Source organism: Xenorhabdus sp. SGI240, from assembly GCF_040081915.1.
Taxonomy (GTDB): Bacteria; Pseudomonadota; Gammaproteobacteria; order Enterobacterales; family Enterobacteriaceae; genus Xenorhabdus; species Xenorhabdus bakwenae.
On the sequence record NZ_JBEBMB010000030.1, the window covers coordinates 1 to 57,671 of the forward strand.

Below are 57,671 nucleotides of genomic sequence, written 5' to 3' on the forward strand. Positions count from 1 at the left end.
GCGAGGCTGCGTATCTTACGCCTTCCTCTTTTCGTGTCAAGCCTTATTTTTCAGGGCCTTTCACGTTGTCATCCCGACCGGTTTGTGTGTTTGTCGTGACAACGGAAGCGCATTATAGGGAGCCTTTTAATTTAGGCAAGCCTTTTTTATTATTTTTTATTTAATCGCTCATAATTTAACCCAAATGGTTATTTTTGCCTATTTTTTATAACATTTGGCAAGTCTGACAAGCTATTAACTACCAAATCCGCAACCTGTTCAGCTTCTTCTGTTACCGGTTTTCCTGTACGAACAAGAATCTTAGTACCAACTTTCGCCGCTTTAGCTGCCAACATATCTTCTATTTTGTCTCCTACCATATAAGAAGAGGACATATCGATATGCAATGCTTGCTGTGCATCTAATAACATAGCGGGCTGTGGCTTGCGACAATTACAGTTCTTCTTATATTCTTCATCCTCTGCTTCTGGATGATGCGGACAATAATAGATACCATCAAGATCAACACCTCTATCCGCCAATGACCAATCCATCCATTCTGTTAGTTGCATAAACTGATCTTCAGTAAAAATCTTACGGGCAATGCCTGACTGATTGGTAATCAAAACCAGGGCATAGCCCATTTTTTTCAATTCAAGCATGGCTTCAATAGCACCATCAATAAATTGAAAATTATCTATTTCATATACATAACCATGATCGATGTTAATCGTGCCGTCACGATCTAAGAATACGGCGGGAATACCTTGAGTCACCTGATTACTCCAAAAATGTACCAAGTGGACAGTATCGCATGATTTATTACTGATTGAGAATGCAGCATTTAATTTATTCCTAGTTGACTTAGACGTCTAGACGCCTTAACATCCACTTTAATTCATGACTTGTTGAAATGTTCTCAAGTCATTCATCATTTACATCTAATAAGAAAAATATGATAAGACTGACTCAGATAAATAAGATATTTCAACAAGGAACGCGCACAATAAAAGCGCTTTCAGATATCAACCTACATGTCCCGCAGGGGCAAATATATGGTGTCATTGGTTCTTCTGGTGCGGGCAAAAGTACCTTAATTCGCTGTGTGAATATGCTTGAACGGCCGACTTCTGGTCAGGTATTAGTGGCAGGGCAGGATCTCACTTCGCTTTCAGAACGTGATCTTACTCATGCGCGTCGTCATATTGGCATGATTTTCCAGCACTTTAATTTGTTGTCATCCAGAACTGTGTTTGGCAATGTTGCGTTATCTTTGGAACTTAATAACACGCCTAAAGCTGAAATAAAGACTAAAGTTAACGAATTGCTAGAGTTAGTCGGCCTTACTGAAAAACATGATGCTTATCCTGCCAATTTATCTGGTGGTCAAAAGCAGCGCGTTGCTATTGCGCGGGCTCTGGCAAACTCCCCCAAAGTGCTTTTGTGTGACGAAGCCACCAGCGCTCTGGACCCAGCAACAACACGTTCTATTCTGGAGTTATTAAAAGACATTAACCGTCGACTGGGTCTGACCATTCTTCTCATTACCCATGAAATGGACGTCGTTAAACGTATCTGTGATCAAGTTGCTGTCATTAGTGGTGGTCAACTGATTGAACAAGATGTTGTGAGCGAAATATTTTCGCATCCCAAGACACCGGTTGCTCAGGAATTTATCAAATCTACGCTGCACCTGGATATTCCTGAAGATTATTTACAGAAGTTGCAACCGGAATCCGCTCCTGATCGCAGTCCATTACTGAAGCTGGAGTTTACAGGCAAATCAGTTGATGCACCTGTAATCTCTATAGCCGTTCGCCGCTTTAATATCGACATCAGCATATTAAGTTCTCAAATGGACTACGCTGGCGGTGTAAAATTTGGGGTTATGCTGGCTGAATTAGATGGGGAAAGCGATAGTATCAAATCAACAATTGCCTTTTTAGAAGAGCATCATGTAAAAGTAGAGGTTCTCGGTTATGTCTGAAGGAATGATTTTATTAATGGCTAAAGGAGTCTGGGAAACCCTCGTCATGACTTTTGTCTCTGGTTTCTTTGGCTTTGTTATTGGATTGCCGGCGGGTGTGCTTCTATATGTTACTCGCCCTGGGCAGATCATTGAAAATGGTACGCTTTATCGCATACTTTCTGCATTGGTAAATATAACGCGTTCAATACCTTTTATTATTCTGTTGGTATGGATGATCCCATTTACCCGTCTGATTGTAGGAACATCAATCGGCTTGCAGGCAGCCATTGTTCCGCTGACTGTGGGTGCAGCACCGTTTATTGCCCGTATGGTGGAAAATGCATTGTTGGAAATTCCGACTGGCTTAATTGAAGCAGCGCGTGCAATGGGAGCAACCCCATTTCAGATAGTCAAAAAGATTTTATTGCCGGAAGCCTTGCCAAGCTTGATTAATGCCGCCACCATCACGTTAATTACATTAGTGGGTTATTCCGCAATGGGTGGCGCTGTTGGTGCTGGTGGTTTGGGCCAGATTGGCTATCAATATGGTTATATCGGCTACGATGCGACAATAATGAATACCGTATTAGCATTATTAGTTGTTTTAGTGTTCTTGATTCAGCTCGGCGGTGATCATTTAGTGAAAGCCGTTAATCGCAAATAGATTATTTTCAACAAAGTGGCAAGGCTTATACCTACCCGACAAATTTCAAGTTGCTGCTTTATTGGCTGCAATTTGAAAAATGATGGGGAATAAGAGCCTCAATTATAGTAGTACGCAGTAACTTGATAAGACAGGTTATAAATCAGTATTCAATAGGGGTGAAAATATGTCAGTAAAATTGAAATCCATCGCAGCAGTCAGTGCATTGTTAGGTACATTAATTCTTGCTGGTTGCGGTCAGGAACAACGTGATCCAAACCATATTAAGGTTGGCGTTATTGCAGGACCTGAACTTAAGGTTGCCGAAGTGGCTAAACAAGTGGCTAAAGATAAATATGGCCTTGATGTTGAGCTGACGACATTCAATGATTATGTTCTGCCAAATGAATCATTGAGTAAGGGAGATATTGATGTGAATGTCTTCCAACATAAACCTTTTTTAGATCAGCAAATGAAAGAACGTAACTACAAACTGGCAAGTGTGGGTAACTCTTTCATTTTCCCAATGGCGGCCTATTCTAAAAAAATTAAGTCAGTGGATGAATTGCAAGATGGTTCTCAAATTGCCATCCCCAACGATCCGACTAACCAAGGCCGCGCCCTGCTGTTATTACAAAAACAAGGTCTTATCACTCTGAAAGAGGGTGTTGGTCTGCTGCCAACTATTTTAGACATTACCAGCAATCCTAAGCACCTGGATATCGTACAGTTGGAAGGTCCCCAATTACCACGTTCACTGGACGACCAAAAGATTGTTTTCGCTATTATCAATAATACCTATGCGGGGCAAATTGGTTTAACACCAGAGCAAGATGGGATCTTTGTTGAAGATAAAGATTCACCTTACGTAAATCTCATTGTCAGCCGCGAAGACAATAAAGATGCGGAAAATGTGCAAAAATTTGTGAAAGCGTACCAATCTCCAGAAGTAGCAAAAGAAGCCAATGAAGCCTTTAAGGGCGGAGCAATAAAAGGCTGGTAATCTTTCCTATTCAGTTAATCAAGATTAAAATCATTGGGTGGATATTTTTATATCCACCCATTTTTAATTTTAATGAGGATTCAACTCGATGCGTGTGTTACCTGTCTGCTTCATGGCGCTCTTTATCGCTGGGTGTACTTCACCATCAACCCAGTTCAGTAAATCTGGTATGTCAGATCCGAAGTTGAAACATCAGCCAGCCAAAAAAAGCAAAGTGCTCTCTTATGTCCGTCTATATACTAAGCCGGATGAGCTTTTAGGTTTACCCTTTAAAGAGTTAGGTATTGTCGCCGGAGAGTCCTGCCGTAATACGTTGCAAGATTCTCCCGCCAGTATTGCAGCCGCACGACAAAATATGCTGACAAAAGCATCTTATCTAAACGCAAACGCAGTTTTACTTCATCAATGTGCAATTTTACCGGGTCAGGGTTGTTACCAAATTGCCATTTGTGAAGGCACTGCATTACTAACCACCAAATAACTCATTGTGTCCGAATTATTATAAAAAGCGCTTATGGCAGATTTTCAGTTTACGCAAATAGGAACCATTCATTCTCCTTACAAAGAGAAATTTGCCATCCCACGTCAACCGGGTTTGGTCGAAGATGGTACAGGGCAGCTAGAGTTACTGGCGCCTTATAATCAGGTTGATGCAGTACGCGGGTTGGAGCAGTTCAGTCATTTATGGATTATTTTTGTCTTCCATCAAACTATGGCGGGTGGCTGGAATCCATTAGTGCGTCCCCCTCGTTTGGGAGGAAATGCCAAAATGGGCGTTTTTGCCACCCGCTCAACCTTCCGCCCCAACCCCATTGGCATGTCACTGGTGGAATTGAAAGCTATCCAATGCGAGAAAAACCGCGTCATTCTGGAACTGGGTAGTTTGGATTTGGTGGATGGTACACCAGTTATCGACATCAAACCTTATCTGCCTTTCGCCGAATCACGACCAGAAGCCAAGGCGGGTTTTGCCCAGGCCGCACCAGCGTCAGATATGGTAGTGAATTTCTCACCAGAAGCGGAATGCCAACTTTTATCTTATAAAACCTATTATCCTCATTTGAGGCGCTTTATCAGCCAAGTCTTAGCGCAAGATCCTCGTCCTGCCTACCGTAAAAAAGCGCAGGAAAACCGCCTATATGCTGCTCATATCTTGGATTTTAACGTCCGCTGGCGAGTTTTTAATACCACAACAGAAGTGGTTTCTATCGAACACCGCTAAAACTCCTTTTGACATCGCAAGCTCGCTGGTAGACTAGCGATTTGTCTTTATTTTTCGCTATCCAATGGAAACTTACTATGCGTACTAGCCAATATCTGCTCTCTACTTTAAAAGAGACACCTGCTGATGCAGAAGTCGTCAGTCATCAACTGATGCTTCGGGCCGGAATGATCCGCAAACTCGCTTCTGGTCTGTACAACTGGATGCCGACCGGTGTCCGCGCGTTGAGAAAAGTTGAAAACATTGTTCGTGAAGAGATGAATAATGCGGGAGCAGTTGAGATTTCCATGCCAGTAGTTCAGCCCGCAGATTTGTGGCAGGAAAGTGGCCGTTGGGAACAATATGGCCCAGAATTACTGCGTTTTGTTGATCGCGGTGAACGCCCTTTCGTTTTGGGACCCACTCATGAAGAAGTTATCACCGATTTGGTGCGTAACGAAGTCACTTCCTATAAGCAGCTTCCACTGAACCTGTTCCAGATCCAGACCAAATTCCGTGATGAAGTTCGTCCACGCTTTGGTGTTATGCGTTCACGTGAATTTATCATGAAAGATGCATACTCTTTCCACACTACCCAAGCCTCTCTGCAAGAGACTTATGAGAAGATGTACGATGCCTACAGTAAGATCTTTACCCGCATCGGCTTAGATTTCCGTGCAGTTCTGGCTGATACGGGTTCAATCGGTGGCAATGCTTCCCACGAATTCCAGGTTCTGGCAGACAGTGGTGAAGATGATATCGTTTTCTCTACTGAGTCTAACTATGCGGCCAATATTGAGTTGGCTGAAGCAGTCATGCCATCTCAAGAGCGTGCGGCTCCGTCTGAAGAGCTGCGTCTGGTCGATACACCAAACGCTAAAACCATTGCTGAACTGGTAGAACAATTCAATCTGCCAATTGAAAAAACCGTTAAAACTCTGATCGTTCATGCCGCAGAAGAAAGTGGGCATAAATTAGTTTCCTTGCTGGTACGTGGTGATCATGAACTGAATGAGATCAAAGCAGAAAAATTGCCTTTAGTCGCCAGCCCGTTGACTTTTGCGACCGAAGAAGAAATCCGTGCCATCGTGAAAGCAGGCCCTGGTTCTTTAGGACCGGTCAACCTGCTGATGCCTGTCATTATTGACCGCAGCGTATCCATCATGAGTGATTTTGGTGCCGGCGCCAATATTGATGACAAACACTACTTTGGCATTAACTGGGAGCGTGATTTACCACTGCCAGAAGTGGCGGATATCCGTAATGTGGTTGAAGGTGACGCCAGCCCAGACGGTAAAGGAACGCTGTTAATCAAGCGTGGTATTGAAGTGGGTCATATCTTCCAATTAGGCACCAAATATTCTGATGCCTTGAAAGCAACCGTGCAAAACGAAGATGGACACAATCAAGTGATCACTATGGGATGCTATGGGATTGGTATCACCCGTATCGTTGCCGCTGCCATTGAACAGAACCACGATGATCGTGGCATTATCTGGCCAGATGCCATTGCCCCATTCCAGGTGGCGATCCTGCCAATGAACATGCACAAATCTTACCGCGTGAAAGAAGTCGCCGAAAAATTATATGCAGATTTACGTGCCAGCGGCATTGATGTCATTTTCGACGATCGCAAAGAGCGCCCTGGTGTTATGTTTGCTGATATGGAGCTGATCGGTGTACCACATAATCTGGTTATCGGTGATCGTAACTTAGATAACGGTGAGATCGAATATAAATACCGCCGTACTGGTAATAAGCAGATGCTGAAACTGGAAAATATCGTTGATTATCTGAAAGGTCATATTCAACAAGCTTAATTTCTTTGGTCAGCTTTTAAGAAAACCTGCGTATTTATTACGCAGGTTTTTCAATAGATATGCGCCACTGTTATACGTTATTTCTTAGTATGGCAGGAAGAAGCTTTATCAAACCGAATTTTACCTGTTTGGACCACGGCATTATCAAACAAGCCATCTTCCATTGACGGACGAACCGTGTAATAGCCCTCTATTTCCACATAAACAGGGGTTCCACCTTCTACTCCCATCGCACTATAACCACGTTCTAAATCGATATTTTCCGCCGCATCATAACGCTTTCCTGTGCCACATTCGGTAAAGAGAGCAGAATCAGCAAAATAGCTGTATTCTCCTGCCAGTTTTTTCGGTTTGGCTTTCGCTAATTCATAATTGAGGCTTGATTGAATTGGCTCGCCGTTGATATCCAGCATAACCAGGTTCTCGCCTTTCATCAGATAATAAGATTTTTGGTCATCTTTCTGACTTAAGATAATCTTTTTACCCTTTATCACCCAATGACCGGTTGCAAAGAACGTATTTTCCTGATGTTTGGCTCCCAAATAAGTTTGCCCCAATATATATGTCCCATCTTTAGCAAGCTGTAAGGTCGTCTCGATACCTGCACAATCCGCACAAGGAACAACACCACTAAACACGTTGTCACTTGACTGAAATTTCTCCTGAGAGACAGGGGTATCCGGGGTTACGAATGTATTCTGGCATCCCGTAGCGGTAAATACACCCGCAACCAACAATGCTAGCAATATTTTTTTATTCATCATTTGATCCAATAAATTCAAAAAGATAATCATTCACTTTCAAGCAAAGCATAAACTTTACCTAACAACATTGACATTACGCTGCCGGGTTCCAAAATGCACGGAGAGAACCATCGAATAGCATGACTTTATTTTATTGCGTAATGGTAAGATACAGGTTTAATCCACTTCCTGTTTTAACGAAAGTCTCACCGACTTATTCAGTAATAACGGGAAGCTTACTGTGCTATAGTCGTAAGTAGCATTTTGTATTTGATTTTGGTCAATCACGGGCGGCTCGATAACCGCCACTAACACAGTGGTGAGCAAATATGTCTATAGATAACGAAGAATATCAACCAATTAACTGTGATGATTACGATAACCTTGAGCTAGCATGTCAACGCCAGCTACATTTACTTCTCCAATTGCGAGATGGTGAATCCGTTGAAGGAAAAGCGAATAAGCTGATTTTAAGAAAAAAAATTGAATATCTTCTCGTCGATTCAAATAAAGGAACCCGTGAATTAAGGTTAGATTACATTATTAGTTTCAGCAATCCAGAAATTGGAACGATTGTTATTGAGCATTCTTAAATCTGATCGCTAATAGCGATCAACCCCCAAAGTCCTTATATAGAATAAGGACTTTTTTATGTCAGAAAAACACGCATTAAATAGACAGCATGATTTTCTTCCACTGAACCGAAATGCCTTCATCATCAGGCAAATTCTGCCCTTCTTTCGTGATGAAAACCCCCAGCGCGGCAATCAGTTTTTCATTGTAATAAAGCAACGGCGTTCTCTCCCTGAGCCAAGGGGCAATCCCTAATTCTTGCCACAGTTTTTTACTGTGACGGGAATGTTGTCGCCCGACAATACTAATATTACCCTGAACCCCAAAACGAATTGCCGCTTGCTCATGACTGGTTGGTTTTCTCACTGTCATGCCATGTTCTTTAGAACAGAGCAGCGTTCCCAACCCATCCGGTAACGTCAAAGATTGCTGTAAATCCCAGGCAAGAAGAGTTCCCGCCAGATCCTGATATTGCGGAAGTAGCCAAAGTTGCTGCCGATAACGACGAATATCATATTGCCCCAATCTAAAACGCGGTTCTGCATCTTGTCTGGCGAGTGCTACTTCTGACCAAATGCGTTGAAGCTGCTCTCGGGCTGGCATTTTTACCCCACACTGGCTGAGCCATCGCCGCAACAACGCATTTCGTTTTGCTTCCGAACTGTTTTCTAAAGGTGGAATGGATATCGAACCTTCTTCGGTAATCAGTGAATCCAAAGATTCTTGTAACAATTCATCCAGCAATTGTTCTTGCTCACCACACAAACTGGCGCTGCGGGAAACCGCTTGGGGGAAATGCGGCCAACGCTGATTGAATAACGGCATAATATTCAGGCGCAGGAAATTACGGTCGTAACGATCATCTTGGTTACTGTCATCCTCAACCCATTGTAATTTTTGGGTCTGTGCGTACCCTTCCAATTCTGCACGACTTACATTTAGCAATGGGCGAATCAATGTCGTTCCCGCAAAGGGCATTCTGGCAGGCATGGAAGATAATCCCGCCGGACCACTCCCCCGTTTCAGGGCTAATAAAAACGTTTCTGCCTGATCATCAAGATGTTGCGCCGTGATTAAAACCTCATCCTGTTGTAGCTCACGCTGGAAAGCGTGATAACGCGCATTTCGGGCCGCCGCTTCAATCCCATTCTGGCGAGTATCAAGCCGGACTTTTTCGGTTCGGAAATCCACCTGCCAATCAGCGCAAACCTGACGACAATGTTCGACCCATAAATACGCCTTTGGGTTTAAGCCATGATGAATATGAATTGCCCTTAACCCCATTCTTTCACGACTCAATTGATGGGATTGGGTTCGCAAACAAACCAGCAAATGCAGCAATACGGTGGAGTCCAGTCCACCGCTAAATCCAAGCAAAATCTTTTTATGCTGACCAATTTGTTCTGCCAACGCCGTAAGCAGAAGATCATGAGAACTTGCCATTATAGAGCCAAACCTTTTTTCATCTTGCCTAATCAATCCTCAATCAGATCATCCGTCAATTCATTCTGTTCGGACGTTTTTCTCTTCGCACTGATACAGAGTAATCCAGAAATAATAACCAGTGCTAATCCAAACACATAGGCAGGGACAAATGCATCACCAAAAAACAAGATAATCCACATCATCGACAAAACGGGGGATAAAAATAAGATTGAAGCAACCTTATGGGAGTCAGGGCCATTCATGGCTTTGAACCAAATAATATAAGAAATCCCATTCAGTATGATGCCGTTAAGTAACGTTGGCATCAGCGAGTCACCGACAGGCAAATTAATGCGGCTGAAAGCAAACATAAATACCGCAGAAACTAAGGTAGAACAGAGGAATACCCAGAATGTACTAATATAGGGATCAATAGCAAACTGTCTCGATAATACCGACATTAATGCAAAACAAAATGCTCCGCTAAATACCAGCAACAATGCCTGCGGATGTTCCACTGCAATCTCGGTAATATTGCCTTTCGTAAAAGTGATCACTACCGCCATAAAGCCCATGACAATGCCAATCATCTGTTTGATCGTTAATTTTTCTTTAAACAGGAAAAATGACAATCCAATAATCATTAACGGCCAGCTATATTGGATCACCAAAACAGCCACACCATTTTCAATGGAATAACCATAGTAAAGCAGCAAATAGAAGAAACAATCCAACGCACCTAAGATCAATACCTTAAACATGACGGGGAAGGGGATGAGTAAAAGCGTCTTCCAACTTCTTCCCATCATGAGGGCAACGACAAATACCGCCAAAACAGACAAAATATTTGACCAGAATAAATATTGGAAGTGATCCATCTCTTTCTGACCAAAACGCGATATAGAAGGAATAAAACTCCAGATAAACACGCAAGAAAACGCATAAATAATATATTTATATTTGGCCATAGAAAAACTCAACTTATTATTTTAAAGCCCAGCCTATGAGGCACCCATTCCATCCCAATGTCATTAGACATGATAATATTAGATTATATATACCAATCCAACTTCAAGATGCGTGTTATATTTCCCCACCCAGCGGGGAAATATAAGGCGTCGCGTCGTCTTACAGATTGCAACTTGAAGTTTATCGAGTATATGCCGTGATGATTTTGCCCTCACAAACAGCAAAACAGGTGGAAATACCAGAGAGTTATTACGCCTCAGTATTTCCACCTGCTATTAGCGATTAAAAACGGTCAGACCTTAACAATAACCGTATTGCATCAGGCGCTCATAACGACGGTTAACTAATTCTTCGCTGTCCAGTTCACTCAATTCAGCAAGATCAGCCAACAATTGCGTTTTCAATGTTTCAGTAATTTCTTCATAGTGACGGTGCGCTCCGCCCAATGGCTCAGGAATAACCGTATCGATCAGGTTCAATTCTTTCAGACGTGGGGCAGTATTCCCCATGGCTTCCGCCGCCAATGGCGCTTTTTCAGCGCTTTTCCACAAAATGGAAGCACAGCCTTCAGGAGAGATGGTGGAGAAGGTGCTGTATTGCAACATGTTAACTTTATCACCCACACTAAGCGCCAATGCGCCACCAGAACCCCCTTCGCCAATCACGGTACAAATGATAGGAACAGAAAGATGAGACATTTCACGTAAGTTACGGGCAATGGCTTCTGACTGACCACGCTCTTCTGCACCTACTCCGGGATAAGCCCCCGGAGTATCAATGAAAGTCATGATTGGCAATTTGAAACGCTCTGCCATCTCCATCAATCTCAATGCCTTACGATAACCTTCCGGCGATGGCATACCAAAATTACGACGGATCTTTTCTTTGGTTTCACGCCCTTTCTGATGGCCTATCACCATGACAGGACGGCCATCAATACGCGCTAACCCTCCTACAATGGCTTTGTCATCTGCATAGGCTCGATCACCCGCTAACTCTTCAAAGTCAGTAAATATATGCTGAATATAATCCAGTGTATAAGGGCGCAAGGGATGACGTGATAGCTGGGAAATTTGCCATGCCCCTAAATCAGCGAAAATTTTGCGAGTCAGCTCCAGGCTTTTTTCCCGCAGACGCTGGACTTCTTCATCCAGATTGATATCTAGCTTTTCATCTTGACGGCTAACTGCGGTAAGCGAATCAATTTTCGCTTCCAGCTCGGCAATCGGCTGTTCAAAATCCAGAAAATTCAGACTCATAATGTTCCTATTCTAGTCAAATTCTAATTCTACCTGCTCATTACCCAGCAGAGTTCGCAGATCGGTCAACAGGGTGTCTGTTGGCGTTACCCGCCAGGTCGCCCCGAATCGTAAACGGGCGCGGGCATCTACCCGCTGATAATAAAGATGAACCGGTATCGTACCTGAACGGTGTGGCTCCAATGCCCCACGAAGACGGCTCAATAATTGTTCATCAATTTGCCTGTCTGATAACGAGATAGCAAGCCCACGTGCAAATTTTTCACGTGCTTCACTGATATCCATTAATTCACGAACTGTCATTTTAAGCCCACCGCTGAAGTCATCAAAGCTGACTTGCCCGGTAGCAATCAAAATCTTGTCCTGTTCCAATAAATGCTGATACCTTTCCAACGCATCAGAAAACAGCATGATCTCCAGACGTCCTGAACGATCATCCAATGTACTGATACCAATCCGGTTTCCCCGTTTGGTCGTCAATATTTTGGAAGCTAATACCAAACCTACCACTGTTGTTATCTGACCACGAGGTGTCGGGTTCACATCTTTTAGACGCAATCCATTGGTATATCGTTCAATCTCTTTCAAATAACCTGTGATGGGGTGTCCAGTTAAATACAAGCCTAATGTTTCCCGCTCACCATCTAATACCACCTGATCCGGCCATTTCGGGGTGCTGGCATAGGAACGCTCAACTTGTTCTGGCTCTTCAGCCAACACACCAAACATGTCTGTTTGACCCGTGGCTTCGGCTTTGGCATGTTGATCCGCTGCTTTCAGTGCTCCTTCCAGGGAAGACATCAGTGCTGCACGATGTGGTCCCAACCGATCAAAAGCACCGGACATGATCAGTTTTTCCATCACACGACGGTTTATTTTTTTGATATCAACACGTGCACACAGGTCGAATAGCTCTTTGAAATGCCCCCCTTTCTGTCGGGCTTCGAGCATCGCTTCAATCGGCCCTTCCCCCACGCCTTTAATCGCGCCAATGCCGTAAACAATTTCTCCGTCATTATTGACATGGAAATGATACAAGCCGCTATTTATATCAGGAGGAAGAACTTTCAGCCTCATGCGCCAGCACTCATCCACCAGCCCAACGACTTTTTCGGTGTTATCCATATCCGCTGTCATCACGGCAGCCATAAATTCTGCCGGATAGTGCGCTTTCAACCATAACGTTTGGTAGGAAACCAGTGCATAAGCTGCGGAGTGAGATTTGTTAAAGCCATAACCCGCGAATTTCTCCACCAAATCGAATATTTTCATGGCGAGCGTACCATCCACGCCCTGTTTTAACGCTCCCTCTTCAAATACCGACCGCTGTTTAGCCATCTCTTCTGGTTTTTTCTTACCCATCGCACGGCGCAACATATCTGCCCCGCCCAGGGTATAACCGGCTAAAACCTGCGCAATTTGCATCACCTGTTCCTGATACAGAATGATACCGTAAGTTGGCTCCAATACAGGTTTTAAGGATTCGTGCTGCCATTCCACATCAGGATAGGAGAGCGCTTCCCGTCCATGTTTACGGTCGATAAAGTTATCTACCATGCCTGATTGCAACGGCCCGGGACGGAACAGCGCCACTAATGCGATCATGTCTTCAAAACAGTCAGGGCGCAGACGTTTGATTAAGTCCTTCATTCCGCGAGATTCAAGCTGGAACACGGCTGTGGTTTCAGAGCGTTGCAGCATATCGAAACTTTTCTTATCATCCAGCGGAATAGCGGCGATATCAATCGGCTCCAGCCCTTGCCTGGCACGATGTGCATTCACCATCTCAAGCGCCCAGTTGATGATGGTCAGGGTTCTCAGGCCAAGGAAGTCAAACTTAACCAGACCTGCATATTCCACATCATTTTTGTCAAACTGGGTAACCGGGTTTTGCCCTTCTGGATCACAGTAAATTGGCGCAAAATCAGTAATTTTGGTTGGTGCAATAACAACACCACCGGCATGCTTACCTGCATTACGAGTGACACCTTCCAGTTTACGCGCCATGTCTATCAGCGCTTTAACCTCTTCATCCGCTTCGTAAATTTCAGGTAACTGGGGTTCGGCAGCAAACGCTTTTTCCAGTGTCATACCCGGGTCAGGAGGCACCAGTTTCGATATTCGATCCACAAATCCATAGGGGTGTCCAAGTACACGCCCAACATCACGGATAACCGCTTTCGCCGCCATCGTACCAAAAGTGATGATCTGCGATACGGCATCTCGTCCGTACATATCTGCAACGTGATCGATAACCTGATCACGTTTTTCCATACAGAAATCGATGTCAAAATCTGGCATGGAAATACGTTCAGGGTTAAGGAAACGTTCAAACAGCAGATCGAATCCTAGCGGATCGAGGTCGGTAATTTTTAACGCATAAGCCACAAGGGAGCCGGCACCAGAACCTCGTCCTGGACCAACGGGAACACCGTTGTCTTTCGACCACTGGATAAATTCCATTACGATCAGGAAGTAGCCAGGAAATCCCATCTGATTGATAACGTTCAGCTCAATATCCAGACGCTCATCATATTCTGGCCGTTTTTGCCCCCTGACTTCTGGGTCGGGATAGAGAAATTCCAGACGCTCTTCCAATCCTTGCCTGGATTTTTCAATGAGAAAGTCTTCTGTGCTCATTTCTCCCGTCGGAAATTGGGGCAGGAAATACTCACCAAGACGGATCGTGACATTACAGCGTTTAGCAATTTCTACGCTATTTTGTAGCGCTTCAGGAATGTCTGAGAAAAGCTCGCACATCTCCTGTTCACTGCGTAGATATTGCTGAGGGCTGTAATTTTTAGGCCGTTTCGGATCAGACAGTGTATAACCATCGTGGATAGCAACCCGAATATCGTGGGCTTCGAAGTCTTCGCTTTCAAGAAAACAAACGTCGTTGGTTGCCACAACAGGAAGATTTTTTTCTGACGCCAGCGCCACAGCCGCATGAAGATAGTTTTCTTCATCCTGACGTCCGGTACGGATCAGCTCAAGGTAATAACTGTCAGGGAAATGCTCCTGATAAAAATCGAGGCATTGCTCCACCATCGCACGATTGCCACGCAGCAGGAATTTACCCACATCCCCCATGCGCCCTCCCGACAACAGGATCAACCCTGTTTTGTATTTCACCAGCCATTCCCGCTGGAGAGTCGGCCCAATCGCACCATAACCTTTTTGGTAAGCCTCAGAAATCAGCAAAGTCAGATTTTGGTAACCTTCATTATTACGAGCAAGGATCGTCAGATGGGCATATTCATCCCCCAGCAAATCACTTTCCACATAAAAATCTGCACCAATAATTGGCTTGATACCGGCACCGTGGGCACTGCCATAGAATTTCACCAATCCACACAAGTTGGTAAAATCCGTGATCGCAAAAGCTGGCATCCCCAATTTGGCGATTTTTTTCACCAATGGGCCGGTCTTAGCCAAGCCATCAATCATTGAATAATCACTGTGAACACGTAAGTGTACAAAACGTGGTTCTGTCATAATCTGCCCAGATACTTATCCCAGATTTTATATAAGACCTAGCACCCGTTTAACGGGCGCAAAACTTTTACGATGGTGCTCCGTAGCGCCCAAAGAAGCCAGTTTTTCCAGATGCAGGGCGGTTGGATAACCTTTATGTTTCGCAAAGCCATAGTCAGGGAACTGTTTATCCAGCTCTGCCATTTCTCTGTCACGTGTGACTTTGGCAAGAATAGAGGCAGCACTGATTTCTGCAACCAGATTATCGCCCTTAATGACAGCCTGAGCTGGCATGGATAACACCGGACAGCGGTTGCCATCAATCAGAACATAATCCGGTATGAGTGCCAACCCGGCAACGGCTCTTTGCATAGCCAGCATTGTGGCGTGGAGGATGTTAAGCTGGTCGATCTCTTCCGGCTCTGCGCGACCGAGGCTCCAACATAAAGCTTTTTCTTTTATTTCCCAATACAGTGCCTCACGGCGTTTTTCCGTGAGTTTCTTGGAATCCATTAAGCCTGCAATCGGTTTGAGCGGATCAAGAATAACCGCCGCAGTCACGACAGCCCCTACCAGTGGGCCACGCCCAACTTCATCAACACCGGCAATCAAATTCGCCTGTGGATAAACAAAATCCATTATCTTCTCGCTAATTCCAGAACGGCTTGCGCAGCCTGTTCATCGGCATCACAGCGAATGCTTTTATGCAAATGCAAGAACGTTTGTTGCAACGCTTCCACATCCGCACCACCTTGCACAAGAGGTAACAATGCCTCTGACAACGCTTGTGGTTCGCATTCATCCTGTAGCAGTTCTTTGACTAATTCTTTTCCTGCCAGTAAGTTAGGCAAAGAAACATACGGTGTTTTCACCAAGCGTTTTGCCAGCCAAAATGTAAAAGGTTTCATTCTATAGCCCACTACCATTGGGCATTTGGCCAGCATACATTCCAGTGCAGCCGTCCCGGATGCCAGTAAAGTGGCATCACTGGCAATCATGGCTTCACGCGCTTTGCCATCCAATAAATGGATCAGCAAATCCGGTGCTATCTCGTTTTTAATGCGCTGAAACTGTTCACGCCGTTTGGCATTAACCAACGGAACCAATACATGCAAGTCGGGATATTCTTCCCGTAATAATTGGGCGGTTTTTAAGAAGTCAGCACTGAGCATCTCGACTTCAGCATGACGACTCCCCGGCAATATTGCCAGACAGTGAGCAGCCAATGGGATACCCAGAATTTTTCTGGCGGCGGCTTTATCGGGTTGCAAGGGCATCGCATCTGCCATTGTGTGCCCGATAAATCGGCACGGAACGTTAAACCGATCGTAAAAGGCTTTTTCAAAAGGTAAAAACGCCAATACCAAATCCGTTGCCCGCCCCATTTTAAACACGCGTTTCTGACGCCACGCCCATACCGATGGGCTAACGTAATGGATCGTTTTAATTCCCTGCTGTTTAAGCCTGCCTTCCAAAGTAATGTTGAAGTCAGGCGCATCAATGCCAATAAACACATCAGGTTTCAACGCGGTAAAACGGGCGGTTAAGTCTTTGCGTATTTTCAGCAAACGGGGCAAACGTCCCAGCACTTCGACGATCCCCATGACGGCCAGCTCTTCCATCTCATACCAGGCTTCACAACCTTCTGCCTGCATAAGAGGACCAGCAACACCCACAAAACGGGCGTGCGGAATTTTTGCTTTCAATGCACGTATCAGCCCTGCCCCAAGGATATCACCGGAAGTTTCTCCGGCGACCAAACCAATTATCAGTGGGCGCTGATTATCAACAGAAGAAAAGGTAGTCAAAGGAGTATCCTTCATCTACTTATTAACGAATGATGCCACGGCTGGATTTTGCGGAATGTTCCAGAAAATCACTGAATACTTTCACATGCAGGCTGTTTTCCGCTTGGAGATCAATCTCTTTTCTGGCTTCTTCCAATGTTTTTCCGCTGCGATAAAGCGTCTTATAGGCATTACGAATGGCATGCAGAGATTCTTTGTCAAACCCACGGCGTTTCAGGCCTTCGATATTCAATCCGAAAGGGGTTGCATGGTTTCCCTGTGCGATGATGTAAGGAGGAATATCCTGAGCAACGCCGGAACAGCCACCAATCATCACGTGGGAACCAATTTGACAGAATTGATGCACCGCCGTCATACCACCAATAATGACATGATCACCCAGAATAACATGCCCGCCCAATGTACCGTTGTTCGCAATAATACAACGATCACCAATGATACAGTCATGGGCGATATGGGCGTTGATCATCAGCAGATTGTCACTGCCAACTTTAGTCACGCCCCCACCCTGCACAGTGCCTCTGTGGATAGAAACACTTTCACGAATGCGATTACGGTCACCAATTTCAACACGGGTTGGTTCACCCTGATATTTGAGATCCTGATTGACCTCCCCAATAGAGGCAAATTGATAAATCTGGTTATCACGACCAATTTTAGTTATCCCATTAACCACAATATGGGATTTTAATTCAGTCCCTTCACCAATCTCAACGTGGGCACCGATATAACAAAATGGGCCAATGCGGACATTGGCGCCAATAACAGCACCCTCTTCAATAATAGAAGAGGGATGGATAATCGCGGTCTTATCAATCATGGATTAAGCCTCACGACGGCGAGCACACATCATTTCAGCTTCGCAAGCCACTTCTCCATCGACTTTCGCTACGCCCCTGAAACGCGCAACACCGCGACGTTCTTTAATAAATTCTACTTCCATGATCATTTGATCGCCTGGCAGAACCGGACGCTTGAAGCGAGCGCCATCAATCGCTGCAAAGTAATACAATTCACCTGGCGCCAGTGATCCAACACTTTTGAACGCCAAAATACCGGTAGCTTGAGCCATTGCTTCGAGGATCAAAACACCAGGAAAAATGGGTTTACCCGGGAAGTGTCCCTGAAAGAATGGTTCATTAAATGATACATTCTTGACTGCGCGCAAAAATTTACCTTTCTCAAAATCCAAGACGCGGTCTACCAACAAAAATGGGTAGCGGTGAGGCAGTAAATCTAAAATCTCTTCAATTTGCAGAGTATGATTATCACTCATCTAAATACTCTTCCTGTCATATAAAAATCATAATATTAACGACACGGCCTGCGTTAACTCCAAATTCAGAGCTATCAGGCAGGCCGCAAAAATCAAAAGCACAACCAAAAATGCTAATTAAAAACGTTTAATCAAAAATGTCTATCCAAGATGCGGGTATGATTATTCGTTTTCACCTTCCAGTTGGCGTTCAACTGACTTCAAGCGCTTATTCATCTCATTGATGCTCATGATTAAAGCGGCCGTCTTGCGCCAAACTTTGTTCGGTTGTAACGGAAGCCCCGACGAGTATACACCCGGCTCTGTGATTGGACGTATCACCATGCTCATACCCGTCACGGTCACTTTATCACAGATTTCCATGTGCCCATTGATGGCACTGGCTCCACCAATCATACAGTAACGGCCCATTTTCAAACTGCCCGCCATAACGACGCCACCCGCTACTGCGGTGTTGTCTCCAATTGTCACGTTGTGGGCAATCTGACATTGGTTGTCTATGATAACACCATTACCGATGACTGTGTTATCCAATGCGCCGCGATCAATTGTCGTACAAGCGCCGATTTCAACGCGATTTCCGATGATCACTGTGCCTAACTGTGGAATTTTAACCCAATTTCCGCGCTCATTGGCATAACCAAAACCATCAGAACCGATAACAGTCCCTGACTGGATCAAACACGACTCACCAATTTCAACATTGTGGTATACCGATACATTGGCCCAAAGACAGGTTCCTGCACCAATCCGCGCATTTTTTCCAATAAAACAACCGGCACCAACAATAACGTTATCACCAAGCATAACGCCGGATTCGATAACCGCATTGGCACCAATCGCCACATTTTTGCCCAGTACCCCCTCAGGGGAAATAACTGCTGATGGGTGGATATCCTGTGCCGGTTTCGGTGTCGTATCCATAAGTTGCGCCATACGGGCATAGGCAAGGTAAGGATCATTAACAACCAACGCGGCAACTTTGCAGTGAGGGAGATCTGCTTCACGCAGCACAACGGCCGCAGCCTGACAGGTAGCAAGTTTGTCAGTATAACGACTGTCGGATAAAAATGTAATTTGCTCGTTATTTGCTGAATACATCGGCGCAATACCGGTGATGACGATATCGCCATCACCATGCAATTGCGCATTCAACTGCTGAGCGAGATCAGCCAATCGAATTGAAACCATCTACTTACTTAACCTGTTTCAGTACTTCTACAGTGATATCTTTACCTGACGTAGAATACACCACGGTATTCGCATCCAGAACCAGATCGTAACCTTCTTTGCCTGCAACCACTTTGACTGCATCCTGAATACGGTTCAGAATTTTACCGCGTTCTTCCATCTGACGACGGCGGTTGTCGTTTTCAAAACTTTGCGCTTTCTGAGCAAAGTCATCACGTTTCGCCATCACTTCTTTTTCCAATTTTTCGCGTTCACTGGCCTTCATGGTTGAGCCATCACGCTGTAATTTTTGGATTTTAGTTTGCAACTCAGATTCCATACGCTGTAATTCAGTTGCGCGGCCTTTAAATTCGTTTTCCAACTGTTTTGCCACAGCTTCACGGGCAGGTAACTGTTGAAAAACTTCAGCTACGTTCACTAAAGCAATTTTATCTGCCGCCTGCGCACCCGCAGAAAATGCTAATGCTATCCCCAAACCTGCTGCACACAATATTTTCTTCACTATAAACTCCTTTGACCTACGCTATTTTTACATATTAATAATAGGGCGATTTTTACCAAAAATGATTAAAAATTACCAAACTCCGCCAATATTGAACTGGAACTGTTCCGCTCTATCACCGGAATATTCCTTAATTGGCTGTGCATAAGAGAAGCTCAGTGGTCCTAATGGTGATATCCATTGCAGAGCAATACCGGCCGAAACACGGATGTTATTTGGCTTACTGTAGTCCGGCATCCCAGCGTCAGTCTTATCCCAATTGGTATCCCACACAGTTCCCGCGTCCACAAATAGCGAAGTCCGCAGGGAGTTAGCATATTTAGCATCCAGGAACGGTGTCGGGGTAATCAGTTCGAAACTCGCAACCGCCGTCGCGTTACCCCCCACGGCATCACGGGATGGGCTATTTGGTTTACCACTTTGTTCATCTAAATAAACCGCTTTCGGGCCAATATTATTCGACCGGAAGCCACGAACACTGCTGGAACCACCGGCATAAAAGTTCTCATAGAATGGCATTTCCTTGCCACCAAAACCGCCACCATATCCCAGTCGTGTACGCCCCATCAGTACCCATGCGTGATTATCATCTAATGGATAATAAGCGGCTGAGTTCCAAGTGATTTTATAGAACTGGTTGTCGGAACCAGGAATGGTCACTTTCGTATCCAGAGAGGATTTCAGGCCAGATGTCGGGAAGAAACCACGGTCAAGATTGTTGTAAACCCATCCTATTGTGACGGTGAAGTCATTAGAATCAAAATTCGCCTTATCTTTAAAATTGGGATGTTTACCCATTTTATTCCAATAACGCCACATCGCGCTCTGTGGTCGCATATTAGACAGAGAGTTATGGATATAACCCAGTCTAAACGACAGGCCGTTATTTTCATTCAATGGGAAGCCGAGCGTTCCCTCAGTACCGTATGCTTTATTGGTATAATTCGAAAGATCAGCATCATTGGCGCGGAAATCGTTATAGAACAGACGCCCCCCCAAACTGACACCATCGACGGTGAAGTAAGGGTTAGTCATCGATACATCAGCCGATGTTGAATAGTCATTTTTACTGGCGTTGATGCTCACGGCGTTGCCTGTTCCCAGCCAGTTGGCCTGTTGGAGTCCAACCTGGAAACCCATGCCACTTTCCGTGCCGAAACTAACACCAAAGTTCATAGAACCCGTATTGCGCTCTTTGACTTTGTAAACCACGTCAACCTGATCTGGACTGCCTGGTACGCGTTCCGTTTCCACATCAACAGAGTCAAAATACCCTAATCGATTGAGGCGTTCTTTACCCTGCTCAACCAAATCACTCCCCAGCCAAGAGCCTTCCATCTGACGCATTTCACGGCGTAATACAGAATCTTTACTCACATCATTGCCTGAAAAACGGATTTTACGCACATAGAAGCGATTGCCAGAATCAACATTCACATGCAGCTTAACCGTCTTATCGGAATCGTTGATTTCAGGTTGTGTCATTACGCGAGGATAAGCATAACCGTGGCGACCAAGCAGGTTTTTGATGGCGGTTTCCATCTTGGTTACTTCTGCACCATTATACAGCGAACCTGGTTCAATTTTAGTCAATTCTTCGACTTGGGACTGGTAACCCGCCAAATTACCATTCAAATCAACCCCAGCGATTTTATACTGATCGCCTTCGGTGATATTGACAGTGACATAAATACCTTTCTTATCTGGCGTCAGGTTAACTTGAGTCGAGTCAATATTGAAACGCGCATAGCCTCGATCAAGATAGAAACTACGCAAGGTTTCAAGATCACCTGCCAATTTTTGTTTCTGGTATTTTTGGTCAGCCATCATGTTCCACCAGGGAACATCATCCCTAAGTTGGAACTGGTTAAGCAATTCATTGGTTGAGAAGGCTTTATTACCAACAATATTAATTTGTTGGATCTTGGCAGAAACCCCTTCAGAGAAAACGAGCTTCAAATCAATACGGTTGCGGGGCAGTGGTGTGACAACGGCTTTTACTGTCGCGTTGTATTTACCAACACTGTAATAGAAATCTTCCAGCCCCTTCTCAATATTGGACAGCATAGTGCGGTCAAGGGCTTCACCAACACGAACGCGAGAGGCTTCAAGGTTTTGCTTGAGCATGTCATCTTTCACCGATTTGTTGCCGGTGAAAGTAATACTTGCGATGGTTGGCCGTTCTTTTACCTGAACAACAAGTGAATTGCCATCACGTAAGACACGAACATCTTCAAAGTTTCCAGTTGCGAACAGTGAATGAATCGTGCGGCTAATATCTTCATCACTAACCGTATCACCCACCCGAACTGGCATGTTCAGTAATGCTGCACCAACGGTGACGCGTTGAAGACCGTCAAAGTGAATGTCCCGAACTACGAATCCGTCTGAACTGTATGCAGTGGCGCTGCCGAACAGCAGCGACGCTATGAGCAACTTTTTCATCGCCATCGTTGTTATGCGTTTTCCTAACCGGTCTCCCACCTTAAAAGCGGGAGAAATCATTGAAAAGTGCAAGCCCCATTAATAACACCAGTAATATAGCACCAATGCGATAACTGAAGTCTTGTACACGCTCGGAGACTGGCCCCCCCTTAATCTTTTCGATAGCAAGGAAAAGCAAGTGTCCACCATCTAGTACAGGTAATGGAAACAAATTAATGATCCCAAGATTGACGCTAATCAGCGCCAAAAACATTAAATAATACACCAAGCCAGAATCAGCCGATACTCCTGCGCCTTTGGCAATGGAAATCGGCCCACTCAGGTTATTCAGTTTTAAGTCACCCACAATCAATTTGCCGATCATATTGACCGTCAGCTTCATTAACTGCCAAGTCTTGTCTCCTGCCTCATAAATGGCAGAAAAAGGTCCATATTGCTGAATAACCTTGTATTCATCCGCCAATGGAATGATTTTCAGTTCGGTGCCAGCAAACCCCTCTTCACGGCCATTGGATAATTTTCTGACTTCAGGAGTCAGGGACAAGGAGATCATTCCCCCCGCTCTCGCAACGTCCAATTTTAGAGGAGTATTAGGATTCTTCCTGACAACAGATGAAAAAGTGTGCCATACATCTACATCTTGATCGTTGACTTTAACGATCCTATCCCCACTTTGTAAACCCGCTTTTTCAGCGGCTGAAGCAGGATAAACTTTTTCCACTTGCGAACTCAGTCGAGGTACAACAGGCATAATTCCCAAAGATAGCAGAACATCCTGTTTAGATGGATCGAAAGCCCACTTGCTCAAATCTAGTGTCTTTTGAACACCATCAAGCGCATTCAGCGGCAAAACATCCATAGTGACCGATGTCGCCCCCACTTTACCTATCATGGCAAGACGTACTGAGTTCCAATCAGGAGTTTCGATACCATTAACGGCTTTTAGTTCCATTCCAGGCAAAATATTTGCCTGTGCAGCAATCGAGTTTGGCTTAATATCCAACACTACCGGGCGCACAGATGGCACGCCAATCACAAAAACCAGCCAATAAGCGATCACCGCCAGAATGAAGTTTGCGATTGGCCCAGCGCTGATAACTGCCGCGCGCTGGCCAATAGTTTTGTTATTGAATGCCATATGACGACGTTCGGGAGCAACTTCCCCTACCCGCTCGTCGAGCATTTTGACATATCCCCCAAGGGGGATAAGAGCGATAACGTATTCGGTTCCCTGTTTATCTGTACGACGCCAAAGCACCTTACCAAATCCGATGGAAAAGCGTTCAACGTAGATACCGCACCGTCTGGCAACCCAAAAATGACCAAACTCATGCACGGTGATGAGAACACCCAAAGCAACAATAAATGCAGCCAGATTCCAGAGAATATCCATGACGTACCTTCAGAGAGTAAATCCAGAAGAAATTAACATAACCAGCCCAGCAAACACGGGAACTGCCGCAGTCAGACTATCAACCCTGTCCATGACACCGCCGTGCCCCGGAATCAATTGACTACTGTCTTTGATCCCAGATTCCCGCTTGAACATACTTTCAGCCAGATCACCAAAGACCGAGGCAACCACCACTACCGTAGAAATCAGCAACAAATGTTCTGGCATCGCGGGGACAGGGGCAAATTTGCCGAACAACCACGAAATCAGTGCAGCCGTTAATAACCCACCAACCAACCCCTCAAGCGTTTTACCTGGGGATACTTTTGGGGCCATTTTATGTTTACCCATAGTACGGCCAAAAAGATAAGCGCCTGAATCGGCAGCCCATACCAACAGCATGACGTACAGCAACCACCATGCGCCATCATAAGGATTATTTTCATAGCTCTGGGTACGCAGTACCATCATCCCACAATAAAATGGCACAATAGTCATAACCCCGAATAGCAGACGCAAGGCAACCGACGATTTCCAGATGGAAGCAGAAGCCGGATAAGTCACCACCAATAAAATGGCGACCACCCACCAAAGCATGCCAGCCCACAATAGGTATACAATTTGTGGTTTCTCAATAAGGTGAGAAAAATCCGACAAAGAGTACTGCAAGGCCAATAGCCCGACAGCAAATAACACAGCCAGCGTAATACGCTTAACTGGAGTGAAAAGACCTGCAAATTGCCCCCATTCCCATGCAGCAAGTGCTGAAACAGCAATCACAACCAACCCAAACCCTGCCGGGGAGAGGAAAAACAGCGCTACAATAACAAGTGGAATCAATATCAACGTAGTTAAAAGACGGTACTTCAGCAAGTTATCCTCCTATGATCCCACTTCGGCATCGTCTTGCGTTCCGCCAAATCGGCGTTCTCGTTTGACAAAGGCATTAATCGCACCTTCAAAAATAGTTTCATCAAAATCAGGCCAAAGTATATCGGTAAAATACAATTCTGCATAAGCGATCTGCCAGAGCAGGAAATTACTGATACGATGTTCGCCGCCAGTCCTAATCACCAGATCCACTTCAGGCTGCTGACTTAAATTGATGAAATTATCAACTGTAGTTTCGGTAATCTCTTCGGGAGATAATTCATTGGCTTCAATCTTTTCCGCAATTTGTTTAAAACTCTGAACCAGATCCCAACGACCACCATAGTTAGCAGCAATATTAAGCTGTAATCCGGTATTGCCCGCTGTCAATTCAACAGAACGGCGGATACGCTCCTGCAACCGTAAGCTAAAACGACTGATATCACCAATCACAGACAATTTCACATTGTGTTTATGCAGGCTCTTTACTTCATTATCGAGAGCAAAAACAAACAGCTCCATCAATGAACTGACTTCCTGCTGTGGGCGATTCCAGTTTTCGCTGCTAAAAGCATATAGCGTCAGTGAATTAATATTATTTTTCACTGAAAAACTCACGGCACTTCGTACGGCTTTAATTCCTGCACGGTGGCCAAAGACTCTTAATTTGCCCCGTTTTTTTGCCCAGCGACCGTTACCATCCATAATGATGGCGACATGTCTGGGTAACGTTGGCAATGAGTCATTATCACAGGGAGATATCACTCAAAATAATCCTTAAATAACTAAGCTGACTTTTTGGTAAACTCAATCACTTCTAAACATGAAAGGCCGTATTCCGTGTCAACAATTAGCACGGATAGCACGGCTATTTCAGGCACGACTGAATGAAAGCCTTTAACCTGTGCTTATCTATGATTAGAATGCAAGCACCAGATGATTGAAATGGCTATTATAGCAACTGTAATTTACCCGCGAACTATATCATTTGCCAAAACGCAAACCTATACTTATTAATAAAACTGGCTATTTGGCAAAAGTGCTTATGGCTTCTCGCGCTAAGGCCCTGGCTATGTTATCGATTTCTAAGACCTCTTCGATACTTTGCGGTTCAGATAAATTTACTTTTTCAACGACCAACCGATTGATTGTCGCAATATCGGTGAAACGGATCCCACCTTGCAAAAAAACATCAACGGTTTCTTCATTTGCTGCATTTAACGCCGTTGTTGCCGCCTGCCCCCGGTGACAAGCCTCAATCGCCAGTTTCAAACAAGGATAACGCTGATAATCCAGAGATTCAAAAGTGAGCAAACTCAATTCGGTAAAATCCAGTGGCTTTGCCCCGGATGGAATACGATTAGGATAAGCCATCGCATAGGCAATTGGAGTACACATGTCCTGTGTTCCCAATTGTGCGATGATGCTGCCATCCTGATAACGAACCATCGAATGAATGACCGATTGGGGATGCAATACTACTTCCATTTCATCTGCGGATGCATTGAACAGGTAACGCGCTTCGATATATTCCAATCCCTTGTTCATCATCGTGGCAGAATCCACCGAAATTTTACGGCCCATTGACCAGATAGGATGCGCACACGCTTCATCCGGCGTCACATCGGGCAGATTCACCAAAGGCGTCTTGCGGAACGGCCCGCCCGATCCCGTCAGGATAATGCTGGAAATACCGTGTTCTTTTAGATTTGCCTTGCCGGGATTGTGCTGAACCCCCTCCGGCAGACTTTGGAAAATAGCATTATGTTCGCTATCAATTGGCAGCAATTGCGCTTTGTATTGGACAACCGCCTCCATAAACAGACGGCCACTGGTAATCAACGATTCTTTGTTAGCCAGCAGAACTTGTTTGCCCTTGCGGATAGCCGCCAACGTCGGCAATAAACCTGCGACGCCAACGATGGCTGACATGACTTGATCGACGTTATCCAATGCCGCTAAATCACAAATAGCCTGTTTACCGGACAGCACTTCGGTTTGGCTTCCCTGCGCCTGTAATAACTGACGCAACGCTTTTGCTGACGGTTCATCGGCCATTGCGGCATATTGAGGGTGGAATTCCAAACATTGCTGTGCCATGACTGCAATATTTTTCCCGGCAACCAGTGCGATGACACTGAATTTCTCCGGGTTATGGCGGACAACAGAAAGCGTACTTTTCCCAATCGAACCCGTTGAGCCAAGAATAGTTAACCGTTTCATTTTAATACTCTAAGTATGCTACTGATATAAAATTGCAATGGAAAATCGTAACAGAAAATCTGTCATAGTTTGAGCGGTGCAGATCGCTATGTCCATCGCTTGAGAAAGAAATGTGATACGAAGTGTAAAAGAACAACGCCGCAAGAGTTGCGGCGTTGTATGCGTAAAACGGCAATTAGAAATCCATCAACTCAGTTTCTTTATTTGCCAACGCTTCATCAATTTTCTTAATGAAGCTGTCAGTCAGTTTCTGAATTTCATCTTGTGAACGACGTTCTTCATCTTCACTGATTTCTTTGTCTTTCAGCAGTGTTTTGACCTTATCGTTCGCATCACGGCGAATGTTACGGATGGAGACACGGCCCTGTTCCGCTTCCCCACGAACGACTTTAATAAGATCCTTACGGCGTTCTTCTGTCAGTGGTGGCAATGGAACACGGATAATGGCTCCGGCAGAAGAGGGATTCAGGCCCAGGTCAGAAGCCATGATAGCTTTTTCAACCGCCGCAGACATAGAGCGATCAAATACCGTGATCGCCAAAGTGCGGACATCTTCTGCAACGACGTTTGCAATCTGACGCAGTGGAGTCGCCGCGCCATAATATTCAACGCTGATGCCATCCAACAGGCTAGGAGAAGCACGGCCAGTACGAACCTTGCTAATTTGATTTTTCAGTGCTTCGACGCTTTTTTCCATGCGGTCTTGTGCGTCTTTCTTGATTTCATTAATCACGTTACAAACCCTTGGGAGATGGTTATTTTTTTAGGCCACACTGCGTAAGTCATCAATAAGTGAACTGAATACGCTACGACATATGTGACCCGGTGTCATTAAATTTGGCGCATCAGGACGCTGATCATACCGTCAAATTTCACCAATGTCTCTGAGCACGAACTGTGAAAAATCAGCCGTGAGAAATCAACGTACCTTCACTTTCTCCCATCACAACACGACGAAGTGCGCCTGGTTTGTTCATATTAAAGACACGAATTGGCAGATTATGGTCACGAGCCAGCGTAAAGGCCGCCAGATCCATCACTTTCAATTCACGCTCCAATACTTCCTGATAAGTGAGCTTATTGTAGAGAACGGCTTCAGGATTTTTTGCAGGATCAGCAGAATAAACGCCATCAACTTTGGTTGCTTTTAACACAACATCCGCTTCGATTTCAATGCCACGCAAACAGGCAGCGGAATCTGTTGTGAAGAACGGGTTGCCAGTACCCGCAGAGAAAATAACAACACGACCGTGGCGCAGTAAGCTTATCGCCTCAGCCCAGCTATAATTGTCACACACGCCATTTAATGGGATGGCAGACATCAGACGAGCGTTCACATAGGCGCGGTGCAAAGCATCACGCATTGCCAGACCATTCATCACAGTCGCCAACATGCCCATGTGGTCGCCTACGACACGGTTCATTCCTGCTTCTGCCAAACCGGCACCACGAAACAGGTTACCTCCTCCAATAACGACACCGACCTGAATACCCAGCTCAACCAGTTCTTTGATTTCCTGAGCCATGCGGTCTAAGACACTGGCGTCGATACCAAAACCTTCTGTGCCTTGCAGGGCTTCTCCACTGAGCTTAAGCAGGATTTTCTGATATACGGGTTTTGCATTGGTTGCCATGGTGTTCAGTCCTAAGCAGATAAGGATATTGGGGATTTATTAAGATTGACTCAACTACTACACACCCACGCGATAAAGCCCAGATGTAAAAATTCATCATGAGATAAAACAGAACCGCCAATCGGCGGCTCCGTTCAAGAAAATTAAGACTGTTTGCTCATTGCAGCAACTTCTGCGGCGAAATCAGCTTCAACTTTCTCAATACCTTCACCAACTTCGAAGCGGATGAAGTTGATAACCTTAGCATTGTTTTCTTTCAGCAGATCGCCAACAGATTTGCTTGGGTCCATCACGAAGTTCTGACCAGTCAGAGAGATTTCGCCGGTAAATTTGTTCATACGGCCAGAAACCATTTTCTCTGCGATTTCGCGAGGCTTACCAGACTGCATAGCGATATCCAGCTGGATCTGGTGCTCACGCTCAACAACGTCAGCAGGAACGTCAGTTGGGTTCACGTATTCTGGCTTGCTTGCCGCAACGTGCATTGCGATGTGTTTGATCAGTTCTTCGTTGGCACTTTCAGCCGCAACCAGAACACCGATACGAGCGCCGTGCAGGTAAGAACCCACCGCTTCACCTTCCAGAATAGCAACGCGACGAATGTTGATGTTTTCACCAATTTTCGCGACCAGGCCAGTACGCTGTTCTTCGAACTTCGCTTTCAGTGCGTCGATGTCAGCGTTTTTGTCTGCCATAACAGAAGCAATAACTTCTTTACCGAACGCCAGGAAGCCAGCATCTTTAGCAACGAAGTCAGTTTCACAGTTCAGTTCAACGATTGCTGCGAATTTAGCATCAGCCGCAACTTCAACCAGAATAACACCTTCAGCAGCAACACGGCCTGCTTTCTTAGCCGCTTTTGCCTGACCTGATTTACGCATGTTATCGATAGCCAGTTCGATATCACCATTTGCTTCAACCAGTGCTTTTTTACATTCCATCATGCCTGCGCCAGTACGCTCACGCAGTTCTTTTACCAGAGCAGCGGTAATGTCAGCCATTTGTTTTATTCCTCGATGTGTCTCGCGGGAAGATAATACTCCGCGTGGAAAGTTCTATATCAGATAATAGTTCTATATCAGATAGGTAAAGGGGGCCTTGATAGGCCCCCTAACCAATATATTTCAATACCTGGTCAATAAGGGCTCAAACAAAATGAGCAGGCCTTATTATTCAGCGTCTACCAGATCTTCTTCAGCCTGAACAGCCAGATCTTGAGAACGACCTTCACGAACAGCGGTAGCTGCCGCAGTCAGGTACAGTTTAACTGCACGGATTGCATCGTCGTTACCCGGGATGATGAAGTTAACGCCGTCTGGATCAGAGTTGGTATCAACGATAGAAAAGACAGGGATACCCAGGTTGTTTGCTTCTTTGATAGCAATGTGTTCGTGTTCAGCGTCGATAACAAACAGCGCATCAGGCAGGCCGCCCATGTCTTTGATACCGCCCAGGCTGTTTTCCAGTTTGATAAGCTCACGAGAACGCATCAGCGCTTCTTTTTTAGTCAGCTTTTCAAAAGTACCGTCCTGAGACTGAACTTCCAGATCTTTCAAACGCTTGATTGACTGACGAACAGTTTTCCAGTTAGTCAGCATACCACCCAACCAACGGTGGTTAACGAAGTATTGGTCACAGCTCAGTGCTGCTTCTTTTACGGCTTCGCTAGCAGCACGCTTGGTGCCAACAAACAGAATTTTACCTTTACGGGAAGCGATTTTGTTCAGCTCTGCCAGAGCATCGTTGAACATTGGAACAGTTTTTTCCAGGTTGATGATATGAACTTTGTTACGAGCACCAAAGATGAAAGGTTTCATTTTTGGGTTCCAGTAACGAGTCTGGTGACCGAAGTGAACGCCCGCTTGCAGCATATCGCGCATGGAAACAGTTGCCATTTTAGACCTCTATAAAGTTAATTGGGGTTATGCCTCCACAGATCCCATGACACCGACTCATTAGCTGCGGGCTATTTGTAAAAATGAGCTAACCGCATAAGAGCACCCCGGTGTATGTGCCGATCCGTGTGTGTTATTTACACATAATGAGTTTATTTAGTATCCTTCGTACATTGCATCACATCAGAAACAATGACACAGAATACCGGCGCGTTTTATACCATAAACCACCACCAGACTCCAACATTTGTTACAGCTATGTTTATTACGGCGACTGATTCGGGTTATATTGGCATCCCTTCGGTGGGCTGATACCATTACCGACAATACTTTCCTTAATTAATATCAAGTAGTCGGTAATTTTCCGACTTAAATGGACCCATTTCATGGCTATTTCTATCAAAACAGAAGAAGACATTCAGAAAATGCGGGTTGCCGGACGTCTGGCCGCCGAAGTTCTGGAAATGATTGAGCCTTACGTTAAGGCGGGTGTCACTACGGGTGAACTTGATCGTATCTGCCACAAGCACATAACCGAAAAACAACAGGCCATCTCGGCTTGTCTGGGCTATCACGGCTTCCCTAAATCCGTGTGCATCTCCGTCAATGACGTGGTTTGCCACGGCATTCCAAGCGATGATAAGGCGCTGAAAGAAGGTGATATCGTCAATATCGACGTGACCGTCATCAAAGATGAGTTCCACGGTGATACTTCTAAAATGTTTATTGTCGGCAAGCCAACCATTCAAGGTGAGCGCCTGTGTCGCGTCACGCAGGAAAGCTTGTATCTTGCCCTGAAAATGGTTAAACCCGGCATCCGTCTGCGTACCATCGGCAAGACAATTCAGCAATTTGTCGAAAGTCACGATTATTCTGTTGTCCGCGAATACTGCGGTCACGGTATCGGCAGAGGCTTCCACGAAGAACCTCATGTTCTGCATTATGATGCGGATGATGGCGGCGTGATATTGCAAAAAGGGATGGCATTCACCATTGAGCCGATGGTCAACGCGGGTGATTTTCGTATCCGCTCCATGAAAGATGGCTGGACAGTTAAAACCAAAGATCGCGGTTGGTCTGCTCAGTATGAGCACACTATTGTCGTTACCGATAATGGTTGTGAAATCATGACATGGCGCCAAGAAGAAGAAGCGCATATCTCGGCAGTATTAGAAAACGCATAATTGCCAGCTAATACAATTTATTAAATTTAATCAACAAGCTCCCTGCTATCTTCAACCCACCGGGAGCTTTTATCTCTGTCAATAATCCCTGTTCAACCTATCATTTTCTCAGTAATCTGATCATCATGGGCTTTCTCACGATAGGTTTCTGCATATGCCGGTTGATATCTCCTTAGCGCAAGCACCCGTTCCCCCCCTTTCTCCTGTGGAGTTTTCCCACGATGATCTGCAATTCCCCGCCCTTAAACAGCATGTTGATGAATTCCAGCTCTGGCTTGAACACGCATTCAAGGCAGGGATCTCACCGGATGCACTGATTTACACCCGCAGTGACTATATTGATCAACTTTTAAAACGATTATGGCAGGAACAGGGATTTGATCCGATCGATTCCTTTTCCCTGATTGCGGTAGGTGGCTATGGTCGCCGCGAATTACATCCTCTCTCTGACATTGACCTATTGATTCTGAGCAAATTGCCATTAACTGAAGAACAATCAGCCCGTCTTGGCCAGTTTATTGCCCTACTTTGGGATATCCGGCTTGAAGTCGGTCATAGTGTCAGGACATTCGAAGAATGTCAGCAAAAAGGGCTTTCCGACCCCACTATAGCGACTAATCTCATTGAATCCCGCCTGATTTGCGGAAATTTGCCGCTATTTTTGCGATTACAGAAATATATTTTCAGTGATGATTTCTGGCCATCCGCTCAATTTTTCGCAGCCAAAATTACGGAACAACAGGAACGCCATCAACGCTATCACAGCACCAGTTACAATCTGGAGCCAGATATCAAAAGCAGCCCAGGTGGCCTGCGCGATATCCATACCTTACTTTGGGTTGCTCATCGCCATTTTGGTGCTACCTCTTTAGATGAAATGGTCAATTTTGGTTTCCTGACCCAAGAAGAACGCAATGAATTGAACGAATGTCAGAATTTTCTCTGGCGTATCCGTTTTGCGCTTCATTTGGTGGTTACCCGTTACGATAACCGGTTGCTGTTCGAAAGCCAGTTTAGTGTCGCCAGACTACTCGGCTATGAAGGGGAAAGAAATCAGCCGGTCGAGCGAATGATGAAAGATTTCTATCGCATGACCCGCCGTGTCAGTGAGCTAAATAACATGCTGCTGCAACTGTTTAATGAAGCCATTTTGGCACTGCAACCTAATGAAAAACCCCGCTTCCTGAACACCGAATTTCAATTGCGGGGAAACCTTATCGATCTCATTGATGAAACACTGTTTAGCCGCGATCCCATTTCAATATTGAGAATGTTTTATCACATGGCTGAACATCATGAAATTGAGGGGATCTATTCCACGACATTACGCCAACTTCGCTATGCCCGCAGAAACCTGACTACGCCGTTATGCGAACTCCCCGAAGCACGAAAAATTTTCATGGATATTCTGCGCCACCCCCGTGCAGTTACAGGGGCATTACTCCCGATGCACCTGCATAGTGTCCTGGGGGCTTACATGCCATTTTGGAGTCATATTGTCGGCCAGATGCAATTTGACCTTTTTCATGCTTATACCGTTGATGAACACACCATCCGCGTACTGCAAAAACTGGAAAGTTTTGCTGATGAAAACAACCGCGTGATCCACCCGCTGTGTGTTGAACTTTATCCGCACCTGCCTCAGCCAGAGCTACTGCGATTGGCGGCGTTTTTCCATGATATTGCCAAAGGACGCAACGGTGACCATTCTGAACTCGGTGCCAAAGATGCCTTCGCATTCGCACTACAGCATGGCCTGACCAACCACGAAGCCGAATTGGTGGAATGGCTGGTTTGCGACCATCTGCTGATGTCAGTGACCGCACAACGGCGGGATATTCAAGATCCTGAGGTTATCCAACAATTTGCCAGTCAGGTTAAAAACCAAAATCGCCTTAATTACTTAGCCTGCCTGACTGTTGCAGATATTTGCGCCACCAACGCTAAACTGTGGAATAGCTGGAAACAGAGCCTGATACGTGAACTCTATTTCGCCACTAAGACCCAATTACACCAAGGTATCCAAAACACCCCTGATTTACGGGAACGCATCCATAACAATCGCTTGCAGGCATTGGCTCTTCTGCGCCAGGAAGAAATTAACGAACAGCGCTTGCACAACATCTGGAGCCGTTGCCATGCAGATTATTTCCTGCGCCATACCCCCGACCAATTAGCGTGGCACGCTAGCCATTTAATCCATCACCTCCCCCCGGAACCCATGGTTTTGATCAGCACCGCATTTTCTCACGGTGGCACAGAAATTTTCATTTGGTGCCAGGACCGGCCTTCGCTTTTTGCGGCTGTTGTTGGGGAATTGGACAAGCGTAATTTAAGTGTCCATGATGCTCAAATTTTCACTAATCGTGATGAAATGGCGATGGATACATTTGTCGTTTTAGATCCTAACGGTCATCCACTGGCGTTTGATCGCCACGAACCTATCCGCCGTGCCTTATTGAAAGTCGTGAATGATCCGCATCCTGACGTCCCAAAGGCACGCAATCTGCCTGCCAAATTGCGCCATTTTAATGTCCCTACCAAAGTCAACTTCTTACCGACAAAAAATGCTCGCCGTACTTACATGGAATTGGTCGCATTGGATCAACCAGGATTATTGGCACGGGTAGGTAATATTTTCGCCGAATTGGGGGTTTTCTTACATGGAGCACGCATTACGACTATTGGCGAACGTGTGGAAGACTTTTTTGTATTGGCGGATAAAGATCAAAACGCATTACATAAAAAAATAAGGGATGAACTCTCAGAAAGGTTGACAGAGGCTCTCAACACACGAGATAAACTATAGCAAGATTCTCTTAACAGAAATTAGGAACCGCATACTTATGCAGCAATTACAAACGACTATCGAAAATGCATTTGAAGACCGCGTCAACATCACCCCAACTACTGTTGATAGCGCAACCCGTGATGCCATTAATCAAGTTATTCAAATGCTGGACAGTGGCAAACTGCGGGTTGCTGAAAAAATCGACGGAGAGTGGGTAACTCATCAATGGCTGAAAAAAGCGGTATTGCTTTCCTTCCGCATTAATGACAATCAAGTGATGGAAGGGGCTGAAAGCCGCTATTTCGACAAAGTACCGATGAAATTTGCTGACTATGATCAAGCTCGTTTCGAAAAAGAAGGATTCCGGGTCGTGCCTCCTGCGGCTGTCCGCCAGGGGGCTTATATTGCCCGCAATACCGTATTGATGCCGTCTTATGTCAACCTCGGTGCTTACGTGGATGAAGGCACAATGGTGGACACTTGGGCCACCGTCGGTTCCTGCGCACAAGTCGGTAAAAATGTTCACTTATCCGGTGGTGTTGGCATTGGCGGTGTCCTGGAGCCATTGCAGGCCAACCCAACCATCATTGAAGACAACTGCTTTATCGGTGCACGCTCTGAGATTGTAGAAGGCGTAATCGTAGAAGAAGGCTCCGTGATCTCAATGGGGGTTTACATCGGCCAGAGCACCAAAATCTACGATCGTGAAACCGGCGAAATCCATTATGGTCGCGTACCCGCAGGTTCTGTCGTCGTCTCCGGTAATCTTCCGTCAAAAGATGGCAGCTACAGCCTATATTGCGCTGTTATCGTGAAAAAGGTGGATGCCAAAACCCGTGGCAAAGTGGGTATTAATGAACTGCTGAGAAATATTGATTAAATAAAAAACAACCGCGCCACCCATTAGGGTGGCTGTTAATATTAATAACTAGGTAGCGCGCTATGTACGATAACTTGAAAAGTTTGGGGATCACACATCCTGAAGATATTGATCGCTATAGCCTCCGTCAGGAAGCGAATAACGACATCCTGAAGATTTATTTCCGCAAGGATAAGGGCGAATTCTTTGCCAAAAGCGTTAAATTTAAGTATCCACGCCAGTTAAAGACCATCCCTGACGAACACTCAAGCCAAGGTTATAAAGAAATCAAAGAGATCAACACCAACCTGCGCTATGTTATTGAAGAGTTAGATCAGATCTGCAAACGTGATCAGATCGAAGTGGATTTACAACGCAAAATTCTCGACGACTTACGCCATCTAGAACACGTCGTTGCAAACAAAATTGCAGAAATTGAAGCCGATTTGGAAAAATTGGCCCGTAAGTAAATGATGTCCGTTTGTTATACACCGCTTATCCTTTCCAATGCTCAAACCCAATAAAGGCATAAGCGGTATCATCGATCACGTTCTTACAACAAAGCCCCCCACGTCTTAATCCAGTCTTGGGCAAAGACTTCAGGTTCAACGACTTCAATCGCATCAATCAGCAACATCTCACCGATTCGTTTGGCTCCCTGTTCCTGTAACAGTTCATCAAAAGTACGGCCCCCCCCACAGAAAGTGTCGTAACTGCTGTCACCTAACGCAATCACGCCATAGCTCAGATCGGGCTGATAACCCAACTTATCATTTAATTCTGTATAGAGCGGCTGGATATTGTCAGGCAGATCGCCTTGTCCTGTTGTCGAAGTGACCACTAAAACAACGTGTTGCAAATACTCTTGCCATTGTTCTAAGGTTGCATCTTCAAAAACCGCAACCTCGTGCCCCAGCGGCTCAAGTATCTGCTGCGCTTCTTCCGCAACCGCTAATGCATTGCCATAAACTGTACCAACGAAAACACCAATCTTTGCCATAGATATTGATCTCTTTAATCGGTTTGATACTGCGTTCATTCATGAATAGGGAGACATTCCAGATCAGACACAATACCCTGCCAGCCAAATTGTTCAAGCAAATGCTGCCATGATTGATCCCAGCGTGCAGTCAGAAGAAGGTTTTCTCCTGTCACCGGATGCTTGAGTTGAAGATGGCTGGCATGCAGCATTAACCTGCCAGTCTGATAATATTTAACAACGCCTCGATTTTGTCGCAAATCGCCGTGCGTGGTATCCCCAATGATCGGATGTCGAATATGTGCCATATGCCGCCGCAATTGATGTTTACGACCGGTCTTTGGCATCAGCTCCAACAGGCTGAAACGAGATGTTGGATAACGCCCTATCTCAACCGGACACTCTGCGTTTGCCAATGAACGGTAAGAAGTCACGGCGGGTTGCGCTGCTCGATCTGTATCAGCAAATTTATCCGCAATTTTATCCAACTGTTCCATTAGGGCATAGTCGATAATATCATCACCTTCAACATAACCCCGCACAACAGCGTGATACGTTTTTTGTATCTCGTGGAATTCAAATTGTTGCGAAAGTGCTCTGGCGACGTCACTGGAAAGCGCCATCAGCAAAACGCCCGATGTGGGTTTGTCCAGACGATGGACGGGAAAAACATGCTGCCCAATTTGATCACGCAATGTCTGCATCACAAAAACCGTTTCATGGCGTGCCAGCCAGCTGCGGTGAACCAACCATCCGGCGGGTTTATTGACCGCAACAATATGTTCATCCTGATAAATGATCTCCAGCATGTCAGACATCCTGCATAAACAGGTTATCTAATGCCCGTAAATGTTCAAGCAAAGGTAAAAAACGCACCGCGTCTTCTTTAAAAGCCTCTTCAAAATAGGGGGCAATGGAAAATGCCGTCGGCAGGCTGGCATCCTGCTCTATCAGGGCGCACATCCTTGGGATTAACACCCACTGAAGCCACTCTTCTGCTGACATGGTATCAATGGAAAAAGGTTCGGTGCTGTCAAAGGCTTCTGGTTTAGGGGGGTAATTTTGCCATACCCCCACCATTTTCATGGTAGCTTCAATGAGCTGTAATTTATGTAAAATTTGTTTCTCGATACTCATGATGTTTCGTCTGATGCTTGTCTGTTGTTCAGATGACAGAAACTGCCACCGTGTCATTGGGACGTAAGAGTATCATTGATATGATTTCAGCGGAAAAGTTACGGTAGGAAAATAGCGGCAATAGTTAAAGCAAACAGTTGAAATAAACAGTTATGGCAATACAAATGAGTAAGAGGAGAGAGGTTCTCTCTCCTCTTGAGTGGCTGTCATAGCAATCCGGCTACATGGGGTGCTTCCTGCTCATTTCCCTGACAAAATACATCCTTGTCAGTTATCCTTTATTATACTGATAGTTTTTAGCATTCCTGCCTATACCTAATCATCCTTGTACCATCTTCCCGATGGGTTTATTCCCTGGTTATTGTTTTGCAGTGGTTCCTTGCGGAACAGTGAAAGGATCTACGATCCAGCGTCTTGAAACAAGCAACTGAATCAGCATCGTAAGAGATATGAAAAATGCACATTGAGGTAATATTACGCATATTATTGATATAGCATAAAAATAATTTCACCAAATAATATTCACGCTATGATTAGAAGAGATATCTCACGTGAAATGTGAGATATCTCTTACAAAAAAGCTAACCAATATCTGCAATTAACTGCACATAACAGGATTGATAACCGAAAGGAAACTTGCCAAATCTGCGGATAACATTTTCCGATCCTGGCGACCAAACTGTTCAAGAATCACTTGCCCTGTCAAATTACACACAGAGATCAAGCCCATATCGGAATCGGTCGTCCCAATAAAGACAGTAGGCGAGAGCTTTAACCGCTTCTGTGTAACAAGATGACCAATCAGGTTTTCCTGCAAGCGAATAAAATCATCTTCACTCCATGCCTGAATCAGGCTGAAATTTTGTCCGGCAAAACTGGCCGTCATATCACCCGCAACCTGCATCACATAATAATCATGAATGGAGTCCTGCAAACGGATCTCCAGTGCAGTTTCTACCTTGCTGAGTTTTTCCTGCGCAGAAAACGACCGTGGAAGCCAATGCACCACACCCTCTCCCGTGCGCTCGATACAGGGTGAAGGTATGCCATACAACTCACTGCTGGCTGGCGGAAACCCTGTTTTCTCTTGCCATAATTCAACATAACGGCGGGTAAAGTCAGAGAGTGCCTCTGTCACATTAAAGATCATATGATTATATCATCCACATTTTCAGGCTTATAAGGGTGATGTTACCCTCTATTTCAATAAATTATAAAATTTATCATGGCATTCTATTTTATATCCTATATACCAATCTAACTTCAAGATGCATGTTATATTTCCCTGCGTAGCAGAGAAATATAAGGCCTCACGTCGTCTTGCGGATTGCAACTTGAAGTTTATCGAATATATATTTTATTTCCATAAAATAGTTATTAACAAATAGCTTTTAACAAATAGCTCTTAGAAAATAGCTCTTAGCAAATAGATATATACCAATCCAACGTCAAGATGCGGGTTATATTTCTCCGCGCAGCGGGGAAATATAAGGCCTCGCGTCGTCTTGAGAATTGCAACTTGAAGTTTATCGAGTATATTGTTGAACTTATATTAAAAAAGTCACCCTACAAATTAAAAACGAAGGAAATAAAACATGCCATCACCTGACCAACTGAAACAAGAAGATATTTATTTACAAAATGAGATAATTACAAAAATAGAATATCACTTACCCAACTTTCCCCAAGACGTAATCTGGAAAATGATTAATTTTAAAAACTGGTCAGGAGAAATTTGCGCCGACAATATACCATATTGTATACCTAGAACTATTGAAGAGGTGATTTCCGTTGTCAATTGGGCATGGAAAGAGAATTATAAACTAAGACCCATCGGACAATCACATAATTGGTCACCACTCATATTGGAATCAGGGCAAAGTTTCAAAAATCACATTATATTGATGGATCTTTCCTCGCATTTCACCCATGTTAATATCGAGCATCGTGCTCAATTTTCTATAGTGACTGCGCAACCCGGCGTATTAATGGAAACATTAATGGCCCAAATGGAAGAACAAGGCTTGGGTTTTACTGCCACACCTGCTCCCGGTGATTTAACACTCGGCGCTGTTCTTGCAATAGACGGGCATGGAACTGCCATTAAAGCCGTTGATGAAACGCCACTTCCTGGACACACATTTGGCTCCCTCAGTAATACGATATTATCCCTGTCTGCTGTTGTATGGGATAAAGAAAACCAGCAATATACCATTAAACGTTTTGAGCGAAATGAACCTGATTGTGCACCGCTATTAACGCATGTCGGATGCGCTCTGATTTTAGAAGTGCAATTTCAGGCAGGTCGAAATCAACGCCTTCGCTGCCAAAGTTTCACCGATATTCCAGCGGATGAGTTATTTGCCCTGCCAGAAAACACAGAAAAAAAACAGACCTTGAGTTATTTTCTGAATAAAAGTGGTCGGGCCGAAATCATTTTATTTCCTTTTACCAAGACACCGTGGCTAAAAGTCTGGAGTGTGGCACCAACCAAACCCGCTTCCAGCGTTGAAGTTAATGCGCCCTATAACTACCCATTTTCCGATAATATTTCATCAACCTTATCGGATATTGCGGATAATATTCTGGCTAACTTTCCTCTGATTACGCCGCTTGTTGGTGAAATGCAATATCAACTGACACATGCAGCCTTGCAAAACTATGGAAAAGATATCTGGGGTTGGAGTAAGAACCTGCTGTTATATGTCAAACCAACCACATTACGTGTCACCGCAAATGGTTATGCGGTATTAACACAACGTACAAATATCCAGCTTGTGCTGAATAAGTTTTATACTCAGTGGCAGGGATTAATACAGCACTATACAAATCAGGGGAAATATCCCATCAATGGCCCGCTTGAAGTTAGAGTCACTGGGTTAGATGATCCGGCTGAAGTGATGTACACAGGAGCAACGGTTCCCAGCTTATCCGCTATCCGTCCCCGTTTGGATCATCCAGAATGGGATGTGGCCGTTTGGCTTGATGTCTTAACTTTTCCAGAAACCCCCTATGCCATTGAATTTTGCCACCAATTTGAACAATGGCTATTCAACGAATTTGATGGTTCTTATGCCTCTGCTCGTGTTGAATGGAGTAAAGGTTGGGCTTATGGTTCTCACACTGCATGGGAGAATAAAGAAATATTAACCAAAACAATCCCAGCATCATTAACTGAGGGTTTACCTGCTGATAACAACTGGATTTCAACAGTTGCAGCATTACAGAAGTACGATCCACATCACGTATTTAGATCACCATTATTGGATACCTTGTTTTCTGGTTAACCGCTTTCTGATTAGTAAGACCCTAATAAATAGCAGATATAGAAATATACCTGCTATTTAAGTTCAATAGCACGGATGCTGACTTCACCCATTACGCCAATAAAAGCGACAATAATATTGGTTCAGTAAACTGAGGGAATCCTGTGTAATAAAAATACGAACCATCAGGATTACTTGATACACTACAGATGACTTTAGTCATTAAGACGCTTTTTGTCGTAAAGACTAACTCAATGATAAGATTTTTTAGCCTTAAGGAATCCTAATGTCTTTATACCAAGATAATCATGCGCTTTCCCAACTCACATTGGGTAAACCAACGCCCTACCGTGATAACTATGATCCTACTTTATTGCAAGCAGTTCCACGCAGTATGAACCGTGAACCGCTTGAGCTGTTTCCTGATAATCTTCCTTTTCATGGTGCTGATATCTGGACAATGTACGAACTCTCCTGGCTCAACGCACGCGGCGTTCCTCAAGTTGCCATCGGTCACGTCAGCTTAAATGCGACCAGTGAAAACCTTATCGAATCAAAAAGCTTTAAACTTTATCTCAACAGTTTTAACCAAACCCGCTTTGCGGATTGGGAAACCGTACAAAAAACGTTGCAACAGGATTTATCTGCTTGCGCCAATGGCAATATTGAAGTTGTTCTGCATCCCCTCCACACTTTCAGCCAACAGCCAATTGCCGAATTTGAGGGAAAATGCATCGATAATCAGGATATTGACATTGATGATTATCAGTTCAGTCGTGATTATCTTAACCAGGCAGCAACGGGTCCTGTCGTTGAGGAGACTTTGGTTAGCCATTTGCTAAAATCAAATTGCCTGATCACCCACCAACCCGATTGGGGATCAGTAATGATCCGCTATCAAGGCCCTAAAATCGATCAGGAAAAACTATTGCGCTACCTGGTTTCTTTCCGCCACCACAATGAATTTCATGAACAATGTGTTGAGCGCATTTTCAATGACGTAATGACGTTATGTGCGCCTGAAAAGCTGACGGTTTATGCACGTTATACCCGTCGGGGAGGGTTGGATATCAACCCGTGGCGCAGTAACGAAGCGTTTACTCCAGCAACCGGAAGGTTAGCTCGCCAGTAATCATCGTCTGTACCCTAACCGGACTGCCGGATGAAGTCAGTTATACCCAACAGGGACATAAGTCATTATTGAGGGATCCCCATAAGGGGTAAAAGGAGTCATTTTGATTACGCATGTCAATCCATTAGGATCAATGAATTTACTCTCTCAGCTTGAAGTAGATATGCTCAAGCGTACCGCAAGCAGTGATTTATACCGCCTTTTCCGTAACTGTTCACTGGCGGTTCTTAATTCAGGCAGTCAAACAGATAACAGTAAGGAGTTACTATCAAAATATCAACATTTTGATATCAACGTCCTGCGCAGAGAGCGAGGGGTAAAGCTGAAACTGATTAATCCCCCCGAAGACGCCTTCGTCGATGGTAAAATCATCCGTTCCCTGCAAGCCAATCTTTTTGCAGTACTGCGCGATATTTTATTTGTCCACGCACAAATTACCGATGCACAGAAGGCAAATCATTTGGATATGGGAAATGGTATGCATATTACCAATACCATTTTCTCCATCCTGCGCAACGCCAACGCACTGCATATCTCAGAAGATCCTAATATGATTGTTTGTTGGGGCGGCCATTCCATCAATGAGAAAGAGTACTTGTATGGGCGCAAGGTAGGTAATGAGCTGGGACTACGTGAACTGAATATCTGTACGGGATGCGGTCCCGGTGCAATGGAAGCACCGATGAAAGGCGCCGCAGTGGGACATGCCCAGCAGAATTACAAAAAAAGTCGTTTTATCGGCATCACAGAACCTTCAATAATTGCAGCAGAGCCACCTAATCCACTGGTGAATGAGCTAATCATCATGCCGGATATTGAAAAACGTCTGGAAGCCTTTGTCCGTATTGCTCATGGCATCATTATCTTCCCCGGCGGAGTGGGAACGGCAGAAGAATTGCTGTATTTGTTGTCTATCCTGATGCATCCTGAAAATAAAGATCAAGTTCTGCCGCTGGTCTTGACTGGTCCCAAAGAGAGTGCCAATTACTTCCGGGTGTTGGATGAGTTTATTGTTAATACTCTGGGGGAACAGGCACGCCGGCACTATCACATTATTGTGGATGCCCCTTCAGAAGTCGCCCGTATCATGAAAAAAGCCATGCCGAAGGTCAAAGAAAAGCGCCGCGCGACCGGAGATGCCTATAGTTTCAACTGGTCACTGAAAATCGGCTCTGATCTACAATCTCCTTTCATGCCAACCCATGAAAACATGGCTGATTTGAATTTATACCCAAACCAATCGGCAGAGAAACTTGCCTCAGCGCTACGGCGCGCATTTTCTGGTATTGTGGCAGGCAATGTCAAAGAAGCGGGTATTTACGCCATAGAAAAACACGGGGCATTCAAGATCCACGGTGATGCAGATATTATGCATCGCATGGATGACCTGTTGAAAGATTTTGTCGAGCAGGATCGCATGAAACTCCCCGGAGGTACGGCTTATGAACCCTGTTATGAGATAATCACATAAATCGCGGATACCTTTTCTCATCAATATCCAATGAGGCTGGTGCCAGGGAATAAATCCACGGATGGACTATAACGACCATGATACATCTTCTGATTGTAGACGCCTTAAACCTGATTCGGCGCATCCATGCAGTACAGGGCAGCCCTTGCACTCCTGCCTGTGAACATGCGTTAAAGCAGTTAATCACCCATGCATCACCAACTCACGCGGTTGCGGTATTTGATGAAGCTGATCGCAGCCATAGTTGGCGCCATCAACTGTTCCCGGATTACAAAGCGGGCCGCTCTGCCATGCCGGACAACTTGCAGCAAGAAATGCCCTTAATTAAGCAGGCATTCAACGCGCAGGGGGTTGCTTGCTGGCACGCAGAAGGGCATGAAGCGGATGATTTAGCGGCCACACTGGCAACAAAAGTCGCCAATAGCGGGCATCATGTCACCATCGTTTCAACAGATAAGGGCTATTGCCAGCTCCTTTCCCCCAATATCCAGATTCGTGATTACTTCCAAAAGCGCTGGCTGGATCTGCCTTTTGTCCAGCAAGAGTTTAGGGTTGAACCAGACCAGCTTCCCGATTATTGGGGGCTTGCCGGTATCAGTAGCAGTAAGATCCCTGGTATTCAGGGAATTGGTCCCAAAACGGCCGCCCTCCTGCTGCAACAAGCGGGTTCGCTGGATAATTTATTCCAAAATCTGGACGCCCAGCCGGATAAATGGCGCAAAAAATTGGCATCTCACAAAGAAATGGCTTATATCAGCCGTGAAATTGCTTCACTAAGAACTGATTTGGCCCTACAGGGTAATTTACAGCAACTGAGATTGACTTATACCAGATAGGCGAAATTCTCAATACAATAAATACATAACCCCCAATCACTACTACATTATGAGATTGGGGTTATATACCAATCCAACTTCAAGATGCGTGTTGCCTATCCCCGTTTAGCGGGGAAATATAAGGCCTCGCGTCGTCTTGCGAATTGCAACTTGACGTTTATCGAGTATAGATGAAATAACTCAACCAAAATAATCAGCAATTAACTTAATATGTTCAGCCTGTAGTTGACCGGATTCATCTAATAACCCAATCCACGCTTTCATATAGTCATATTTTGCCTGAGAGAGTTCACGACGGGCGGTATAAAGTTGTTGCTCGGCATTCAATATATCGACATTCACCCTCTGCCCCATTGCTACACTTTTTTGCGTCGCTTTCACTTGCAAGGCGGCTGCTTCCACCACCGTTTCATAGGCGCGTATCCGTTTTTCACCATTCACGCAAGCGTTATAATTGCGCCTCAGTGCGTTCAGGATTTCCCCCGTCTGTGCATCCATTTCGAATTTAGTCTTGCCATAATTTGCGGCTGATTGGCGCACCGCTGCCGCAGTGCCTCCGCCATTATAGAGATTCATGGAGAGTCGCAATCCAATGGAATCCGTCCGGTATTGTTGGTCAATGCTGTTGTCACTACTGGATTTATTTTCGCTATGGGAAGCATATAGCTCCAGTTTCGGCAGATATCCCGCCCGGTTACGCTCAATATCATGGTACGCTACATCCACTTTCTGACGGGCAGCAGCCAGTTGTGGATTCTGACGTAATGCCCGTTGTTCCCAATCGGTGTAGTGTGCTAAATCCAGTTTGATGGTTTTGAACGGCGGGGAGTCGGATAAACGATTAACCGGCACATCTACTGGCAACGGGATGCCAACTAATAACTGCAAGCCACGAATAGCGGCATCCAGCTCATCTTGCACCGCTAACTCATCAGCCAGTACCTGACTGTAACGCGCCTGAGTTTCCGCCACATCGGTACGAGTACCTTCACCGGAAAAAAACAATTTCTGGTTACGTTCCAGTTGCTCTTCATAGGCAGCTCGCTGTTGAGCAACCTGTGCCAACCGATCCTGCGCATAAGCGACCGCTACATAGCTGTTCACCACCCTGACCGCCAATTGCTGGTTATCCGCCCGAAAACGGCTATCACTCATCAAGGTATAAGCCTGACGGGTTCGATAACGCGCCCAAGCCTCAAAATCGATCACCGGCTGGGTCAAAATAATCGCACCGCTATAGCTATCATACTGTCGGTCACGGCTCTCCCTGACGCTTCTTCCCCGCAGGTCTAACGATTGCGAGTCCATCTTTTGCCCATTTTTGGGTGCATTCTGGTAACTGAAAGATAGCTTGGGCAACAGTTCCGCCAACCCAAGGTTTTTCTCCTCCTGCCCCGCCTCCTGCTCTTTGATAGCAGCCTGAAATGTCGGATCGTGCTGCAATGCCAGCGCATAAGCCTCCGTTAAGGAAAGCGCACTGGCAAAACGGGGAAATATCAATATCGACATCAGCAATACTGACGCTGGCAATAATTTGCTGAAAAATAGGCGAGATAAAGAAGCCCGTCTATTGGCAAAACTGTGATACATCAACATCCCCATTACTCCTCGATCAGTGAGGTAGACGCCCTGTCCATTAATGGCTTGAACAGATAACTCAACAACGAACGCGAACCGGTTTTGACGAATACGTCAACCGGCATCCCCGGTCTGATATTCAATCCGGCCAGTTTCTCCATGCCATCAGGACTGACTTTCAATCGCATCTGGTAATAAGGCTCTCTTGTCCGTTCATCCACCAGACGGTCAGCGGAAACCACCATCACCTTGCCCGTGACTTTCGGTGTCCGGTTCTGGTTGAACGCGGTAAACATTAAGTCAACCTCTTGCCCCACGGCAACCTTATCAATCAGGTTCACCATCAGACGCGCCTCGATTTCCAGCGCACTCTGGGTCGGCAGGATCTCCATCAGCTTCTCACCGGCAGCCACCACACCACCTTGGGTGAACACGGTTAATCCAACCACTGAGCCATCCACCGGGGCAATGATAGAAGTCTGTGACAAATCAAATTGTGCCGTTTCCAGCTTATTTCTCAGCTCATTCGCCAGAACCTGTACATCAGATAACTGGCTGCGTACCTCACGCTGGTAATCCGCCTGACGCTGGATAACCCGCTGCTGCGTTTCCTGCCGCTGCTTTTCAAGCTGGCCCATTTTTCCGGTCATTTCCGCGATACTGCCACTTAATTCACTTTGGCTACGCAGTAATTCCAGATAGCGGTTACGGGGGAAATAACCCTCTTCCGTCAGGGGCTGCAAATTTGTCACCTGTTCTTTAAGCGAAACTTGCTGCTGCTGTTTACTTACCCGCGCTTCGCGCAATCCCCTGATTTGAAAATTCAGTCCCTCTTCGGCCTGCTGCATTCCCGCCAGATCACTACGCAGCATCTCACGACGTGATAAAAAGAGCTGTCTTTGCAGGGCAAGCGTCTCGTTAATGCGTGGCTCCGATTGCAGATCCAGTAACGCAGGCGGGAAAACCATAGCATCCTGCCCTTGCTGCTCGGCCAAAAGTCGGGCTTCTGTTGCCAATGTGGTGTAAAGCTGCTGTTTCAGGGAATCAATTTGTGCATTAACCTGCACCTGGTTGAGCTGAACCAAAACTTGCCCCGCCTTGACTTGTTCCCCCTCGTTCACCTGAATTTGACTGATAACGCCATTAAGCGGGGATTGTATCGTTTTACGGTTACCATCAACCACGACAGTACCAGAAGAAGCCACCCCCTTATCGAGGGGCGCAAAGGCCGCCCAGATGAAAAACCCGACAATGCCGATCCCAATCACCAACCAACCCATTCGCAGGTAACGATTTGCATCCAGCGGTAATAATTCCGACACCGCGTTTTGGGCATCCTTTGCGTTAGTCTGATAGGACATCTTTACTCCCAGAGAGAATATCCCAAGTATTGAAATAGGGCTGAATCATGTTACGAAGCACGTTCAACCGTTTTTAACTGTGACTGTGGTTGTTACGGAGACGAAGACTGAGTTTGGGATAGCGCCGCCATCACTTGTCGGGAAGGGCCAAACATTTTCATTTTCCCCTGCACCAATAGCAAAATTTTGCTTGTTTGCGAGAGCAATGAAGGCCGGTGCGTAATAACAACCACGGTTTTCCCCTGTTCCCGCAATTGTGCGATCGCATGGCTTAGCGCTTTTTCACCCACATCATCCAGATTCGAGTTAGGTTCATCCAACACGATGAGCGATGGATTACCATACAGAGCGCGAGCCAAACCGATGCGTTGTTTCTGCCCACCGGATAACCCCATCCCCCCCGCGCCGATTACCGTGTCATAACCGCGCTCAAGATTGAGCACCAATTCGTGGACACCGGCTTTTTTCGCCGCCTCGATCACTTTTTCCGGTTCAACATCATTAAAACGGGCGATATTCTCCGCGATTGTGCCGCCAAACAGTTCAATATCCTGCGGCAGATAACCAATAAATGCCCCTAACTCATCTTTATTCCATTGGTAGATATCCGCATCATCAAGCCGTACCACGCCTTCTTGCGCAGGCCATATCCCGACCAGCAGACGAGCCAATGTCGATTTCCCCGACGCACTGGGACCAATCACACCCAGCACATCACCGGCATCCAGAGCAAAGTGGATATCCTGCAAAACATATTGGTTATTCGGCGCTGATCCGTTTTGCGAGGATTGCAATACCCGTGTTTTACCCGGTGGCATTGCGGATACTTTTTCCAGCAACAACACACCGTTAGGCGCGGGCAATGACATGCCACTTTTGCGCTCCGGTTGGGCTTTCAGCAGCTTGTCCAGCCGTTGCCAGGATAAACGGGCAGCACTCCAGCTCTTCCATGCCTGTATCAACTGTTCAATCGGCGACAACGCCCTTCCCATCAAAATGGAACCGGCAATCATCATCCCGGGTGTGATATGGCCTTCAATCGCCAACCAGCCACCTAAGCCCAGGATCAACGACTGCAAAGCCATACGTATCGTTTTGGTCAACGCCGTGATAGCGGCTGATCGTTCGCTGGCAATACGCTGAAAATTGAGAAAACGCTGATGCAGGCCAAACCAGCGGTGACGCAATGCTGGCAACATACCAAGCGCTTCAATCACTTCGGCATTGCGTAAGTTGGTACTGGCTAAATTGGCTGAACGTAAAGAAAGGTGGCTGGCTTCCGCCAAAGGTGCCTGGGATAACCACTGGTTCAATACCGCCAACGTGATCAAAATGAGCGCCCCAACCAATGCCAACAACCCCAAATACGGGCTGAACAGGAAGATGACGCACAGATAAACCGGAAACCAAGGGGCATCAAAAAAGGCAAACAGGGCATTACCGGTCAGAAACTGGCGGATAGTTGCCAAATCATTGAGCATCTGCCCTGCATCGGTGGAACCATTTCTCAGGTTGGATTCATAGGACGCGGTATAAACCCGTTGATTCAGGCACATATCAAACTGACTGCCGATACGGATCACCACCTGACTTCGGATATATTCCAACCCGCCCATCATGGCGAACATCCCCAGCGTGATCAACGTTAGCATCAGCAAGGTCATTTCATTACTGGATGGCAGTACTCGATCATAGACTTGCAGCATATAAATGGAGGGAACCAGCATCAGCAAGTTGATAAATGCCGTAAATAATCCAATAGTCCAGAAGACCTTGCTGCGGGCACGGATAACCTCCGTGATTTCATCCTGCGGAAAGCGTAGTTTCACTGCAATCCCTTTATCATTAACTAAAGCAAAACAAATAGGTTATCTGGATACGCCACTGAATGTCATGAACAGTTCCCTGCCATCAACAAAGTAAGCAATCCACTGTTTTGATTCATGGCTAAAAAAGGCCAGGCTATTGCCGTCATTATCGGTCAATGTGATCCCATCTGGAGACGGATACCAGCCTTCGACAGGCTGTCCAACCAATTCAGTGACACACGTATTACTTTTCAAAGCCCAAAGCGACCCATCGGGTAAACGGGTATCGGTCAGTTCAATACTGCACAACTTATTTCCATCAGAGAGTTGCCATAATCCTTTCAACTCACCTGCGGCTGGAAGCCTTAAACTACTCGCCATACATCCTCCGACAAAAAAGAGCGCAAAAATTATTGATAAGAGCGATTTCGATCTAGAAAACCGACAGCCACAAAGTAAGAAGTTCACCCTTTCCACCTTTCCACCTTTCCACCTTTCCACCTTTCCACCTTTCCATCATCTCCATAATACTGCCGTATCCTGCGGGGAAGTACGGCAGTATTCTATTAACGTGATGACATCAATCAGACAATGAAATCTGCTTCGGCTAACGGTTGACCAACAACTTTCACCAGAAAATCGTTGCCAGCCAGATCACCACCAAGACTGATTTCCAGATCGGTGACCTCATTCACTTCATCGTAAGTGAACAGCACTTCGCCCGCCTTACCTGAGAACGAATCGACAAATTTAATATCGCCATTACCCCCGAAATTGAACTCAGACAGATCGATCTTGTCTTCACCAGAGACGAAATCGTGGATCCAGTCTGGATTGTCTTTCAGTGATTCTTTGCCATCCAGGTAAACAAAGGTATCGTTGCCTTCACCACCCCACAGATGATCACCGCCCAGACCGCCATAAATGATGTCGTTGCCGGCACCACCTTTCAGGATGTTGTCTGCGCTGTTACCCACCAGAATGTCATCGCCGCTGCCGCCAATCGCATTCTCAATAACAACACCACGGGCGATAGAAACGTTACCTTTCAGGCCGCCAACATCAGAGAAAGCACCTTCATTCAGGTTGATACGCTGATTTTGATTAAAACCAGAGAAATCAAAGGTATCTTCACCCCCCGCATCCCAGACACTGAATACCAGTTTGCTGTCAGCATCCGTTGCGGTCATAAAGTCGCGGTCAGTATTGGAATTGAAACCATATATGGTGTCTCCCTTACGGGTTTCCATATTCGCACCATACAACTCCTGAATGGCAGAGATATCATTCAACAGAGGTGCCGATGAATATTCATATTTAAAATCTTGGCCGGTATATTTTTCACTGAAATAACTCATGACCGTATAGGCACGAGTATCTTCGAAATATTCTGCTTTAGTGATATAGCCTGGACGCACTTTATCAGAAGCATCATAATCGGCAGGATGGTCCAGTCCTAATGCATGACCAATTTCATGAGTGAAAGTTTGACGGGCATAACCATTCACATCAATATCATTGTCTACAAACGTATGGCTTTTAGCGTGATACCATGTAAAAGTGTTTTTTTGTCCTTGTGGCAAATTTGCAAATGCATAATCATCGTTGTCACTATGATCAAAGAAACCAAAAGTAATATTCGCTTTTTTAACACTACTGACTTCGGTAAATTTAATATTGGCAACATCAGACCAGGATTGTAAAGAAAGTTTCGCTGTTTCTTTTTGTTCTTCATTAAAAGCACTGAAGCCAGAAATTTCAAACAACGGCATGATAGCCGGTGTCGATTCCATGAAATGATACGATAATTTCAAGGTGCCAGTAGAATCAACATACTTATTGGACCACTTATAATGACCCCGCAGAAGTTTATCAGGTGCATTGTCTCCTAATGGATCATGAGCAACCCGAATAGAGGTGTCGTAATTGGGAACATAGGCTTTAAGAAATGAATTAACCTCCTGAGCGGAATTGGAATCAGATAACTCCGTATAGGTATACTTTTTCTTTGAGACCATATAAATCTCCTGTAAAAACAAGATAAACACCCTAAAAATCCGAAATTTTTATAATAACGGCGGTAAGAGTTTTAAATTCTTTCTAAGACCCACTTAGAAATAAAACTCCAGAACAAAATAGCGTTAGTTACTGTCTGTGTAAAAATAATTAATATACTTTTTTAGAATACATATTGAACAAATTTAATTTATGTAATTAATTATTAATTTCACAATGAAATTTTTTTGATAATAAAAAAACAACATAATTTAGTAATAAATAATGTTGTTTTTATCTGCTAAAAATTGATCTTAAGAAAGAATTATCTCTTTACCTGTTTTTTCCCTATTTTTTCCCTATTTTTTAAAGGCGGGTTATTTTTTATTCAACTTGAAATTAGTTCCACATCTCTGGGTTTTACATTGCGTATCTGGGATAAGGGTAACCGAAATAGCTGAATTAAGTGGTATGACAACAGATAAATAGGATAATAAGACAATAGATAGAATAAATAAGTGCTGCCAATAAGGCAGCATATTTAACAATAAAGAGTGGTATCAATAATCCCGACTGGTTGCATACACAGACCAAATCCGACGGACATGTACCGTGATCTCTTCACGATCGTGATACAGGTGTTTCGCCTGAATCTGTGCATTCACCCCATTTTCTTGCAATTGCTGTTCTATTTTCAGCAAGATATGCGCCACTTCCTCATAACGCTTCTTCATCGGCAATTTAAGATTAAAAATAGCCTCACGACACCAACTGTTTACCAGCCAATCCGTCATAAGTTGGGCAACTTTGGCCGGTTTCTCAACCATGTCACAAACCAGCCAGTAAATGTTTTTCACTGCCGGCTCAAACTTAAAGCCATCGACACGATGATGCTTCACCTGGCCTGTTTCCATCAGGCTATCCGCCATCGGGCCATTATCGACCGCATGAACCATCATGCAGCGTTTCACCAGCTGGTAAGTCCACCCCCCCGGACAAGCTCCGAGATCCACAGCATGAAGGCCGCTATCCAGACGCTCTTCCCATTCATCATAAGGAATGAACACATGAAAGGCCTCTTCCAGTTTCAGCGTTGAACGGCTTGGAGCATCTGAAGGGAATTTCAGGCGGGGGATGCCCATATAGAAACGGGAGTTATTGTTGCTGTTGGAATACCCGACATAACAACAACCGGGAGCGATGAAAAAGACATGGATCACAGGGCGACCCGCGTTTTCCTTTGCCAGCAAAAGTTTTTCCTGCCGCATAGCATTACGCAGCGGCACCGTAAACTTACGGCAAAATTTCATCAACTCCTTGCCTTCATTGGTATCCGGCACTTCCACTCGCAGCTCACCCGCTCTTTCAACAACACCGAATAACATGCCAATAATCGGTGTAATGCGATCTTCCGACGGTAAATCTTTCAGCAATTCACCCACAACCAACATTTGACGGGCAAAAATCAATTCACTGAACGGAACTTCACGGATCAGACGATCCGCATCATCCGGCTGATAACATTCAAACAGCACATATCCACTGTTCTCTTTCACGCGGGCGAAACCGTATATTTCTTTCTTACCCGCTTTATCGGTAATTTCTGCCGCACACTCTTTTTCAAAACCCGGGCGGCAATATAAAGCAACTTTATTCATGGCTAGGCGCCGATTTCCTTAGACGCAGAGCGCCAATTAATACACATAACCAACCAATGAGAAAACAGAACCCACCGATTGGTGTCAAATAAACCAGAAATTTTAGCGGTAAAAAGGCCAGACAATAAAGGCTGCCACTAAACAGCACAATTCCCGCCGTGAAAAAAATCCCACTCCAACCAAACGACGCTACAGGCTGACGCATCAACAAAGCGGCCAGAGCCATCATGGCGAGTGTATGTAGCCCTTGATATTGCAGGCCGGTATGAATCCATTCCATCTGGCGTGGTGTCAGAATGGGTGCCAACATATGTGCCCCCATCGCTCCCAGTGCCACGTAGAAAAAACCACTGATCCCAACCAAAATCAGCATGATTCGACTGCTCATCACACAGCTCCTGTTTCTGTTTATCAGCTATTGGGTATCACTATTAAGTCTGTTGGGTAATAAACCCTAACCTTTCTTGTTCCGTCGCGGCTTGCGTCAGTATCCATTTGCGGAAAGCCGCGATCTTGCCCAATTCTGCCTGATTATCGTGGCAAACCAAATAAAATGCATTCTTACTGACCAAAACATCATTAAATGGATAAACAAGACGCCCTGCATCAATTTCATTTTGTGCCATCACATTATTGGCCAGGGCAACACCCTGACCATGCACGGCCGCCTGGATCACCATCGCGCTATGGCTGAATATCGGTCCCTGCTGAACATTAATCTGCTGCTGCATATCAAGCTGGCGGATATAGGCTTGCCAATCCCGTCGGGATGAATCATGCAATAAAGTATGATTGGCGAGATCTGAGGAGGTTTTCAATGGCCGATCACCTGCCAGCAATGCCGGAGAGCAGACAGGTAACAGATATTCAGGATAGAGGCGATCGGTTCGCAACCCCGGCCAGTTACCCCGACCATAAAAAATTGCGACATCAACATCATCAGCCAGTTTATCTTCTTCCCGATCCACTGCCTGAATACGGACATCAATCCCCGGAAAACTCTGATGAAAACCTGAAAGCCGGGGCACTAACCACTGAATCGCAAAACTGGGAGATAAACTGACCGTTAACGCGCCTTTGGCACTGCGAGCCTGGAGTTTACGGGTTGCGTCATTGATGGCGGTAAAAATTTCCTTGATATCGAGATAGTAACTCTGCCCCTCTTCCGTCAACAATAACGAACGGTTACGACGACGAAAAAGCTTTAATCCCAGAAAATCTTCCAGACTTTTCATTTGATGACTAACCGCAGCCTGAGTCACAAATAATTCTTCTGCCGCTTTAGTAAAACTTAAATGACGGGCCGCAGCATCAAAAACGCGTAACGCATTGAGTGGAGGTAAACGTTTAGACATGTTCGTTTCTTATATAATGGTGATGATACCGGTAACTCTTTTCATTTAGTTATTAGTTTTTTTAATCCGAATCATTATAATTTGTCCATTGATGATATACCAGCAAATCCCTATAGTGTGCGCACTTCCTATAGCCGGAACGAAAAGTCTCTTTGTAGCGATACATTGGTGCTTTTGGCTTTGTGGTTGTGATGTTGTGTTTGCAAGTTGTCTGGAAAACCAGACTTTGTAGCATATGCTACTGTTTTTTTTTCACTTCCTGTACATTTACCCTGTCTGTCCATAGTGATTTTTTTATGCACCGCCGATTGCGGTGCTTTTTTTCCCTGCCTTCTCCTGTAGAATCCTTCTTTCCCTGATTAAAGCAAAACTTATTCTTTATCACACAACGATTAAATCAGCAGCGTTTATGAAAACCTTTGACTCAGAAAAATTCCGTCAGCAATTTCCTGCCCTGCAACAATCCACCACATTTCTGGATAGCGCAGCTACGGCATTAAAACCGGCATGCATGATTGAGGCGACCGGAGATTATTACCAACACCACAGTGCAACAGTACACCGCAGTCAACATGCCACTGCGCAGGCCATGACTGCTCGTTATGAGCAGGCCCGTTCTCTGGTGGCGGAATTGATCAATGCGTCATTACCTGAAGATATTATCTGGACAAAAGGGACGACTGAGTCCATCAATTTGGTTGCCCAAAGTTACTTTCGCCCTCGCCTGAACGTCGGGGATGAAATCATCGTCAGCGAACAGGAACACCACGCTAACCTGTTACCGTGGCTGATTCTGGCGGAACAAACCGGCGCCAAAATCGTTAAATGGCCGATTGGCAATCGACACCAACCAGAAATCGGAACCCTGGCAGAACTATTGAATGAAAAAAGCCGCTTAGTTGCCATCAGCCAGATGTCTAACGTTACCGGTGCCACAGTAGATTTGGCACAAGTCACCGCACTCGCCCATCAATATAATTGCCGTGTTCTGGTCGATGGTGCTCAGGGGATCGTTCACGCGTCTGTCAATGTACAACAACTGGATATCGACTTTTATGCCTTCTCTGCCCATAAACTGTATGGCCCAAATGGATTGGGTGTGTTGTATGGCAAAAGCGAATTACTGAATGCGATGTCACCGTGGCATGGCGGCGGAAAAATGCTGACTCAAGCCTCGTTCGATGGTTTCACACCGGAAGCCGTACCTTACCGTTTTGAAGCGGGAACACCCAATATTGCCGGCGTGGTTGGCTTTGCCGCGACCCTGGAATGGTTGCAAGCGATTGATACCCAGCTCGCTGAATCCCACGCGATTGCGCTGACAGATTACACCGAACAACAACTTAGCACTCTGGCGGGCTTTAACAGTTACCGTGTGGCGGGTTCCAGCGTGCTGGCTTTCAATATCGCCGGAATACACCATAGTGATTTAGCGACGCTGATTGCTGAACAAAATATCTCCCTGCGTTCAGGCCAACACTGTGCCCAGCCATTGTTGGATGTTCTTGGGATCAGCGGCTGTCTGCGCGTTTCATTCATGCCTTATAATAACCAGCAAGATGCGGATAGATTGATCAGTGCCGTAAAATTTGCACTATCACTGCTGATGGATGATTGATATTGTCCTGTTATCAATTACCTCATTATAAAAGCCCCAATCCAACTTCAAGATGCGTGTTATATTTCCCCGCTGCACGGGGAAATATAAGGCCTCGCGGCGTCTTGCGGATTGCAACTTGAAGTTTATCGAGTATAGCATTCTACTCATCATTGGACTTAACTGAAATTGCATATGATAAATAATTAACTCCATGAACCTGATCCACCACCAATGCCTGATATAGTGGAAATAGCGGCGCTTTGGAAATGACCAAGCAAATGACTGTGTGAATCAAAGAAAAGTAAACTAAAGTATACGGGCGAGGCATTAAACTCGAAACTGACAGTATCAGAATAAACTTTACCTAAATCTTCTGTATAAACATAGCCTTCCAGCCAGGCAAAACCGGGAGAAGTCAGCCCACCGGCCTTCCCACTAAAAGACTTTTTATCAATATTTACTTCCAGGCTAAACAGTAGGAAAAAAAAGATGCTTTGTACATCACCTGTTGTGTAATATTTATCATTACTTGAAGAAGCTATTCTTTTTACGGCCTCACCAATAACATTGGGTTCCAATTTATCCTTTGCATATTGTTTAAAATCCTCAATGATTTTAAATTTTATTTCATTTTGTTCTACTTCGTTCATAATATCATCCTCTTTTATATAAATGGAGAAAAAACAACAGCCAAAATATATTATTTTATTTATCATATTCTTAGGCATAATAATATATCAATCCGACTTCAAGATGCGTGTTATATTTCCCCGCTGCGCGGGGAAATATAAGGACTCGCGGCGTCTTGCGGATTGCAACTTGAAGTTTATCGAGTATAAACCGATTAAGTATTAATGCATTTTTAACTCACAATCATTAACCTAAAAATCATTATAAAATTCAATATCGACAGCTAAAAAAACATATTATATAAAAAAGAAAAAGTAAGTGAATTCTCAAGATAAATAGAATTTATTATTCGTTGTACCTTTTGTTCTTCCTGAGGAAATCTAAGTGTTAAATCAGCCGCAGCCCAATCTTTAAACACTCCTCTATAGTTGTTCAGCGCCCACACTTGTAGTATTTGTGACATTATCGTATCATCAAAAGGTATTTGATTTGTAAAGTTATAATCAATGATTGAACGTATTAGATTAGTCCTGGTAACGTGTAATATAGTAGAATTATCAGTAATAAATTGTGCATATAATCTTAAATAAATATTGTCCGTAATATTCACATGGGTACTTTGTCCAGCTAAAAAATTTACTGGAACAGCATTATCTATTTTCCATATATTACTTCCACTGGAAGTTTCCCAAAAACCTAATTTTAAAACCTTTCCAAAAATTCCTTGATACTCGTGACTCTCAACTGTATTAAACAGTCTATCTATATTAATTTCGATATTATTTATCTGGCTATTACCTATGGTTTCCACAATATCACTACCAACCAGATTCTTAATCTGTCTGAAACCGCGTACATACTCTGTTTCCATGACAGCCCGAGAGCCAGCCGTAGTGTAGCTACGACTACTTCCCGCCGCCGCCGCACCTCTGCCACTCAGCCCATGAGAAAAACTCTCGGTCAACCTTTCACCGGTCTGCCGCATTCCCCGCGCCAGCCCGCCCAGCAGCCCACTGCCCAAACTTAATGCCCCCAGAGCGAGGGATACCCAGCCCAGCACCGCTGATTTCTGCGGGTCGCTCTCTTCCATCACCGCACTGGCAATCCCGGTGGCATCGCCCAAAAAGCCGATCCCCGCTAAAATCGCGCTGCTAAGAGTCAGAGACGCACCTCCCGTCGGGATAACCGTTGCCAGCCCGATGAACAGACCGATCGTCCCAAAGACAATGCCCAGAATACTGCCTATGCTCATTTGCCCGCTGGGATCGCTCCGGTTTATCGGATCACCCAAACAGTATGCATATGGGTTCAGCCCTCCGGTACCAAACGGACTTAAGCTGTCCGGGGCGGTAAACCGCATCAGTACCGGATTGTAAGTACGGTAGCCATTGCCCAGATGATAACCGCCGCCCACCGGATCGAATGCTTCCCCGGTATACGCTGGCTGAACGGGGTTCTGTTCGTCTGTTGCCTGCTGTCCATACGGCGTGTAGCGATAGCGGGTCAGGGTATCGGGATGCTGTTGGCACATCAGCACACTGCCCTGCCCGTCGGTACCCAGTAAGTGTATGCCACTGTCGGTGACTGTTGCCGCCGGCACACCGTTCGCCTGTACCCGGTGGGTTTCTGTCCCGCTTTCCCGCAGCACTTCCATCACCCGCATGTTGCCCTGATAATACAGTTCCTGCGTCTGCGTACCGTTCAGCCGTTGCAGTGCCAGCCGGCCTGCCGCATCG

Annotated in this window: 51 protein-coding genes (1 of these 51 running past the window's edge); 16 read left to right on the top strand and 35 right to left on the bottom strand. The window is 45.3% G+C overall.

The genetic code is table 11. The annotated features are described in order from the left end of the window. Positions 1-188: 188 nt before the first annotated feature. Positions 189-755 (bottom strand): D-glycero-beta-D-manno-heptose 1,7-bisphosphate 7-phosphatase, encoded by a 567-nt coding sequence (gene gmhB, locus ABLA76_RS08050; protein ID WP_047768975.1) that lies wholly within the window; start codon positions 753-755, stop codon positions 189-191. Between the two features lie 179 nt (positions 756-934). Between gmhB and metN the strand changes: the two genes are divergently transcribed. The 6 genes from metN (at position 935) to proS (ending at position 6,615) form a co-directional block, all read left to right on the top strand. Next, positions 935-1,966, top strand: coding sequence for a methionine ABC transporter ATP-binding protein MetN (gene metN, locus ABLA76_RS08055; RefSeq protein WP_047768977.1), 1,032 nt, complete (start codon positions 935-937; stop codon positions 1,964-1,966). Further along, the gene (locus ABLA76_RS08060) at positions 1,959-2,612 is read left to right on the top strand and encodes a methionine ABC transporter permease MetI (RefSeq protein ID WP_047768979.1); all 654 of its coding nucleotides are present in this window, start codon (positions 1,959-1,961) and stop codon (positions 2,610-2,612) included. The genes metN and ABLA76_RS08060 overlap by 8 nt, the downstream gene beginning before the upstream one ends. A gap of 166 nt (positions 2,613-2,778) precedes the next feature. Continuing rightward, positions 2,779-3,594 (top strand): MetQ/NlpA family lipoprotein, encoded by an 816-nt coding sequence (locus ABLA76_RS08065; protein ID WP_348987532.1) that lies wholly within the window; start codon positions 2,779-2,781, stop codon positions 3,592-3,594. A gap of 88 nt (positions 3,595-3,682) precedes the next feature. Beyond that, positions 3,683-4,075 (top strand): Rcs stress response system protein RcsF, encoded by a 393-nt coding sequence (gene rcsF, locus ABLA76_RS08070; RefSeq protein WP_348987533.1) that lies wholly within the window; start codon positions 3,683-3,685, stop codon positions 4,073-4,075. Between the two features lie 33 nt (positions 4,076-4,108). Beyond that, positions 4,109-4,816 (top strand): tRNA (N6-threonylcarbamoyladenosine(37)-N6)-methyltransferase TrmO, encoded by a 708-nt coding sequence (tsaA, locus tag ABLA76_RS08075; protein WP_348987534.1) that lies wholly within the window; start codon positions 4,109-4,111, stop codon positions 4,814-4,816. Between the two features lie 77 nt (positions 4,817-4,893). After that, positions 4,894-6,615, top strand: coding sequence for a proline--tRNA ligase (gene proS, locus ABLA76_RS08080; protein WP_348987535.1), 1,722 nt, complete (start codon positions 4,894-4,896; stop codon positions 6,613-6,615). Between the two features lie 77 nt (positions 6,616-6,692). Here proS and nlpE read toward each other — a convergent pair whose 3' ends face one another. Continuing rightward, a complete protein-coding gene (nlpE, locus tag ABLA76_RS08085; RefSeq protein ID WP_348987536.1) occupies positions 6,693-7,379 on the bottom strand; it encodes an envelope stress response activation lipoprotein NlpE in 687 nt (228 codons plus the stop codon). A gap of 308 nt (positions 7,380-7,687) precedes the next feature. Here nlpE and rof point away from each other — a divergent pair, with 308 nt between their 5' ends. After that, positions 7,688-7,951, top strand: a complete 264-nt coding sequence (rof, locus tag ABLA76_RS08090; protein ID WP_348987537.1) for a Rho-binding antiterminator — start codon at positions 7,688-7,690, stop codon at positions 7,949-7,951. 76 nt (positions 7,952-8,027) lie between these two features. On the opposite strand, the gene tilS is transcribed toward rof, so the two are convergent. From tilS to rpsB, 19 genes are all read right to left on the bottom strand, one after another. Continuing rightward, complete coding sequence (tilS, locus tag ABLA76_RS08095) at positions 8,028-9,374, bottom strand: tRNA lysidine(34) synthetase TilS (RefSeq protein WP_348987538.1); 1,347 nt, start codon at positions 9,372-9,374, stop codon at positions 8,028-8,030. A gap of 32 nt (positions 9,375-9,406) precedes the next feature. Then, positions 9,407-10,324, bottom strand: a complete 918-nt coding sequence (locus tag ABLA76_RS08100) for a DMT family transporter (RefSeq protein ID WP_348987539.1) — start codon at positions 10,322-10,324, stop codon at positions 9,407-9,409. Positions 10,325-10,624: 300 nt separating this feature from the next. Continuing rightward, positions 10,625-11,584 carry an acetyl-CoA carboxylase carboxyl transferase subunit alpha gene (accA, locus tag ABLA76_RS08105; RefSeq protein ID WP_348987540.1) on the bottom strand — a complete coding sequence of 320 codons (960 nt, stop codon included), beginning with the start codon at positions 11,582-11,584 and terminating at the stop codon, positions 10,625-10,627. A gap of 12 nt (positions 11,585-11,596) precedes the next feature. Next, on the bottom strand, positions 11,597-15,079 hold the full coding sequence (gene dnaE, locus ABLA76_RS08110; RefSeq protein WP_348987541.1) for a DNA polymerase III subunit alpha: 3,483 nt from the start codon (positions 15,077-15,079) through the stop codon (positions 11,597-11,599). A 27-nt stretch (positions 15,080-15,106) separates the two neighbouring features. Further along, positions 15,107-15,697 carry a ribonuclease HII gene (rnhB, locus tag ABLA76_RS08115; protein WP_047768998.1) on the bottom strand — a complete coding sequence of 197 codons (591 nt, stop codon included), beginning with the start codon at positions 15,695-15,697 and terminating at the stop codon, positions 15,107-15,109. Next, positions 15,697-16,881: a lipid-A-disaccharide synthase gene (lpxB, locus tag ABLA76_RS08120; RefSeq protein ID WP_348987542.1), complete on the bottom strand. Its 1,185-nt coding sequence runs from the start codon at positions 16,879-16,881 to the stop codon at positions 15,697-15,699. Before lpxB ends, rnhB begins: the two co-directional genes overlap by 1 nt. Before the next feature lie 7 nt (positions 16,882-16,888). After that, a complete protein-coding gene (gene lpxA, locus ABLA76_RS08125) occupies positions 16,889-17,686 on the bottom strand; it encodes an acyl-ACP--UDP-N-acetylglucosamine O-acyltransferase (RefSeq protein ID WP_348987543.1) in 798 nt (265 codons plus the stop codon). Positions 17,687-17,689: 3 nt separating this feature from the next. Continuing rightward, positions 17,690-18,142, bottom strand: a complete 453-nt coding sequence (fabZ, locus tag ABLA76_RS08130; protein ID WP_047769005.1) for a 3-hydroxyacyl-ACP dehydratase FabZ — start codon at positions 18,140-18,142, stop codon at positions 17,690-17,692. A gap of 162 nt (positions 18,143-18,304) precedes the next feature. Then, complete coding sequence (lpxD, locus tag ABLA76_RS08135; protein WP_348987544.1) at positions 18,305-19,333, bottom strand: UDP-3-O-(3-hydroxymyristoyl)glucosamine N-acyltransferase; 1,029 nt, start codon at positions 19,331-19,333, stop codon at positions 18,305-18,307. Positions 19,334-19,337: 4 nt separating this feature from the next. After that, the gene (gene skp, locus ABLA76_RS08140) at positions 19,338-19,835 is read right to left on the bottom strand and encodes a molecular chaperone Skp (RefSeq protein ID WP_047769009.1); all 498 of its coding nucleotides are present in this window, start codon (positions 19,833-19,835) and stop codon (positions 19,338-19,340) included. Positions 19,836-19,907: 72 nt separating this feature from the next. Next, complete coding sequence (gene bamA, locus ABLA76_RS08145; protein ID WP_348987545.1) at positions 19,908-22,286, bottom strand: outer membrane protein assembly factor BamA; 2,379 nt, start codon at positions 22,284-22,286, stop codon at positions 19,908-19,910. Positions 22,287-22,320: 34 nt separating this feature from the next. Beyond that, positions 22,321-23,673 carry a sigma E protease regulator RseP gene (gene rseP, locus ABLA76_RS08150; protein ID WP_348987546.1) on the bottom strand — a complete coding sequence of 451 codons (1,353 nt, stop codon included), beginning with the start codon at positions 23,671-23,673 and terminating at the stop codon, positions 22,321-22,323. Between the two features lie 9 nt (positions 23,674-23,682). Next, positions 23,683-24,546 carry a phosphatidate cytidylyltransferase gene (gene cdsA, locus ABLA76_RS08155; protein WP_348987547.1) on the bottom strand — a complete coding sequence of 288 codons (864 nt, stop codon included), beginning with the start codon at positions 24,544-24,546 and terminating at the stop codon, positions 23,683-23,685. A gap of 9 nt (positions 24,547-24,555) precedes the next feature. Continuing rightward, positions 24,556-25,305 (bottom strand): (2E,6E)-farnesyl-diphosphate-specific ditrans,polycis-undecaprenyl-diphosphate synthase, encoded by a 750-nt coding sequence (gene ispU, locus ABLA76_RS08160; RefSeq protein ID WP_348987581.1) that lies wholly within the window; start codon positions 25,303-25,305, stop codon positions 24,556-24,558. Between the two features lie 264 nt (positions 25,306-25,569). Further along, positions 25,570-26,766, bottom strand: coding sequence for a 1-deoxy-D-xylulose-5-phosphate reductoisomerase (ispC, locus tag ABLA76_RS08165; protein ID WP_348987548.1), 1,197 nt, complete (start codon positions 26,764-26,766; stop codon positions 25,570-25,572). A 175-nt stretch (positions 26,767-26,941) separates the two neighbouring features. After that, positions 26,942-27,499, bottom strand: coding sequence for a ribosome recycling factor (gene frr / locus ABLA76_RS08170; RefSeq protein ID WP_348987549.1), 558 nt, complete (start codon positions 27,497-27,499; stop codon positions 26,942-26,944). Positions 27,500-27,671: 172 nt separating this feature from the next. Next, positions 27,672-28,400, bottom strand: coding sequence for a UMP kinase (gene pyrH / locus ABLA76_RS08175; RefSeq protein ID WP_047769023.1), 729 nt, complete (start codon positions 28,398-28,400; stop codon positions 27,672-27,674). Positions 28,401-28,543: 143 nt separating this feature from the next. Then, positions 28,544-29,401, bottom strand: a complete 858-nt coding sequence (gene tsf, locus ABLA76_RS08180; protein ID WP_047769025.1) for a translation elongation factor Ts — start codon at positions 29,399-29,401, stop codon at positions 28,544-28,546. A gap of 168 nt (positions 29,402-29,569) precedes the next feature. Beyond that, the gene (rpsB, locus tag ABLA76_RS08185) at positions 29,570-30,295 is read right to left on the bottom strand and encodes a 30S ribosomal protein S2 (RefSeq protein ID WP_047769027.1); all 726 of its coding nucleotides are present in this window, start codon (positions 30,293-30,295) and stop codon (positions 29,570-29,572) included. A 386-nt stretch (positions 30,296-30,681) separates the two neighbouring features. On the opposite strand from rpsB, the gene map reads away from it, so the two are divergent. From map to ABLA76_RS08205, 4 genes are all read left to right on the top strand, one after another. Then, entirely contained in the window at positions 30,682-31,479 is a 798-nt protein-coding gene (gene map, locus ABLA76_RS08190; protein ID WP_047769029.1) for a type I methionyl aminopeptidase, read from the top strand. A 154-nt stretch (positions 31,480-31,633) separates the two neighbouring features. After that, positions 31,634-34,288 carry a bifunctional uridylyltransferase/uridylyl-removing protein GlnD gene (glnD, locus tag ABLA76_RS08195; protein WP_348987550.1) on the top strand — a complete coding sequence of 885 codons (2,655 nt, stop codon included), beginning with the start codon at positions 31,634-31,636 and terminating at the stop codon, positions 34,286-34,288. Between the two features lie 37 nt (positions 34,289-34,325). After that, a complete protein-coding gene (gene dapD / locus ABLA76_RS08200; RefSeq protein ID WP_348987551.1) occupies positions 34,326-35,150 on the top strand; it encodes a 2,3,4,5-tetrahydropyridine-2,6-dicarboxylate N-succinyltransferase in 825 nt (274 codons plus the stop codon). A gap of 62 nt (positions 35,151-35,212) precedes the next feature. Continuing rightward, positions 35,213-35,599, top strand: a complete 387-nt coding sequence (locus ABLA76_RS08205; protein ID WP_348987552.1) for a DUF3461 family protein — start codon at positions 35,213-35,215, stop codon at positions 35,597-35,599. Between the two features lie 83 nt (positions 35,600-35,682). Here the strand turns inward: ABLA76_RS08205 and ABLA76_RS08210 are convergent, their stop codons facing one another. The 4 genes from ABLA76_RS08210 to syd form a co-directional block, all read right to left on the bottom strand. After that, positions 35,683-36,129 (bottom strand): flavodoxin, encoded by a 447-nt coding sequence (locus ABLA76_RS08210; protein ID WP_285808483.1) that lies wholly within the window; start codon positions 36,127-36,129, stop codon positions 35,683-35,685. A 35-nt stretch (positions 36,130-36,164) separates the two neighbouring features. Continuing rightward, complete coding sequence (gene truC, locus ABLA76_RS08215; protein WP_047769040.1) at positions 36,165-36,917, bottom strand: tRNA pseudouridine(65) synthase TruC; 753 nt, start codon at positions 36,915-36,917, stop codon at positions 36,165-36,167. A gap of 1 nt (position 36,918) precedes the next feature. Continuing rightward, positions 36,919-37,245: a YqcC family protein gene (locus ABLA76_RS08220; protein WP_348987553.1), complete on the bottom strand. Its 327-nt coding sequence runs from the start codon at positions 37,243-37,245 to the stop codon at positions 36,919-36,921. 598 nt (positions 37,246-37,843) lie between these two features. Continuing rightward, positions 37,844-38,395 (bottom strand): SecY-interacting protein, encoded by a 552-nt coding sequence (gene syd, locus ABLA76_RS08225; protein WP_348987554.1) that lies wholly within the window; start codon positions 38,393-38,395, stop codon positions 37,844-37,846. Between the two features lie 445 nt (positions 38,396-38,840). On the opposite strand from syd, the gene ABLA76_RS08230 reads away from it, so the two are divergent. The 4 genes from ABLA76_RS08230 to xni all read left to right on the top strand — a co-directional run bounded on the left by ABLA76_RS08230 (position 38,841) and on the right by xni (position 43,950). Further along, positions 38,841-40,532, top strand: coding sequence for a cholesterol oxidase substrate-binding domain-containing protein (locus tag ABLA76_RS08230; protein ID WP_348987555.1), 1,692 nt, complete (start codon positions 38,841-38,843; stop codon positions 40,530-40,532). 265 nt (positions 40,533-40,797) lie between these two features. Continuing rightward, positions 40,798-41,643, top strand: a complete 846-nt coding sequence (gene queF / locus ABLA76_RS08235) for an NADPH-dependent 7-cyano-7-deazaguanine reductase QueF (RefSeq protein WP_348987556.1) — start codon at positions 40,798-40,800, stop codon at positions 41,641-41,643. 103 nt (positions 41,644-41,746) lie between these two features. Further along, positions 41,747-43,114: a nucleotide 5'-monophosphate nucleosidase PpnN gene (ppnN, locus tag ABLA76_RS08240; protein ID WP_285808488.1), complete on the top strand. Its 1,368-nt coding sequence runs from the start codon at positions 41,747-41,749 to the stop codon at positions 43,112-43,114. Positions 43,115-43,191: 77 nt separating this feature from the next. Beyond that, a complete protein-coding gene (gene xni / locus ABLA76_RS08245) occupies positions 43,192-43,950 on the top strand; it encodes a flap endonuclease Xni (RefSeq protein ID WP_348987557.1) in 759 nt (252 codons plus the stop codon). 180 nt (positions 43,951-44,130) lie between these two features. Here xni and ABLA76_RS08250 read toward each other — a convergent pair whose 3' ends face one another. The 8 genes from ABLA76_RS08250 to ABLA76_RS08285 form a co-directional block, all read right to left on the bottom strand. Then, positions 44,131-45,546: a TolC family outer membrane protein gene (locus ABLA76_RS08250; protein WP_348987558.1), complete on the bottom strand. Its 1,416-nt coding sequence runs from the start codon at positions 45,544-45,546 to the stop codon at positions 44,131-44,133. A gap of 5 nt (positions 45,547-45,551) precedes the next feature. Next, the gene (locus ABLA76_RS08255; RefSeq protein ID WP_348987559.1) at positions 45,552-46,889 is read right to left on the bottom strand and encodes an HlyD family type I secretion periplasmic adaptor subunit; all 1,338 of its coding nucleotides are present in this window, start codon (positions 46,887-46,889) and stop codon (positions 45,552-45,554) included. A 92-nt stretch (positions 46,890-46,981) separates the two neighbouring features. Then, positions 46,982-48,718: a type I secretion system permease/ATPase gene (locus ABLA76_RS08260; RefSeq protein WP_348987560.1), complete on the bottom strand. Its 1,737-nt coding sequence runs from the start codon at positions 48,716-48,718 to the stop codon at positions 46,982-46,984. A gap of 39 nt (positions 48,719-48,757) precedes the next feature. Then, a complete protein-coding gene (locus tag ABLA76_RS08265) occupies positions 48,758-49,078 on the bottom strand; it encodes an AprI/Inh family metalloprotease inhibitor (protein WP_348987561.1) in 321 nt (106 codons plus the stop codon). Between the two features lie 203 nt (positions 49,079-49,281). After that, complete coding sequence (locus ABLA76_RS08270) at positions 49,282-50,715, bottom strand: serralysin family metalloprotease (protein ID WP_348987562.1); 1,434 nt, start codon at positions 50,713-50,715, stop codon at positions 49,282-49,284. A gap of 537 nt (positions 50,716-51,252) precedes the next feature. After that, complete coding sequence (gene rlmM, locus ABLA76_RS08275) at positions 51,253-52,350, bottom strand: 23S rRNA (cytidine(2498)-2'-O)-methyltransferase RlmM (protein WP_285808500.1); 1,098 nt, start codon at positions 52,348-52,350, stop codon at positions 51,253-51,255. Further along, the gene (locus ABLA76_RS08280) at positions 52,343-52,738 is read right to left on the bottom strand and encodes a DUF423 domain-containing protein (protein WP_348987563.1); all 396 of its coding nucleotides are present in this window, start codon (positions 52,736-52,738) and stop codon (positions 52,343-52,345) included. The genes rlmM and ABLA76_RS08280 overlap by 8 nt, the downstream gene beginning before the upstream one ends. Positions 52,739-52,781: 43 nt before the next feature. Further along, positions 52,782-53,705, bottom strand: coding sequence for a transcriptional regulator GcvA (locus ABLA76_RS08285; protein WP_047771267.1), 924 nt, complete (start codon positions 53,703-53,705; stop codon positions 52,782-52,784). A gap of 409 nt (positions 53,706-54,114) precedes the next feature. On the opposite strand from ABLA76_RS08285, the gene csdA reads away from it, so the two are divergent. Beyond that, entirely contained in the window at positions 54,115-55,323 is a 1,209-nt protein-coding gene (csdA, locus tag ABLA76_RS08290; RefSeq protein WP_348987564.1) for a cysteine desulfurase CsdA, read from the top strand. A 185-nt stretch (positions 55,324-55,508) separates the two neighbouring features. Here csdA and ABLA76_RS08295 read toward each other — a convergent pair whose 3' ends face one another. Continuing rightward, positions 55,509-55,955 carry a VapA/VapB family virulence-associated protein gene (locus ABLA76_RS08295; protein WP_348987565.1) on the bottom strand — a complete coding sequence of 149 codons (447 nt, stop codon included), beginning with the start codon at positions 55,953-55,955 and terminating at the stop codon, positions 55,509-55,511. A 263-nt stretch (positions 55,956-56,218) separates the two neighbouring features. Beyond that, positions 56,219-57,671: the 3' end of an RHS repeat-associated core domain-containing protein gene (locus ABLA76_RS08300; protein WP_348987566.1), read on the bottom strand. The gene runs 3,617 nt beyond the window's last position; 1,453 of the gene's 5,070 nt are visible here — the last part of the coding sequence; the start codon falls outside the window, past its right edge; its stop codon occupies positions 56,219-56,221.

Excerpts from the sequence above, each read along its gene's own strand:
- ispC (WP_348987548.1), bottom strand. The coding sequence starts at position 26,766 with ATGAAACGGTTAACTATTCTTGGCTCAACGGGTTCGATTGGGAAAAGT.
- rlmM (WP_285808500.1), bottom strand. The coding sequence starts at position 52,350 with ATGAATAAAGTTGCTTTATATTGCCGCCCGGGTTTTGAAAAAGAGTGT.
- bamA (WP_348987545.1), bottom strand. The coding sequence starts at position 22,286 with ATGGCGATGAAAAAGTTGCTCATAGCGTCGCTGCTGTTCGGCAGCGCC.
- dapD (WP_348987551.1), top strand. The coding sequence starts at position 34,326 with ATGCAGCAATTACAAACGACTATCGAAAATGCATTTGAAGACCGCGTC.
- ABLA76_RS08255 (WP_348987559.1), bottom strand. The coding sequence starts at position 46,889 with ATGTCCTATCAGACTAACGCAAAGGATGCCCAAAACGCGGTGTCGGAA.
- metN (WP_047768977.1), top strand. The coding sequence starts at position 935 with ATGATAAGACTGACTCAGATAAATAAGATATTTCAACAAGGAACGCGC.
- ABLA76_RS08230 (WP_348987555.1), top strand. The coding sequence starts at position 38,841 with ATGCCATCACCTGACCAACTGAAACAAGAAGATATTTATTTACAAAAT.
- ABLA76_RS08205 (WP_348987552.1), top strand. The coding sequence starts at position 35,213 with ATGTACGATAACTTGAAAAGTTTGGGGATCACACATCCTGAAGATATT.
- ABLA76_RS08060 (WP_047768979.1), top strand. The coding sequence starts at position 1,959 with ATGTCTGAAGGAATGATTTTATTAATGGCTAAAGGAGTCTGGGAAACC.
- fabZ (WP_047769005.1), bottom strand. The coding sequence starts at position 18,142 with ATGAGTGATAATCATACTCTGCAAATTGAAGAGATTTTAGATTTACTG.
- csdA (WP_348987564.1), top strand. The coding sequence starts at position 54,115 with ATGAAAACCTTTGACTCAGAAAAATTCCGTCAGCAATTTCCTGCCCTG.
- lpxA (WP_348987543.1), bottom strand. The coding sequence starts at position 17,686 with ATGATTGATAAGACCGCGATTATCCATCCCTCTTCTATTATTGAAGAG.
- ABLA76_RS08270 (WP_348987562.1), bottom strand. The coding sequence starts at position 50,715 with ATGGTCTCAAAGAAAAAGTATACCTATACGGAGTTATCTGATTCCAAT.
- rpsB (WP_047769027.1), bottom strand. The coding sequence starts at position 30,295 with ATGGCAACTGTTTCCATGCGCGATATGCTGCAAGCGGGCGTTCACTTC.
- ABLA76_RS08220 (WP_348987553.1), bottom strand. The coding sequence starts at position 37,245 with ATGAGTATCGAGAAACAAATTTTACATAAATTACAGCTCATTGAAGCT.
- glnD (WP_348987550.1), top strand. The coding sequence starts at position 31,634 with ATGCCGGTTGATATCTCCTTAGCGCAAGCACCCGTTCCCCCCCTTTCT.
- map (WP_047769029.1), top strand. The coding sequence starts at position 30,682 with ATGGCTATTTCTATCAAAACAGAAGAAGACATTCAGAAAATGCGGGTT.
- ABLA76_RS08265 (WP_348987561.1), bottom strand. The coding sequence starts at position 49,078 with ATGGCGAGTAGTTTAAGGCTTCCAGCCGCAGGTGAGTTGAAAGGATTA.
- nlpE (WP_348987536.1), bottom strand. The coding sequence starts at position 7,379 with ATGATGAATAAAAAAATATTGCTAGCATTGTTGGTTGCGGGTGTATTT.
- ABLA76_RS08065 (WP_348987532.1), top strand. The coding sequence starts at position 2,779 with ATGTCAGTAAAATTGAAATCCATCGCAGCAGTCAGTGCATTGTTAGGT.
- ABLA76_RS08285 (WP_047771267.1), bottom strand. The coding sequence starts at position 53,705 with ATGTCTAAACGTTTACCTCCACTCAATGCGTTACGCGTTTTTGATGCT.
- ABLA76_RS08100 (WP_348987539.1), bottom strand. The coding sequence starts at position 10,324 with ATGGCCAAATATAAATATATTATTTATGCGTTTTCTTGCGTGTTTATC.
- ABLA76_RS08210 (WP_285808483.1), bottom strand. The coding sequence starts at position 36,129 with ATGGCAAAGATTGGTGTTTTCGTTGGTACAGTTTATGGCAATGCATTA.
- rof (WP_348987537.1), top strand. The coding sequence starts at position 7,688 with ATGTCTATAGATAACGAAGAATATCAACCAATTAACTGTGATGATTAC.
- lpxD (WP_348987544.1), bottom strand. The coding sequence starts at position 19,333 with ATGGTTTCAATTCGATTGGCTGATCTCGCTCAGCAGTTGAATGCGCAA.
- accA (WP_348987540.1), bottom strand. The coding sequence starts at position 11,584 with ATGAGTCTGAATTTTCTGGATTTTGAACAGCCGATTGCCGAGCTGGAA.
- tsaA (WP_348987534.1), top strand. The coding sequence starts at position 4,109 with ATGGCAGATTTTCAGTTTACGCAAATAGGAACCATTCATTCTCCTTAC.
- lpxB (WP_348987542.1), bottom strand. The coding sequence starts at position 16,881 with ATGAAGGATACTCCTTTGACTACCTTTTCTTCTGTTGATAATCAGCGC.
- tilS (WP_348987538.1), bottom strand. The coding sequence starts at position 9,374 with ATGGCAAGTTCTCATGATCTTCTGCTTACGGCGTTGGCAGAACAAATT.
- dnaE (WP_348987541.1), bottom strand. The coding sequence starts at position 15,079 with ATGACAGAACCACGTTTTGTACACTTACGTGTTCACAGTGATTATTCA.
- syd (WP_348987554.1), bottom strand. The coding sequence starts at position 38,395 with ATGATCTTTAATGTGACAGAGGCACTCTCTGACTTTACCCGCCGTTAT.
- truC (WP_047769040.1), bottom strand. The coding sequence starts at position 36,917 with ATGCTGGAGATCATTTATCAGGATGAACATATTGTTGCGGTCAATAAA.
- rnhB (WP_047768998.1), bottom strand. The coding sequence starts at position 15,697 with ATGGATTTTGTTTATCCACAGGCGAATTTGATTGCCGGTGTTGATGAA.
- queF (WP_348987556.1), top strand. The coding sequence starts at position 40,798 with ATGTCTTTATACCAAGATAATCATGCGCTTTCCCAACTCACATTGGGT.
- ABLA76_RS08250 (WP_348987558.1), bottom strand. The coding sequence starts at position 45,546 with ATGTTGATGTATCACAGTTTTGCCAATAGACGGGCTTCTTTATCTCGC.
- xni (WP_348987557.1), top strand. The coding sequence starts at position 43,192 with ATGATACATCTTCTGATTGTAGACGCCTTAAACCTGATTCGGCGCATC.
- tsf (WP_047769025.1), bottom strand. The coding sequence starts at position 29,401 with ATGGCTGACATTACCGCTGCTCTGGTAAAAGAACTGCGTGAGCGTACT.
- ABLA76_RS08295 (WP_348987565.1), bottom strand. The coding sequence starts at position 55,955 with ATGAACGAAGTAGAACAAAATGAAATAAAATTTAAAATCATTGAGGAT.
- ABLA76_RS08280 (WP_348987563.1), bottom strand. The coding sequence starts at position 52,738 with ATGAGCAGTCGAATCATGCTGATTTTGGTTGGGATCAGTGGTTTTTTC.
- rcsF (WP_348987533.1), top strand. The coding sequence starts at position 3,683 with ATGCGTGTGTTACCTGTCTGCTTCATGGCGCTCTTTATCGCTGGGTGT.
- pyrH (WP_047769023.1), bottom strand. The coding sequence starts at position 28,400 with ATGGCAACCAATGCAAAACCCGTATATCAGAAAATCCTGCTTAAGCTC.
- rseP (WP_348987546.1), bottom strand. The coding sequence starts at position 23,673 with ATGGATATTCTCTGGAATCTGGCTGCATTTATTGTTGCTTTGGGTGTT.
- proS (WP_348987535.1), top strand. The coding sequence starts at position 4,894 with ATGCGTACTAGCCAATATCTGCTCTCTACTTTAAAAGAGACACCTGCT.